The following is a 57,671-nucleotide window of genomic DNA, read 5'->3' as shown; positions in this document are numbered from 1 at the left end:
TTTCTTATTTGTAAATCACGCCATATAGTTGAAAGCGCTAGGCGTTATGTTATAATATAGTGGTTGTATTTATGTATAGCGGTTTAACTGAAATGAGAATTACGGTTGGACAGGCTGCCAGTTCATTACATAATGATTCTGATTCAAAGCGGTTTTTTCTTTGACAAAGCCGCGGATTGCTTTAGAATGGAAGACCGACACAACCTGAATAGATTTTTGGAGGGAAACACATGTCTGTAAAATGGGAAAAACAAGAAGGCAACGAAGGCGTATTAACGGTTGAAGTTGATGCGGAAACGTTTAAAACAGCTCTTGATGATGCATTTAAAAAAGTAGTAAAACAGGTTTCTATTCCTGGATTCCGCAAAGGGAAAGTTCCCCGCGGTTTATTCGAACAGCGTTTCGGCGTTGAAGCTCTTTACCAGGATGCTTTAGATATTTTACTTCCTGTAGAATACCCTAAAGCGGTTGAAGAAGCCGGCATTGAGCCTGTAGACCGCCCTGAAATCGATGTTGAAAAAATCGAAAAAGGCGAAAGCTTAATTTTCACTGCAAAAGTGACTGTAAAACCGGAAGTGAAACTCGGTGACTACAAAGGCTTAGGTATCGAAAAAGATGACGTGTCCGTTACTGACGAAGACGTACAAAACGAACTTAAAGCGCTTCAGGAGCGTCAGGCTGAGCTTGTCGTGAAAGAAGAAGGCGCTGTTGAAAACGGCGATACAGTCGTTCTTGACTTCGAAGGTTTCGTTGACGGAGAAGCATTTGAAGGCGGAAAAGCTGAGAACTACTCACTTGAAGTAGGATCAGGTTCATTCATCCCGGGCTTCGAAGAGCAGTTAACAGGTCTTGAAGCAGGCGCTGAAAAGGATGTTGAAGTAACATTCCCTGAAGAGTACCATGCTGAAGAGCTTGCCGGAAAACCAGCTGTTTTCAAAGTGAAAATTCATGAAATCAAAGCGAAAGAGCTTCCGGAGCTTAACGACGAATTCGCAAAAGACATTGACGAAGAAGTTGAAACGCTTGCTGAATTAACTGAGAAAACAAAAAAACGCCTTGAAGAAGCAAAAGAAAACGAAGCTGACGCTAAATTGCGTGAAGAGCTTGTTCTGAAAGCATCTGAAAACGCTGAAGCTGATGTTCCTCAAGCGATGATCGACACTGAGCTTGACCGCATGCTGAAAGAATTCGAACAGCGTCTGCAAATGCAAGGCATGAACCTTGAGCTTTACACTCAATTCTCAGGTCAAGATGAAAACGCGTTAAAAGAGCAAATGACAGAAGATGCTGCAAAACGCGTAAAATCAAACCTGACGCTTGAAGCGATCGCTCAAGCTGAAAATCTTGAAGTGACTGACGAAGAAGTTGAAGCTGAGCTGACTAAAATGGCTGAAGCTTACAACATGCCGGTTGAAAACATCAAGCAGGCAATCGGTTCAACTGACGCGATGAAAGAAGATTTAAAAGTTCGAAAAGCAATTGATTTTCTTGTAGAAAACCGTTAATATGGTTCATAATAATAGACATAATAAAACAGGGCGCGATTAATTTGTGCCTTGTTTTGTACAATTATGATATAACTCTTTTTCTTGGGGCAAGATAGTCATTGCCGGGCTGTTTTTTGTCATACATATAGAATGTGCAAGCGCGAAACACATTGTTACCGTCTTACTGGAAAGTATGGTAAAATGCAATACATACTCGATCGTAGCAAGAACCGTTTTCTTTTGCCCTTCAGGTAAAAGAAAAAGTGAGACAAGATTAAGGGGTGAAAGAATGTTTAAATTCAACGAGGAAAAAGGACAATTAAAATGCTCGTTCTGCGGAAAAACGCAAGATCAGGTTCGTAAGCTGGTTGCAGGACCGGGTGTATATATATGCGACGAATGCATCGAGCTCTGTACAGAAATCGTAGAAGAAGAGCTGGGCACAGAAGAAGAAGTCGAATTTAAAGACGTTCCGAAGCCGCAGGAAATCCGTGAGATTCTGAATGAATATGTCATCGGACAGGATCAGGCGAAGAAATCACTTGCGGTTGCGGTATACAACCATTACAAACGCATCAACTCCAACAGTAAAGTGGATGATGTCGAGCTTTCTAAAAGTAATATTTCATTAATCGGGCCGACTGGAAGCGGGAAAACACTTCTCGCCCAGACACTTGCGCGTATTCTGAACGTGCCGTTTGCGATCGCGGACGCTACATCTCTGACTGAAGCCGGATATGTCGGTGAGGACGTAGAAAACATTCTCCTCAAACTGATTCAGGCAGCAGACTATGATGTGGAAAAAGCGGAAAAAGGCATTATTTATATCGATGAAATCGATAAAGTAGCGCGTAAATCTGAAAACCCGTCCATCACACGTGACGTATCAGGCGAAGGCGTTCAGCAGGCGCTGCTGAAAATTCTTGAAGGAACGGTTGCAAGCGTGCCGCCTCAAGGAGGGCGCAAACATCCTCATCAGGAATTCATTCAGATCGATACGACGAACATTCTGTTCATTTGCGGGGGTGCATTTGACGGCATCGAACAAATCATTAAACGCCGTCTCGGACAAAAAGTCATCGGCTTCGGCTCTGATAATAAAGTGGCAGACTTGGAAAAAGAAGAACTGCTTTCTAAAGTTCTTCCGGAAGACTTGCTTCGTTTCGGGCTGATTCCTGAATTCATCGGCCGTCTTCCTGTCATTGCAAGCCTTGAGCAGCTTGACGAAACGGCACTGGTTGAAATTCTGACTAAACCTAAAAACGCACTCGTCAAACAATACAAGAAAATGTTAGAACTAGATGATGTCGAGCTTGATTTTGAAGACGAGGCATTATCTGAAATTGCGAAAAAAGCGATCGAGCGAAAAACAGGCGCACGCGGCCTGCGTTCTATCATTGAGGGCATCATGCTTGACGTCATGTTTGATCTGCCGTCCCGCGATGACATTGAAAAATGTGTCATTACCGGAGCGACAGTGGCAGACGGTGAAGCACCGCGTCTTGTATTAAAAGACGGCACTGTTGTTAAAACATCAGCGTAACGTTACAAAACCTCCTGACTCGGATTGATCAGGAGGTTTTTTTCTTGTCCCGACCCTTCTGAAAAATGTTTATTCCGGGCTTTGCTGGGAGATACTAGCGGACAGAGGAATGAATTGGATACATAAATCGTTTTTTCAGGAGGGACCAGCATGAGTTGGACAGGGATCGCATTATTTGTACAGCTGTTTTTCGGGATAGTCATCGGATTATATTTTTGGAATCTGCTCAAAAACCAGCGTACACAAAAAGTGACGATAGATAAAGAATCAAAAAAGGAAATGGAACAGCTTCGCAAAATGCGCGCCATCAGTTTATCAGAACCTTTATCAGAGAAGGTGCGGCCGAAAAGCTTTCAGGATATTGTCGGCCAGGAGGATGGGATTAAAGCATTAAAAGCAGCGCTTTGCGGTCCGAACCCGCAGCATGTCATAATTTACGGGCCTCCGGGAGTCGGTAAAACGGCTGCGGCGCGTCTCGTATTGGAAGAAGCGAAAAAACATAAACAGTCACCATTTCAGAAGCAGGCCGTTTTTGTTGAGCTTGATGCGACGACCGCACGATTTGATGAACGGGGTATTGCCGATCCGCTTATCGGTTCAGTGCATGATCCGATTTATCAGGGAGCGGGGGCAATGGGTCAGGCGGGCATTCCGCAGCCGAAGCAGGGGGCTGTGACCCATGCGCACGGCGGTGTATTGTTTATTGATGAAATCGGCGAGCTTCACCCGATTCAGATGAATAAAATGCTGAAGGTGCTTGAAGATCGGAAAGTATTTTTAGACAGTGCGTATTACAGTGAGGAAAATACGCAGATACCGAATCATATTCATGATATTTTTCAAAACGGGCTTCCCGCGGATTTCCGACTGATCGGAGCGACAACGAGAATGCCGAATGAAATTCCGCCGGCCATCCGGTCCCGCTGTCTTGAAGTGTTTTTCCGCGAGCTGGAAAAGGATGAACTTAAAACCGTTGCGAAAAAAGCGGCCGACAAAATTCAGAAAGAGATTTCTGATGAGGCTCTTGGTGTGCTGACCGCATATACGAGAAACGGACGCGAAGCCGTCAATATGATTCAGATTGCCGCCGGTATGGCGGTGACCGAGGACAGGAAAGAAATTACGACAGAGGATATAGAGTGGGTTGTTCATTCCAGTCAGCTTACGCCGAAAAATGAGCAGAAAATCGCTGATGAACCGCAAGTCGGTATCGTGAACGGGCTTGCCGTTTACGGGCCGAACAGCGGCGCATTGCTGGAAATCGAAGTGAATGTCACGCCTGCGCAGGACAAAGGCAGCCTGAATATTACGGGAATCGCAGAGGAAGAGAGCATTGGCAGCCAATCAAAGTCGATCCGCCGCAAAAGTATGGCGAAGGGGTCAGTGGAGAATGTTCTGACGGTTCTTCGCACAATGGGCATCAAACCTTCAGACTATGACATTCATGTCAATTTTCCGGGCGGAGGTCCGATTGACGGACCTTCTGCGGGTATCGCGATGGCTGCGGGGATTTTTTCCGCGATTCACCGCATCCCTATCGACCATACGGTGGCGATGACGGGAGAGATCAGCCTGACAGGGCTTGTCAAACCCATCGGCGGCGTTATCCCGAAAATCAAAGCCGCAAAGCAGGCCGGAGCAAAAACGGTCATTATCCCTTATGAAAATCAGCAGTCCATTCTGAAACGAATAGATGGAATCACCATTAAAGCGGTAAAAACGTTTCAGGAAGTGCTTGACGTCATATTGGTAGACCCGCCTTCAGAACAGAAACCGTTTGATATCCAAATGAATAAGGAATCCGTATAAACCCCATTTTTATAATGGGGTTTTTTTATGGAGGACATCTTTTCCTTTTTCAGAACAGAAAGAAAGGGTATACTACGAAGAGACTGTTTTATATACAGGGCAGGCGGTAAGCCGATGATTGCCCGATCCCGGAATTGTACAACGATGAAAAAGTTGTATTATAATGGTTCATACTAAAGTCACGGAGGTGTCAGTCACATGGCAGAAGATACAAAACGCAGCATCCCGCTCCTCCCTTTAAGAGGTTTATTGGTATACCCGACGATGGTTTTACATTTAGATGTAGGCCGGGACAAGTCGGTTCAGGCTCTTGAACAGGCAATGATGCATGATCATATGATTTTTTTAGCCACTCAGCAGGATATTTCGATAGACGAACCGGGTGAAGAGGACATTTTCACCGTCGGCACTTATACAAAAATTAAACAGATGCTGAAGCTTCCCAACGGTACGATCAGAGTGCTTGTAGAAGGAATTCAGCGTGCGCAGATCCTTGAATACACCGAGCTCGAAGATTATACTTCGGTCGATATACAGCTGATGCATGAGGACGATTCGAAAGACGTGGAAGATGAAGCGCTTATGCGGACGCTGCTGGACCATTTTGACCAGTACATAAAAATTTCTAAAAAAATCTCCGCAGAAACGTATGCAGCCGTGACTGATATTGAAGAGCCCGGCAGAATGGCGGATATCGTCGCTTCTCATCTCCCGCTGAAATTAAAGGACAAGCAGGATATTTTAGAAACGGCTGATATTAAAGAACGCCTGAATAAGGTCATCCGTTCTATTCATAATGAAAAAGAAGTGCTGGAAATTGAGAAAAAAATCGGACAGCGCGTCAAGCGTTCGATGGAACGCACTCAAAAGGAATACTACTTGCGTGAACAGATGAAAGCCATTCAGAAGGAGCTTGGCGACAAAGAAGGGAAAACCGGTGAAGTTCAGTCGCTCACGGAGAAGATAGAAGAAGCCGGCATGCCTGAGCGTGTCAAAGAAACGGCGCTTAAGGAATTAAGCCGTTACGAAAAAGTGCCGTCAAGCTCAGCGGAAAGCTCTGTTATCCGCAACTATATTGACTGGCTTATCGCTCTGCCGTGGTCGGACGAAACAGAAGATAAACTGGATATTAAAAAAGCCGGGGAAATCTTAGACAAAGAGCATCACGGTTTAGAGAAAGTGAAAGAACGGATTCTGGAGTATTTGGCTGTGAAACAGCTGACGAAAACGCTGAAAGGGCCGATTCTTTGTCTGGCCGGACCTCCGGGAGTCGGAAAAACATCTCTTGCAAAATCAATCAGTACGAGCATGGGGCGCCGTTTTGTGAGAATTTCACTGGGCGGTGTGCGGGATGAATCTGAAATCCGCGGGCATCGGCGTACATACGTCGGAGCGATGCCGGGCCGTATTATACAGGGGATGAAAAAAGCCGGCAAACAAAATCCGGTCTTTCTCCTTGATGAGATTGATAAAATGTCGTCTGATTTCAGAGGCGACCCGTCTTCGGCGATGCTTGAGGTGCTGGATCCGGAACAAAACAGCACATTCAGCGACCATTATATTGAAGAGACGTTCGATTTATCGAAAGTGCTTTTTATCGCGACTGCGAATAACCTTGCTTCAATACCGGGCCCTCTCAGAGACAGAATGGAGATTATCAGCCTGTCAGGCTATACTGAAAACGAAAAGCTGGAGATCGTAAAAGACCACCTGCTTCCGAAACAGATCAAAGAGCACGGGCTCACAAAGAGCAACCTGCAGATTCGGGATCAGGCGATTACCGACATCATCCGCTATTATACAAGGGAAGCCGGTGTGAGAACGCTTGAACGCCAGGTTGCCGCCATTTGCCGAAAAGCTGCAAAAGCCATCGTTTCTGAGGAAAGAAAACGCATTACCGTTACAGAGAAAAATTTGGCAGACTACCTTGGAAAACGGATATTCAGATACGGACAAGCGGAAACCGAAGATCAAATCGGGGTCGTCACGGGGCTTGCGTATACGACAGTCGGCGGAGACACGCTTTCAATCGAGGTGTCATTGTCACCGGGAAAAGGAAAGCTGATTCTGACCGGGAAGCTGGGAGATGTCATGCGGGAATCCGCCCAGGCAGCTTTCAGTTATGTCCGCTCAAAAGCGGAACAGCTCGGAATCGATCCGACATTCCATGAGAACCATGACATTCATATTCATGTCCCTGAAGGAGCGGTGCCGAAAGACGGCCCTTCTGCGGGAATTACGATGGCCACGGCGCTCGTTTCAGCGTTAACGGATCGTCCGGTAAAACGCGAAGTCGGTATGACGGGAGAAATCACGCTGCGGGGCCGCGTGCTTCCGATCGGCGGACTGAAAGAAAAGGCGCTCGGTGCCCACAGAGCGGGCCTGACCACGATTATTGCGCCTAAAGATAACGAAAAAGATATAGAGGATATTCCTGAAAGCGTCAGAGAAGGACTGAAATTTATATTCGTGTCACATCTGGATGACGTTTTGGAACATGCCTTAGTAGGAGAGAAGAAATGAAAGTTACAAAGTCAGAAATCGTGATCAGCGCGGTTAAACCGGAACAGTACCCTGATGGGGGACTTCCGGAAATCGCGCTGGCGGGAAGATCAAATGTAGGAAAGTCATCTTTTATCAATTCATTAATCAATCGGAAAAACCTGGCCAGAACGTCATCAAAACCGGGGAAAACACAGACCTTAAACTTTTACATCATCAATGATGAATTGCATTTTGTCGACGTTCCCGGGTACGGGTTTGCGAAAGTTTCAAAAAGCGAGCGGGAAGCATGGGGGAGAATGATTGAAACCTATATGACGACCCGTGAAGAGCTGAAAGCCTGCGTGCAGATTGTCGACCTCAGACACGCGCCGTCTGCTGATGACGTGAACATGTATGAATTCTTGAAATATTACGGCATTCCCGTTATCGTCATTGCGACAAAAGCGGATAAGATTCCAAAAGGAAAATGGGACAAGCACTTAAAGGTTGTCAAACAGACGCTTGATATGGACCCTGAAGATGAGCTGATTTTATTCTCCTCTGAAACAAAAAAAGGAAAAGATGAAGCATGGGGAGCCATTAAAAAAATGATCAGCAGGTAATGAAAAACCCAAAACGCAGTGCGTTTTGGGTTTTATCGTATAGTTTTGTTCCGCTTGATAAACAATAAGAAAAGGCTGATTCCGACGAAAACATACGGCCAGTATGTTTTGAAATGCTCCGTCGGAATATTCACGGATTCCATCCACGCCGTAATTTGTTTAAAGAAGTATAAAAAGAGGGAAAAACCAATCATGGCAACCGCTTCGTATACATATTCTTTTCTGGCGGCCGCAAATAAGGAGAAACCGAGTACGAAGAGCAGCATTTCGAAATCTCCCGGCCACCAAGAGAGCTCTGGTTTGGCGAAAAAGTGTAAACCTATTCCGAACAGAAGCATACCGATAAGGACGTGAGGCCCAGCCGCTTCCTTTTTGCCCTGATACAAGAACACGGCACCCAAAAGCATAAGGAGCACCGGCCATTCTCCCTGATTCGCAAAGAGGCGGACCTGTCCGCTCTGAAGCCATGCGAATAATGAAGCGGCAAGCAGAAGTCCTGGTAATAAAATTGATGTTTTTTTCATCCTGTCACCTACCCGCAGTAAAGGATTTTTAGTATGATGATTACAGAGGAAACGAAGCTTTTTATACTATAGCATAACATTTTTGAAATCTGTTCACATTTTCACGAAGAAACTATGTTATAATTATTATAAATAATAAATTCTATGTTAGAATGATTATAAATAAATTGCGATGTACGGGGGTGCATGAACGGCTATGCATATTCTTGTAGTGGGAGTAGATTATAAATCCGCCCCCATTGAAATACGTGAAAAAATAAGTTTTCAGCCGGATGAGCTTGCAGAAGCGATGCTCCGTTTAAAAGAAGAAAAAAGTGTTCTTGAAAACATTATCGTGTCAACCTGCAACCGAACTGAAATATATGCGGTGGTCGACCAGCTTCATACCGGCCGTTATTATATAAAGACATTTTTATCCGAATGGTTCTCGCTGCCGAAAGAAGAGCTGTCTCCGTTTCTGAAATTTTATGAGAGCGATGCGGCGATCGAGCATTTATTCCGTGTGGCGTGCGGTTTGGATTCCATGGTCATCGGAGAAACACAAATACTCGGCCAGGTCCGTTCGAGCTTTAAAACGGCGCAGACAGAAAAGACAATCGGCACCATTTTCAATGAGCTCTTTAAACAGGCGGTGACTGTCGGCAAACGCACGCATGCTGAAACCGATATCGGCGCCAATGCCGTTTCCGTCAGTTACGCGGCCGTTGAACTCGCGAAAAAAATCTTCGGCTCTCTGTCAAATAAGCACATTTTGATTCTCGGTGCGGGGAAAATGGGCGAGCTCGCCGCAGAAAACCTGCACGGACAGGGCATCGGCAAAGTAACGGTCATCAACAGAACGTTTTTGAAGGCAAAAGAGCTTGCTGACCGTTTCTCCGGAGAAGCTCGCAGCTTAAACCAGCTTGAACATGCACTTGCTGAAGCTGATATTTTAATCAGCTCGACAGGCGCGAGTGATTTTGTCGTGTCTAAAGATATGATGGAGAGAGCGGGCAGACAGCGGAAGGGCCGCCCGTTATTTATGGTGGACATCGCTGTGCCGAGAGACCTTGATCCTGCGCTGAACGATCTTGAAGGTGTTTTCCTGTACGATATTGATGACCTTGAAGGAATCGTTGAAGCCAACTTAAAAGAACGCCGTGAAACCGCTGAAAAAGTCGAGCTGTTCATTGAAGCGGCAATTGTTGAATTTAAGCAGTGGCTTAATACGCTCGGCGTCGTGCCGGTCATTTCGGCGCTGCGTGAAAAGGCGCTGTCCATCCAGTCCGATACGATGCAGAGCATTGAGCGCAAGCTGCCTAATCTGACGGTAAGAGAGAAAAAACTGCTCAGCAAACATACGAAAAGCATCATTAACCAGATGCTGCGCGACCCGATTCTGAAAGCGAAAGAGCTTGCGGCTGAAGCGGATTCCGAGGAAAAGCTGAAGCTGTTTATGCAGATTTTCGATATTGAGGATGAAGCCGGCCGCCAGCTGGACAAAAGCCTGGATAACCGCCAGACGGTTCATTCGTTTCAAAAGGCAGAAGCAAAAACGGGCTTACGTCCGCTTGTAAGTGAGTGAGCGCTGTATGATTGATACAGCAATGGCAAGACTTAATGAAGCGACAATTGTTATTTATGCAGTAAGCGTCCTTTTTTACTTTATAGATTTTCTTCAACACAACCGGAAGGCTGGGAAAATGGCCTTCTGGTTGCTTTCTATTGTCTGGACTCTGCAAACCGTCTATCTTTCTTATTTTATGTGGCAGACGGGGAGATTTCCGGTCTTAAATATTACAGAGGCCCTTTACTTTTATGCGTGGGTGCTTGTTACGCTCTCACTTGTTGTCACGCAGATTCTGCGGGTTGATTTTATCGTGTTTTTCACGAATGTCATCGGTTTCTCGATGATCGCGATCCACACGTTTTCACCGACTGATCAGCATTCGGCAGCTTTTTCCGGCCAGCTGGTCTCAGAGCTTTTGGTCATTCATATCACAATGGCGATTCTCTCATACGGCGCCTTTTCCCTTTCTTTTGTCTTTTCGCTTCTTTATCAATTTCAATATTCTTTATTAAAGAAGAAAAAATGGGGAAAATGGCTGTTGAGAATTGAAGATTTGTCAAAACTTGATTATATGGCTTACGTTTTGAATGTCATCGGAGTTCCGATGCTGCTGTTAAGTTTGATCTTAGGCGTAATCTGGGCGTATGTGTCTCTGGAAACGCTGTACTGGTTTGATTCAAAAGTGCTCGGCTCGTTTATTGTGCTGCTTTTATACAGCTACTATTTATATATCAGAATGATTAAGGAACTGCAGGGAAAAGTGGCGGCGTTATGGAATTCAGCATGTTTTCTCGTGCTGATGATTAATTACTTCCTGCTCGGAAGCCTATCGCAATTCCATTGGTTCAGTTAACGTCACGCGCCAAACAGATTCGGGAGGAAAGAAAATGAGAACGATTAAGGTAGGTTCCAGACGGAGCAAACTGGCTATGACCCAGACAAAATGGGTGATTAACAAACTAAAGGAATTGAATCCTTCGTATAACTTTGAAATTCAGGAGATTGTCACAAAAGGCGACCGCATCCTTGATGTCACACTGTCAAAAGTGGGCGGCAAAGGTCTGTTTGTCAAAGAGATTGAACAGGCGCTGTTACATCAGGAGATTGATATGGCGGTCCACAGCATGAAAGACATGCCTGCTGTTTTGCCTGAAGGTCTGGTCATCGGCTGCATACCGAAACGTGAGGACCCGCGTGATGCGCTGATTTCCAAGGGGCATCAAAAGCTGGACGACATAAAAGAAGGCGGCATCATCGGCACGAGCAGTTTAAGAAGAAGCGCCCAGATTCTTGCTGAGCGCCCTGATCTTACTATTAAATGGATCAGAGGCAACATAGATACGAGACTTCAAAAGCTTGAGACGGAAGATTATGATGCTATTATTTTAGCTGCTGCGGGTCTTTCAAGAATGGGCTGGAAAGATGATGTCGTATCTGAATTCCTCGAACCGGACCGCTGTCTGCCTGCGGTAGGCCAAGGCGCTCTTGCCATTGAATGCAGAGAGTCGGATGAGGAGCTTTTGAAGCTGTTTGCGCAATTCACCGATGAGTATACGAAACGCACGGTGGCAGCCGAACGGGCTTTCTTGCACGCGATGGAAGGCGGCTGCCAAGTGCCGATTGCCGGGTATGCGTCCGTCAATGACCGGGATGAGGTTGAATTGGTCGGTCTTGTTGCGTCTCCGGACGGTAAGACGATTTATAAAGAAACAGCGGCGGGACATGATCCGGAAGAAATCGGGAAACGCTGTGCGGCGATGATGTCTGAAAAAGGAGCCAAAGCATTAATCGACAGCGTAAAACAGGAGCTCGATCAGGATGGCAAATGACCTTCCTTTACAAGGAAAGACCGTGCTTGTCACCCGGAACAAAAGACAGGCCGCCCCGTTCCGAAAAAAAGTGGAGGCGCTCGGCGGAACGGCTGTTTCCGCTTCGCTGATCGCTTTTCAGGAAGCGCTCCCGGGTGAATGTGCGGACAGTCTCCGGGAAGACCTTTCTGAGCCGGGGTGGCTTGTTTTTACAAGCGTAAACGGTGTCCGGTTCTTTTTTTCCTACCTCGATGAGCACGGCCTTGCGCTTTCGGGACGGAAAAAAATCGCAGCCGTCGGTGAAAAGACTGCGCGCGCCCTTAAAGAGCGGGGAGCCGGGACGGATGCGATGCCTGATGAGTATGTGGCTGAATGTCTGGCTGATACATTAAAGCGGCACGCATCAGCTGCCGAACCCATTTCAGTGATAAAGGGCAATTTATCACGCGATGTCATAAAAGCGGAGCTTGAGCCGCTTGGCTATCAAATAAGGGAATGGGTGCTGTACAATACCATTCAGGATGAAAAAGGAATGGACGAGCTGAGACAGGCTGCATCCCGCTCTCATTTTGATTTTATTACGTTTACCAGTTCTTCGGCGGTGCATACGTTTATGCATGCGGTCGGAGACGAAAAAAAAACTTTGGAAAACAGCGGTGCGAGCTATATCAGCATCGGCCCTTTGACGGAAAAAGCGCTATTGGAATACGGGATCTCATCCCATGTGCCTGACACCTATACGATTGAAGGCATGCTGGACGTCATGTGCAGCATGTCGGGAAAGGATAGATAATGATGAATCAAACATTTAACAGACACCGCCGTTTGCGCGCGAACGCTGCGATGAGAGATTTAGTAAGAGAAACACGCCTTCACCCTTCAGATTTTATTTACCCTTTATTTGTCGTTGAAGGGCTTGAAGGAAAAAAAGAAGTTCCTTCCATGCCGGGGGTTTATCATGTGTCACTCGATTTATTAAAGGATGAAATGGCTGAGCTCATATCACTCGACATTAAGTCGGTCATCGTTTTCGGCGTGCCGGAAGAAAAAGACGACTGCGGAACTCAGGCTTTTCACGATCACGGCATTGTGCAAAAAGGGATTGCTGAAATTAAAAAGCATTATCCTGAAATGATCGTAATCGCTGATACATGCCTCTGTGAATATACGGATCACGGCCATTGCGGCGTTGTGAAAGACGGAGTAATCCTGAATGACGAGTCGCTTGAACTGCTGGCGCAGACAGCCGTCAGCCAGGCTAAAGCCGGCGCTGATATCATCGCTCCTTCAAACATGATGGACGGTTTTGTCACAGTGATCAGAGAAGCGCTTGACAAAGAAGGATTCACAAATATTCCGATCATGTCCTATGCCGTGAAATATTCAAGTGAATTTTACGGTCCGTTCCGCGACGCGGCTGACAGCACACCGCAGTTCGGCGACCGAAAAACATATCAGATGGATCCGGCCAACCGCTTGGAAGCGCTCCGTGAGGCTGAATCAGACGCTGCAGAAGGCGCTGACTTTTTAATCGTCAAACCGTCTATGTCATACTTAGATATTATGCGTGATGTGAAAAACCGCCATCACCTGCCGCTGGTCGCTTATAATGTAAGCGGGGAGTATTCTATGGTGAAAGCTGCAGCCCAAAACGGCTGGATTAAAGAAAAAGAAATGGTGCTTGAAATTTTAACGAGCATGAAACGTGCAGGTGCCGACCTCATTATGACGTATCATGCAAAAGACGCAGCAAAATGGCTTGCTGAATAAGAATTTCATTTGACGGGAGCTGAGGCAGATGAGAAACTATGAAAAATCAAAATCCGCTTTTAAAGAAGCACAGAAACTGATGCCGGGCGGAGTGAACAGCCCGGTGCGCGCATTTAAATCAGTTGATATGGACCCGATTTTTATGCAGCGCGGCAAAGGATCGAAAATTTTTGATATTGACGGCAATGAATATATCGACTATGTGCTGAGCTGGGGTCCGCTCATTTTGGGCCACACCAACGACCGCGTCGTTGAAAGCCTGAAAAAGGTCGCGGAAAACGGAACAAGTTTCGGAGCTTCTACTGAAGTGGAAAACGAACTGGCCAAATTGGTCATTGACCGTGTGCCGTCTGTTGAAATCGTACGGATGGTCAGCTCCGGAACAGAGGCGACAATGAGCGCTCTTCGTCTGGCAAGAGGATATACCGGCCGCAATAAAATTTTGAAATTCGAAGGGTGTTATCACGGCCACGGTGATTCGCTGCTGATCAAAGCGGGATCCGGGGTGGCGACACTCGGCCTTCCTGACAGCCCGGGTGTGCCTGAAGGAATCGCGATGAATACGATTACCGTTCCGTATAACGACTTGGAAAGCGTTGCACTCGCATTCCGTGAGTACGGTGAAGATATCGCCGGGGTCATTGTTGAGCCGGTAGCCGGCAATATGGGCGTTGTTCCGCCGCAGGAAGGCTTTTTGCAAGGGCTTCGTGACATCACGGAACAAAATGGCGCGCTGTTAATTTTTGATGAAGTCATGACCGGTTTTCGCGTGGACTATAACTGTGCGCAAGGATATTTCGGCGTGACGCCTGACTTAACGTGTCTCGGCAAAGTCATCGGCGGCGGTCTTCCTGTCGGTGCGTATGGCGGCAAAGCCGAAATCATGGAACGAATCGCTCCGAGCGGTCCGATCTATCAGGCGGGAACATTGTCGGGAAATCCGCTTGCCATGACAGCGGGACTTGAGACGTTACAGCAGCTCACACCTGAATCTTACCAAGAATTTGTGAAAAAAGGCGATATGCTTGAAGAAGGCATTTCCAAAGCCGCTGAAGCACATGGCATTCCGCACACGTTTAACCGTGCGGGCTCAATGATCGGATTCTTTTTCACAAATGAGCCTGTCATTAACTATGAAACAGCTAAATCATCTGATTTAAAGCTGTTCGCCAAATATTATAAAGGGATGGCTGACGCAGGCGTATTTCTTCCGCCGTCTCAATTTGAAGGATTGTTTCTCTCCACTGCGCATACAATGGAGGATATTGAAAAAACCATTCAAGCCGCTGAGAAAGTGTTCCAGACTATCAGCCGCTGATACCGAAAAGCCGATGCAAGCAAGTCTTGTATCGGCTTTTTTCAATGCCTCCTTTATCATATTTATCCGGATTGCGGCATACACCTTTAGTGACATCTAATTGTATGGATTAGATGAAAGGAGGATATGAACTTGCCGCATAATCACCGGTTGCAATTTTCTGTTGAAGAATCAATCTGTTTCCAAAAAGGACAGGAAGTTTCTGAATTACTTTCGATTTCATTAGACCCTGATATCAGGGTGCAGGAAGTAAATGATTATGTCTCAATTAAAGGATCATTAGAACTTACTGGCGAGTACAACATAGATCACAGCAGTCATTTCGAAGAGCTTGATAGAGAGCTGAGACATGTAGAGGAAGTGAGGGCAAGGGAGGATGGCACTGCAGAGCTCCTTCATTGTTTCCCGGTAGACATCACGATTCCGAAAAATAAAGTGAGCCACCTCAATGATGTTTTCGTTTTTATTGATGCCTTTGATTATCAGTTGACGGATTCAAGAATCTTAACCATTCAGGCTGATTTGGCAATTGAAGGACTGCTTGAGGAAACCGAGCCAAAAGAGCCGGAAATCCCTCTGTATGTGGCGCCTGAATTTTCCAGAGAAGAAATGATCAATCTTGCTGAACATCGTTCCGAGGAAGAAAATGAACCAGAATTAATGATACGTCAGATTCCTGAAGAGCCGCTGAGTGTATCGGAAGAAGAAGCAATACAAGAAACCGTGGAGAATGAGGAAGAGACTCCGCCTATACTCAGGCAGGAAGAGGAAGAAGAAAAAGAGGAGGATGAGGAAACCGCCCCTGTTCTGAGGCTGGAAGAGGTGCCGGAACCTGTTTCAATTACTGAGCCTCCTCCTCCCGCTGCCGTCCAAGACGAAGAAGAGCCGGAAGAAGCTGAGGAGCCTGCAATCATGTCGGCTGAAAGGAATGAGCCTGTATCTGAGGATGATGCAGCGGAAGTGCTGGAAGAGCCAAAGGATGATGTTGAACCGGTTTCCCCTGCTTTTACTCTGACCCCGCATGCAGAAAAAACAGAGGTTGAGGAACAGCCCGCCCTTGAAATAGAAGAGCAGCCAGAGGCCGAACCGCTTCTCCGTCAGAGTGATCAAGAGGAGACAGAAGACGAAGAGGAGCCTGCGGTTTTTGAAGAAGAACAGGAGCCCGCTTATCGCGAGTTCGTTCCGGAACCGCGGGAAGAGGAATTTTACAGCGCTCCTAAGTTTCTTGAGGAAGAAACCCAGGCTGATGAAGGGTTTGAAATTGAGGTAAGGAAGATGGCGCAGCCGGAGGAGGAAACCGGGGAACCTCTTGATTTGTCTTTTCAGTTTTCCAAACTGCCGCCTGAAGAACCGGCGGCATCTGAACGGCCTGAGCCGCTTAAGTCCGAAAGAGAGAATGAAGAACCGGCACCGAAAACGGATCAGAAGGAAAATGACAACTCTCATTATTTGACAAAATTATTTACAAGAGAAGAAGAAAAGTTTTCGAGAATGAAAATTTGCATTGTACAGCAGCAAGATACAATCGATCGGGTGTGCGAACGATATGACATCACATCCCAGCAGCTTATCAGAACGAATTCTTTATCGTTTGATGACGAGCTTGAAGAAGGTCAGCTTCTGTATATACCTGAATATAATAACAGCCATGCGTAAGCACAAAGAGGCCGTAAAAATGTGGTGAATGGAATGGAAGCAGTCCAATCAGTGCTTCAGGAATACGGGCTGGCGGCTGAGTATATTGAGCCTGTCAGCCCGCATGTATGGAAAGTCTACTCAAACCACGGCATTTTTGCTTTGAAACAGCTCAAGCCGGCCCGCAGCAATGATTTTACGGATCATATGATTGAGATTGAGGAGAAAGGCTACCGTTCATTTGTTCCGATCTACCGCACGCATGCAGGCGATTTTTTTGCCGGAAGCCAGACGGAGGATTCTTATTATTTAATGCCTTGGCTTCAGTACGATCAGGAAGAAGAACTGGATCAAAAGCATGTTTACCTTTTTAAAGAGGTTGCGAAGCTCCACTCCGCGACCGTGCGGGACATCCAAATCAGTACTGAAGATATCAGCGGCTTTTATGAAGTAACGAAAAGAGATTGGGAAAATGATAAGCTCGTCTATGAACAATTTGCCGACCGGGCGGAAAAAGAGTGGTACCTTTCTCCTTTTGAACTGCAGGCCGTTACGTATCTTACAGAAACGGTGTCCGCCGTCAATTTTGCTCTGGAGCGTCTGGAGGAGTGGTTCGAAGCGGCAAAGGATCTTGATAAGACGAGAGCGGTGATCAATCACGGCAGCTTATCGAGCCGCCATTTTCTATATAATGACGTGGGAGCGGGCTTTTTCACCAATTTCGAGAAAGCTGCGCTGGGCCCTCCGCAAAATGATCTGCTCGGCTTTTATTCCAGATTGTTCAGAAGCTATCCGAAAGCGTGTCCGGAGTGTCTTGACTGGTTTTATACGTATCATAAATCATTTCCGCTCCGTGAAGCGGAAATCAGCCTGTTTCTCAGCTATATGGCTTATCCGTCCGGCATGTACAAAGTGCTGAAACGGTATCAGACCGCTCAAAGGGGCTCTGAAAAAGAAGAGTGCTCGCAATTATTAAGGGCGTTTTGGCAGATGAAAAATGTTGAACCATTTCTCATGAAGGTGTATCAGATTGAGCAGGAGAAAAAAATAAAGGCGGAAAACGAGTCCTCTTCATAACGGGACTCGTTTTTTTATATCCATTCCAAATGCAGGGCGCACGCTAAAAACAGCAGGATGGCAAGCAGAAGGACATCAAAAGTCGTCGGAAAGAAAATCGTCCTGATTCCCTGAAAGATCGTAATCGGTATAATGACTTGCGCGGATACAAGGCGGACCTGTCTGGCCCACTGGGGGAGCGAATAAGAATTGAATCTTTTTTTCACGGCAATTCCTCCTCACATTCGCCTTTCTTTGTATCGTATGTGCGGAAAAGGGCGGGGTGCATGCCCATTTATGTATGACGGCAGCGGTTTTTGGAAAAGATGATTGACGAATCAAAAACACTTTTACTATAATAAAGAACATAATAAATAAGATCATGAGCTGATAGAATACACCTGCTTTGAACGGGAAGAGTACAAGAAAGACGCATGAAGAGAGAGAAGCTACTGTGCTGAAAGGCTTCTTATGCCGTCTCATTGGAAGGTCGCCCGGGAGCATAATTTCTTGAACATACAGTAGAGAAATTCGGGCCGCACCCGTTATCCGTTTAAGTGCATGAACAGATCTGTTCATGAAAAAAGGTGGTACCGCGAAAGAGCTTTTCGTCCTTTATCAGGATGAAGGCTCTTTTTTAGTTGCTCAGCCATTTCTAAACATGCTGGAGGGTTATTATGGATACAAACGAACAAACAATGCCGACAAAATATGATCCGTCTGCGATAGAAAAAGGCCGCTATGATTTTTGGCTGAAAGGAAAATATTTCGAAGCGGGCGGCGATCAAACGAAACAGCCGTATTCTGTCGTCATTCCGCCGCCGAACGTGACGGGCAGGCTTCACCTCGGTCATGCGTGGGATACGACGCTGCAAGATATCGTTACGCGTATGAAACGCATGCAGGGCTATGACGTGCTCTGGCTTCCGGGGATGGACCATGCCGGCATCGCCACTCAGGCAAAAGTCGAAGCGAAACTCCGCGAACAGGGCACGAGCCGCTATGACCTTGGACGCGAAAAATTTCTTGAAGAAACATGGAAGTGGAAGGAAGAGTATGCTGATTTCATTCGCAGCCAATGGGCCAAAATGGGACTTGGACTCGATTATTCGCGCGAACGTTTCACTCTTGATGAAGGGCTGAACAAAGCCGTGCGTGAAGTATTCGTCAAATTGTACGAAAAAGGCTTGATTTACAGAGGCGAATATATCATCAACTGGGACCCTGCCACAAAAACGGCTTTATCCGATATTGAAGTGATTTACAAAGACGTACAGGGCGCGTTTTATCATTTGCGCTATCCGTTAGCAGACGGTTCAGGCTCAATTGAAATCGCGACCACCCGTCCGGAAACGATGCTTGGCGACACGGCTGTCGCGGTTCATCCTGAAGATGAGCGCTACAAGCACTTGATCGGTAAAACGGTGATTCTGCCGATTACAAACCGCGAAATTCCGATCGTCGGCGATGATTATGTTGATATGGAATTCGGATCTGGAGCCGTTAAAATCACGCCAGCCCATGACCCGAATGATTTTGAACTCGGAAACCGACACAATTTAGAGCGGATTCTTGTCATGAATGAAGACGGAACAATGAATGAAAAAGCGCTCGAATATAACGGCATGGACCGGTTTGAATGCCGCAAAAAACTCGTCAAAGATCTCCAGGAGACAGGCGTTCTCTTTAAAATCGAAGACCATATGCATTCTGTCGGCCACAGTGAGAGAAGCGGCGCCGTTGTTGAGCCGTACCTGTCCACACAATGGTTTGTCAAAATGCAGCCGCTGGCAGATGCGGCGGTTGACCTTCAGTCAAAAGAAGAGAAAGTTCACTTTGTTCCTGACCGTTTCGAGAAAACGTATCTCCACTGGATGGAAAACATCCGTGATTGGTGTATTTCCCGTCAGCTGTGGTGGGGCCACCGCATCCCGGCTTGGTATCATAAAGAAACCAAAGAAGTGTATGTCGGCCTTGAGGCGCCTGAAGACAGCGAAAATTGGGAACAGGATTCAGACGTGCTTGATACATGGTTCAGCTCCGCGCTTTGGCCGTTTTCTACAATGGGCTGGCCTGATGAAAACGCTGAAGACTTTAAGCGGTATTACTCAACCGATGTTCTTGTGACAGGGTATGACATCATCTTCTTCTGGGTATCCCGGATGATTTTCCAAGGTCTTGAGTTTACCGGTGAGCGCCCGTTCAAAGACGTGCTGATTCACGGCTTAATCCGTGACGAGCAGGGCAGAAAAATGAGTAAATCCCTTGGGAACGGTGTTGATCCGATGGATGTCATCGACAAGTACGGAGCGGATTCCCTCCGCTATTTCCTGGCAACCGGAAGTTCACCGGGGCAGGATCTCCGTTTCAGCTATGAAAAAGTGGAATCTACATGGAATTTCGCAAATAAAATTTGGAACGCCTCCCGTTTTGCCTTAATGAACATGGACGGCATGACGTATGACGAGCTTGATCTGTCCGGTGAGAAATCAGTTGCTGATAAGTGGATTCTCACAAGACTGAATGAAACGATTGAAGATGTAACCCAGCTTGCGGACCGTTATGAATTCGGAGAAGTCGGACGCCACCTGTATAACTTTATCTGGGACGATGTGTGCGACTGGTATATTGAAATGGCGAAGCTTCCGCTGTACGGTGAAGATGAAGCGGCGAAGAAAACAACCCGCTCTGTCCTGGCGTACGTGCTTGACCAAACGATGCGCCTTCTTCACCCGTTTATGCCGTTCTTAACGGAGGAAATTTGGCAGCACCTTCCTCATGAAGGCGAGTCAATCACGATCAGCTCTTGGCCGGTTCCGGTGCCGGAACATACGGATCAAGAGGCGGCTGCTGATATGAAACTGCTTGTTGAATTAATCCGTTCTGTCCGCAATATCCGGAGCGAAGTCAACACCCCGATGAGCAAGCAGGTTGAGCTTTACATTAAAACATCTACGGAAGACATTGCCGGCCGCCTTGAGAAGAACCGTTCTTACGTTGAGCGTTTCACGAATCCGAGCACGCTGAAAATCGGGACGGATATCACTGCGGCAGACAAAGCGATGACAGCAGTCGTTACCGGAGCGGAAGTCATTCTGCCGCTTGAAGGGCTGATTAACATTGATGAGGAAATCGCCCGTCTGCAAAAAGAATTCGACAAGCTGACAAAAGAAGTCGAACGCGTTCAGAAAAAACTCGGCAACGAAGGATTCATTAAAAAAGCTCCTGAGCATGTCATTGAAGAAGAACGCGCAAAAGAGAAAGACTACACGGCGAAACGCGAAGCTGTCCGGCAGCGGATTGCAGAGCTGAAAGGCTGATAAACCAGCGGGGCGGTTTCCTAAGAAACCGCCTTGTCGTATAAAAGAGGGGATTTCATTGTTTAAGACGTACAAAGAAGCGATCAGCTGGATTCACGGCAGACTCAAGTTCGGCGTTAAGCCGGGCCTTCTCCGTATGGAAAGGCTGATGGAAAAATTGGAACACCCGGAAAAGAACATCCGCGCCATTCATGTGGCGGGCACAAACGGTAAAGGATCAACCGTCTCTTTTATCCGATCCGTGCTTCAGGAAGCCGGTTATACGGTCGGCACATTCACATCTCCTTACATCATTACGTTCAATGAGCGTATCAGCGTTAACGGCACGCCGATTTCTGATGAGGAATGGAGAGCGCTCGTTAATGAAATAAAACCGATAGTCGATGAGCTCGATAAGACCGATGCCGGAACGGTGACAGAATTTGAAATCATTACAGCGTGTGCATTTTTATATTTTGCGAAGCGGGATGATATCGATTTTGTCATTTTTGAAGCGGGGCTGGGCGGCACATTTGATTCAACCAATATAGTGAAACCGCTCTTGTCGGTCATTACAAGTATCGGGCATGATCATATGGCGATTTTAGGCAATACCATCGAGGAGATCGCCGGGCAGAAAGCCGGTATTATCAAAAAAGCCATTCCTGTCATAACGGGCGTCAATCAGCCGGAAGCACTCGGCGTTATTGAAGCGGAAGCCGAAAAGAAGCAGGCTCCGTGCCAGCCGCTATATAAAACGTGCAGACTTTTTAATGAAGCGGCGCTTCCGTACGGTGAAAGCTTTTCGCTGGAAACGGAAACGAACTGCTATGATAACATTCAAACGTCGCTGATCGGCATTCATCAGAGGCAGAATGCGGCATTGGCGATATTGGCCGCTGAATGGCTGAATCGCCTGACAGTCGCCGCCATTTCTGAAGAAGCATTGCGAAACGGTCTGAAAAAGGCTTCGTGGCCGGGCCGATTTGAACGGCTTCAAAGCCGCCCTTTAGTATTTGCAGACGGTGCGCATAACGAAGAGGGCGTTGAAACGCTGACAGAAACGATCAGGCAGCGCTTTGCTGATAAAAACATCCATGTCGTATTCAGCGCATTAAAAGACAAACCGTATCAGGAAATGATTAAAAAGCTTGAAACCGAAGCAGACTCCATTCATTTTGTATCATTTGATTTTCCGCGTGCTTCAAGCGCAAAAGACCTTTACAATGCAAGCAGTCTTGCGAACAAAAGCTTCGATGAAAACCCGGACAGTGTGACAGAATGGATTAAGCAAAAAGACGGAACGGATGATGTCATCATCATTACCGGATCCTTATATTTTATTTCAGAAATGAGAAAGCGGCTTATCTGACAGCTCTTCGGATACCCGGCAAACCATTTTACGGTTTTGCCGGGTGTTTTTATGAGGAAAATATAGTTTCAGCCATTTCAGGCATGATGTTTTTCTATGCTACAATCTGAGCCAGATTGATAGAAAAGGTGTGGTCTGAGTGCTTTTGATTCTGTTTTTGCTCGGTTTGATTTTCGGTTCTTTTTTTTATACAGCAGCGTGCCGTATCCCGCTTCGGATCTCGGTTATTTCGCCGCGCTCATCCTGTTCCTTTTGCGGCCTGCCGCTCTCCTGGGGTGAGCTGGTGCCCGTCGTTTCTTATGTCCTGCAAAAAGGGAGATGCAGAAACTGCCGTGGGAAGCTGTCGATTATGTATCCGGCGGCGGAATGCTGGACGGCATGTTTATTTACGGCTGCCGGTATTCATTTCGGTTTCTCAAGAGAACTGTTAGTCGCGCTGTTATTTCTGTCTCTATTAATGATTGTTACCGTGACAGATCTGCAATATATGCTGATTCCTGACAAGGTTCTGCTGTTTTTTCTGCCGCTTCTCATCGTCGGCCGTATTTTTTCTCCGCTGGATTCATGGTATGCGGGGTTTGCCGGAGCCGTTTGCGGATTTTTTCTGCTTATTTTTATTATGTTTGTCAGTAAAGGAGGCATCGGTGCAGGTGATGTGAAACTGTTTGGGGTCATCGGCCTTGCGCTCGGCGTGAAGCTCGTACTCATTGCATTCTTTCTTTCCGTTATAATCGGAGCCGTATACGGGATGTGCGCCGCAGCGGGCGGCAGGCTTGGTAAAAAGCAGCCTTTCCCGTTTGCGCCCGCCATCGCGGCCGGGAGCGCTGTGAGTTATTTATACGGTGAAGAACTGTTTTCGTTTTACATCAAACTCGCTTCCGGAGGAGCTTGAAAAATTTGGCGAACTTTTTTTGGACAAGACGACAAAAGTCTTGTTCTTTTTTTTTTCGCCTATGCTAAAGTGTGAACCATGATCAGTTCAAGGTACGGCCAAGACGAATGCAAGGGGGAAGAGACGTTGAAAAAAAGGAAGAGCAAAAAGAACAGCAAAGCCAAAAACAATGCCCTTAAAGTAACGATTAACGGAAAAGAAGAAACGATGTATGGACAAGAAGATGTGAATGAAGGCGGGGAGAAAACCGTCACATTTTCAAATTGGGAAGAAACAAAGAAGGCGGAGCAGGAGATCGCAGCTTCCCATGAAGATCCGAAGGAAGAAGATTTCAATTGGGATGATGAGAAGAATCAGGAGGTATTTGAAGATGACCCGAAAGTCGTCCCGCCATATCAAAAGAAAAACACAGGCCCTCATTTTCCGAAAAAGAAGCAGCCGTCTTCTCCCGTAAAAAAAGCGGTCACGACAATTGCCGTTGCGGCTGTTTTAGGCACCGGGCTCGGCCTCGTCGCCTTAAATATGTCGGGAAGTAAAGAAGCCGCTGCTCCAGCTTCCGCCGACAAAGGTTCACAAGGGCAGACGGTGAAAGCGGGAGATGTATCAAAAGACAAGCAAGAAACAAGCGCCACAGGAAATGCGGAAGAGTCAGAGGGAAACTATAAAACATATGCGGTGCAGGCCGGTAAATTTTCATCAGAAAAAGGAGCGCAAACGCTCGTTGACCAGCTGACTGAAAAAGGTTACTCGGCCGTCTCTCTGGCAAAAGAAGACGGATACACATACGTGATCGCCGGTCTTGCAGCGGAAAAAAGCTTATCACAGCAATTGGGTCAGGCGCTGATAGACCATGATTTTGAGGCATGGGGCGGAAAAGAGCTCAGCTTTGCGGTCGATTCAGGCTTGGAAGACTCTTTTAAACTAGCATCTGAGCTCTCGGCCAAAGCAATTACCGGCAAAGATATTTCAAAATCAGATGTGGCTGAAGCAGCCAAAGCGGCAGACGGCGCAGCCGCCGCTGACAAAAAGCAGAAAGAGGCCGTCCTTCAAGCGCTGAAAGAACTGGAAACGTCCGGTTCCGAATCCGGCTGGAAAGCCCAGAAAGAGCTTTTAAGCATTGTAAAATAATATTTCTTTCTCCCGTCATGCGGCGGGATTTTTTATTTTGTCATCAAAAAGTTATTTTTCTGAAATTGTGGTTGTCCGCTTGATTTGGTAGGATAGACGAGTATCTTTTTTTCTTAAGCAAACCCTGAAAGGATGACAATCATGACAAAACGCTTAATACTCGCATCACAATCTCCGCGAAGAAAAGAACTCCTTAATCTTCTTCAGATTCCTTACAGCATTATTGCGAGCCGCACAGATGAAAAATTAAATCGAAACCTTTCGCCGGAAGAAAACGTCCAATGTTTGGCCGAGCAAAAAGCCGGTGCTGTATTGGCCGAAAATCCCGATGCAGTCGTTATCGGGGCTGACACGATGGTGTGCATAGACGGTGAATGCCTCGGCAAACCGCGTGACAGAGAAGAAGCGGCACACATGCTGCGGAGGCTTTCCGGCCGAAGCCATCAAGTCATTACGGCGGTCAGCATTCAGACGCATGACCGGAAAGAAACGTTCTGTGACAAGACGGAAGTGACATTTTGGCCGCTCAGTGAAGACGAAATACAGCTCTACATTGAAACAAAAGAACCGATGGATAAAGCAGGTGCATACGGCATCCAAGGAAAAGGCGCGCTTTTAGTGAAAAAAATAGACGGTGATTTCTATTCTGTCGTCGGGCTGCCTGTCGCTAAAACAATGAGAGCCCTGAAAGAATTTAATATAAAAGCTTGATGTTCAAACCGGGAAGGGGAACAAGGAGGGGTTGATCATCCGTGATCTGCCGTTAAAATTAAGAGATTTCCCCGAAAAAGAAAAACCGAGAGAGCGGCTTCTGCATTGCGGGGCCGAACATCTTTCTAACAATGAATTGCTCGCCATTCTGCTGAGGACGGGAACGAAACATGAGTCCGTCATGAATCTCTCTCACCGGCTGCTGCGGACGTTTGACGGGCTGCGCCTGTTAAAAGGCGCTTCTGCCCAGGAGCTTTCCAGCATCCCCGGAATCGGCACGGTGAAAGCCGTTCAGATCCTTGCTGCAATTGAGCTGGGGAGCCGTATTCATAAGACATCCGCCGGAGAGCATTGCGTCATCCGTTCTCCCGAAGACGGGGCGAAGTATGTGATGGAGGATATGCGCTTTTTATCCCAAGAGCATTTTGTCTGTTTATATTTAAATACCAAAAATCAAGTCATTCATAAACGCACCATTTTTATCGGAAGTCTGAATTCATCTATTGTCCACCCGCGGGAGGTGTTTAAAGAAGCTTTCAAACGATCCGCCGCGTCCTTCATTTGCGTTCACAATCATCCTTCAGGAGATCCCACACCGAGCAGGGAAGATATAGAAGTAACTAGACGGCTTTTTGAGTGCGGAAATTTAATCGGCATCGAGTTGCTGGATCATTTGGTCATTGGTGACAAAAAATTTGTGAGTTTAAAGGAAAAAGGATATTTGTAACACTTTTTTTTTCGTTGATTTAAGATATAATAGATTTTATGAGTTTTTCCCTTTAGGGTATTTTTGCTTTAAGAAAGGAAGATACATACATATGTTCGGAATTGGTACAAGAGACCTTGGTATAGATTTGGGAACTGCGAATACGCTTGTGTTTGTTAAAGGTAAAGGAATCGTAGTGAGAGAGCCGTCAGTGGTTGCTCTGCAAACGGATACGAAATCAATCGTTGCGGTCGGTAACGATGCTAAAAACATGATCGGAAGAACTCCGGGCAACGTGGTTGCGCTCCGTCCGATGAAAGACGGCGTTATCGCTGATTATGAAACAACTGCGACAATGATGAAATACTACATTAATCAGGCTGTGAAAAATAAAGGATTGTTTGCGAGAAAGCCGTACGTTATGGTGTGTGTGCCGTCAGGTATTACTGCCGTTGAAGAACGGGCGGTTATCGACGCGACAAGACAAGCTGGCGCACGTGACGCTTATCCGATTGAAGAACCGTTTGCGGCAGCAATCGGCGCGAATCTTCCGGTATGGGAGCCGACGGGCAGCATGGTCGTTGATATCGGCGGCGGAACAACTGAAGTGGCGATCATTTCTTTAGGAGGCATTGTCACGTCTCAGTCAATCCGCGTAGCCGGTGACGAAATGGACGACTCAATCATCAGCTATATCAGAAAAACATATAATCTGATGATCGGTGACCGTACTGCGGAAGCCATTAAAATGGAAATCGGCTCAGCGGAAACCGGTGAAGAAAATACGTCAATGGAAATCCGCGGCCGCGATCTCCTGACAGGTCTGCCGAAAACGATCGAAATTACGGCAACTGAAATTGCAAATGCGCTACGTGATACAGTTCTCTCAATTGTTGACGCGGTGAAGAGCACGCTTGAAAAAACACCGCCTGAGCTGGCCGCTGACATTATGGACAGAGGTATTGTGTTAACAGGGGGAGGCGCCCTGCTCCGCAATCTCGACAAGGTCATCAGCGACGAAACGAAAATGCCTGTTCTTATCGCTGAAGATCCGCTGGATTGTGTTGCGATCGGCACGGGAAAAGCACTGGAGCACATCCATCTTTTCAAAGGAAAAACAAGATAATCAGGAGTTAAATAGAAGAGGTGTATCACGATGCCGAATAAACGGTTAATGCTATTACTTCTGTGTATTATCATATTGGTGGCTATGATTGGATTCTCGCTGAAGAACGGCCGTAATACCACCTGGCCTGAAAAGCTGATCGGTGATACGACGGGAGTATTTCAAAATATTTTTCACACGCCTGCCGAATATTTTGCAGGGTTCTTCGGGGACATAAAAGACCTGAAAAACACGTACAAAGAAAACGAACGCTTAAGACAAAAGCTGGACGGACAGACGCAATATGAAGCGAAGCTCCAAGAACTCAAAGATGAAAACAAGAAGCTGCGTGATGAACTCGGGCATGTCAAGTCGATTTCCGACTATGAACCGATTTTAGCGACCGTTATCGCCAGAAATCCTGATCAATGGTACAAGCAGATCATGATCAATAAGGGAACGAAGCAGAAAGTGGCCAAGGACATGGCTGTCACAAACGAAAAGGGTGCGCTTGTCGGGAAGATCAAAAGCAGCGGACTCAACAGTTTCACATCCGCCGTTCAGCTGCTGAGCGATGTTGACCGCAATAACAGAGTGGCCACCAAAATCTCCGGCAAAAAGGGAAGCAAAGGCTACGGTTTAATTGAGGGGTATGACAAAAAGAAGCAGACTCTCAAAATGACCATCCTTGAACCGGATGACAAACGTGAAGTGAAAAAAGGCGACCTTGTGGAAACCTCCGGAACGGGCGGCGTATTTCCTCAAGGGCTGACGGTCGGTGAAGTAACAGATGTAGAATCGGATGCGTACGGCCTGACGAAAATCGCTTACGTTAAACCGGCTGCGGATCTGTATGATCTCGACCATGTCATCGTCGTGAACCGAAGCGTAGCAACAGGGGAGGAAGGATCGTGAAACGTTTCCTTCTCCCTTTGATTATGATTGTGGTCTTTTGTGCGGAAAGCATCTATACAGATCTGGTGCATTTTCCGTTCGTTTCCGACGAGCAGCAGGTCGTTCCGCACTTTCTTTTGCTCGCGCTGATTTTTATGTCCGCTTATATCAACCAAAAGCATGCGGTGATCTACGGTTTCATTTTCGGACTCCTTTATGACATCAATTATACGGGTGTTTTAGGCGTTTATATGTTTGGTTTTGCCGGTTTATGCTACCTGGCGGCCAAAGCGTTTAAGGTGTTGCAGACAAACGCCCTGATGGTCATTCTGGTCGCTGTGCTGAGCGTATGTGTGCTTGAATTTTACGTCTACGGCATTCAGACGTTAATCCGCAGCGGTACAATGACGTTTAACGATTTTGTCATTCAGCGGTTTTTGCCGACTGCTGTGCTGAATATTGCGGGAGCCATTATATTAGTCCTGCCCTTTAGGCTGTTTTATATAAGTCTGAAGAAAGAATTAAGAGATGAGTAAAAAGGATTTTATCTTTTTTTGACGAAAAGAGTATGTTGTTGAGGTGAACATTGATGAAGACCAAAAAGCAGCAATATGTAACAATAAAAGGAACAAAAAACGGCTTAACATTACATCTTGATGATGCGTGTTCTTTTGATGAGCTACTTGATGGTCTTCAAAATATGCTGTCAATTGAACAATATACTGATGGCAAAGGCCAAAAAATCAGTGTTCATATTAAACTCGGGCATCGGTATCTGTATCAGGAACAGGCAGAGCAGCTTACTGAACTGATCGCGTCAAAGAAAGATTTAGTCGTGCATTCAATTGACAGTGAAGTCATCGCCAAAGAAGAAGCGAAGCGGATGAAAGAGGAGCAGGAAATTGTTTCTGTTTCTAAAATTGTCCGTTCAGGTCAGGTGCTTCATGTCACGGGAGATTTGCTTTTAATCGGAGATGTGAATCCCGGCGGTACGATCAGAGCCGGAGGAAATATATTTGTTCTCGGTTCATTAAAAGGGATTGCCCATGCGGGTTATAACGGAAATAACCGGGCTGTGATCGCCGCATCCGAAATGATGCCGACACAATTGAGGATCAATCACGTGTTAAATCGCTCCCCAGACCACATTCAAAAAGGGAACGACATGGAATGTGCTTATTTAGATACTGACGGAAATATGGTCATTGAACGCCTTCAGCAATTGGCTCATTTAAGACCTGATCTAACAAGGCTTGAGGGAGGAATGTGAAATTGGGTGAGGCTATCGTAATAACTTCGGGAAAAGGCGGAGTAGGTAAAACAACAACATCTGCAAACCTCGGTACCGCCTTAGCCATTTTAGGGAAGCGCGTCTGTTTGGTAGACACAGATATCGGACTGCGCAACCTTGATGTCGTAATGGGTCTTGAAAACAGAATTATTTACGACTTAGTAGATGTAATTGAAGGCAGATGCAAGACGCATCAGGCGCTTGTCAAAGACAAACGTTTTGATGATCTGCTTCATTTAATGCCGGCTGCCCAGACAAGCGACAAAACGGCTGTTGTCCCTGAGCAGATCAAATCGCTTGTGCAGGAGCTTAAGCAGGAATTTGATTACGTCATTATTGATTGTCCGGCCGGAATTGAACAAGGCTATAAAAATGCCGTTTCCGGAGCTGATAAGGCGATTGTGGTGACGACGCCGGAAATATCAGCAGTGCGGGACGCTGACCGCATTATCGGACTTTTGGAGCAGGAAGATATCGAACCGCCGCGCCTCATCGTCAACCGCATCAGAAATCACCTGGTGAAAAACGGTGATACGATGGATGTGGATGAGGTTGTTCATCATCTGTCTATTGATCTCCTCGGGATCGTTGCTGACGATGATGAAGTGATCAGAGCTTCAAATATCGGCGAACCGATTGCCATGAATTCCAAAAACCGCGCCAGCATTGCTTACCGCAATATCGCCCGGCGCATTTTAGGAGAATCCGTTCCTTTGCAGGTGCTTGAAGAGCAGCAAAAAGGGATGATGGCGAAAATTAAGTCATTTTTCGGCGTGCGATCATAAATATACTAGAATACAAAGATCTGATGAAGCCCAGCTTATCAGGTCTTTTTTGTTTTTCAACAGGGCGCATATTTGCAATGGACAAGGCATAGGATGTACAAACCCAACGATTGCAAAGGATGATAGCGATGAGTCACAGAGCTGATGAAATTAGAAAAAGACTGGCCAAAAGGAGAAAACCGCGCCCAGAATCAAAACGGACTTTCGTGCATAACGCCCAGACGCAGAAGCCTCCCGCATGGCAGACGTCCAAGGAGCAGGAAAAGCACGGGCTTCTTCCGAACTATGAATATCAAACGGAACATCCGCCCGAATTCAACGGACGGCATCCATTGATCAGCGCTAATTCTATTATTTTAAAATGCCTGCTGGCCGCCTGTCTCGTGCTGGTTTCCGCTATCGCCTATAAAACTGACAAACAGCCGCTGAGTCAGATCAAACCGGCGATCGCACAGACTTTTCAAAAAGAATTTCAGTTTGCTGCCGTAAACAATTGGTTTGTATCCTCCTTCGGAAACCCGCTCGCATTTCTCACTCCGGGAACAAAAAAGAAAGACGGTCAGGTGGCGGTCAGCCAGGAGATGGCCGTTCCTGCCGCGGGGAAAATCCAGCAGAACTTTCAAAATAACGGAGAAGGCGTCGTTGTCGAAACGGCCAGTGAAGCCATTGACAGCGTAAAAGAAGGGTACATTATGGAAGTGAGCAAAGATAAAAAAACAGGGCTGACGGTTAAGGTGCAGCATGCCGACAATACCAGCAGCATTTACGGCCGGCTCAAAGATGTTAACGTATCATTGTATGACTTTATCGATAAAGGGAAAAAGATCGGTTCGATCAAGCTCAGCGATAAAGGTAAAGGCCAGTACTATTTCGCGATTCAGGATGGCGATAAATTCATAGATCCGATCCAGGTGATCACATTTGATGAATAAATGGCTCAGCCTTCTTTTCAAAATTCATGTCCATCCTTTTCTTTGGATTATCATGGGGCTTGGTTTTCTGACGGGGCACATCAAAGCGCTCTTGTGTCTTTTGCTGGTCGTATCCGTTCATGAGCTGGGGCATGCTGCTCTGGCTGTGTTTTTTTCGTGGCGCATTAAACGCGTCTTTTTGCTCCCTTTCGGCGGGACGGTTGAGGTGGAAGAGCACGGAAACCGGCCGCTGAAAGAAGAATTTGCTGTCATTCTGGCGGGCCCGCTTCAGCACGTGTGGCTTCAGGCGGCAGCCTGGCTCCTTTTCATCTCCGGCTTTGCAAGTCAGCAGACATTTGAGATGTTTACCTTTTATAATCTCTCCATTCTTTTGATCAATCTGTTGCCGATCTGGCCGCTTGACGGCGGAAAGTTCGTGTTCTTATACTTTTCTAAACAAATGGCTTTTCAAAAAGCGCATCTCCTCAGCCTGCAGACTTCGGCCGTTTCCGCGCTTTTGCTCTGCGGCTGGATTGTACTGGCCGTCCCCCTGCAGGTCAGTGCATGGGTGCTGTTCGTCTTTCTCGCGGCTTCCTTATGGGATGAATACCGAAAGCGGCATTATATTCAGCTGAGGTTTCTTTTAGAGAGATATTACGGCAAAAACCGCGATGTCGCCATGCTGCATCCTTTGACGGTCGCGGCCGATGCCAAAGTAAAGCATGTCATGGCTGAATTCAAACGGGGCTGCAAACATCCCATTATCATTGAAAAAGCCGGCGAGAAGCTCAGCCAGCTTGATGAAAATGAAGTGCTTCATGCATATTTTGCCGATAAACGGACAGATTCCTCCATGGAAGACCTGCTGCTGCCTTACTAGAAATAGATTGACATATCCTTTTGGTTCTGATATATTTTTTAATGTTATGGATGTAGCACCAATGCTACAACCGCTCGGGACAGGTGATAAGAGCTTTAAAGCCCCCTGTTGCTGGCGAGTCTTAGTCTAATAGGAGGTGCAGAGAATGTACGCAATCATTAAAACAGGCGGAAAACAAATCAAAGTTGAAGAAGGTCAAACTGTTTACATCGAAAAACTTGCTGCTGAAGCAGGTGAAACAGTGACGTTTGAAGACGTATTGTTTGTTGGCGGAGACAGCGTGAAAGTCGGCAACCCAACAGTTGCAGGCGCGACAGTTACAGCTAAAGTTGAAAAACAAGGCCGTGCGAAAAAAATCACCGTTTTCCGTTACAAGCCAAAGAAAAATGTTCATAAAAAACAAGGTCATCGTCAGCCTTATACTAAATTGACAATCGAAAAAATCAACGCGTAAGCATGATTGAGGCAACAATTCGAAGATCCCGGAATGACGGGGGCATTTTGTCCTTTGAAATGACGGGACATGCCGATTTTGCTGAACATGGACGAGATCTCGTATGCGCCGGGGTCACGGCTGTCGTTTTCGGAGCGGTCAATGCGGTTATCGCGCTGGCTCCTCTCGAACCGATTCTTGATATAGGCGAGGACGGGGGTTATTTCTACTTTGAATTCCCTGAATCCGCTGATCAGGAAGCTTTGCAAAAAGCGCAGCTGCTGATTGAAGGCATGATTGTTTCTCTTGAAACGATCGAACGGGATTACAGTGAACACTTACGGTTGACTGCAAACCAAATATAGGAGGTGAGTTACATGCTTAGATTAGATCTTCAGTTTTTCGCTTCTAAAAAAGGTGTAGGTTCTACAAAGAACGGACGTGACTCTGAATCTAAACGTTTAGGCGCTAAACGTGCAGACGGTCAATTCGTAACAGGCGGATCTATCCTTTACCGTCAACGCGGAACGAAAATCTACCCAGGTGAAAACGTGGGCCGCGGAGGAGATGACACTCTTTTTGCTAAAATCGACGGAACTGTTAAATTCGAACGTTTCGGACGTGACCGCAAAAAAGTGAGCGTATATCCTGTAGCTCAATAATGACACAAAAAACTCCGGTCGTTGACTGGAGTTTTTTTTGCAGTAAGCGGAGTAACATCAAGAATGAAAAGCAGAGGACGCGTGAGTGAACCCCGCCTTGAATGAGGACATCAGCTTCTCATACCCACTGGATATGTTCCCCAAGCAGTGATACCAAAAATGTTTCTGCCTGGCATCCGCATGCATGCGATCCGAAAAAGGAACATGATGAACCAGGAAAAACAAGTGTTTTTCTAACAAAGCCTTCTCTGTTATAATTCATAGTACACACTTATCAAGACTCCTAAAAAGAAATTAAACGATTGGGAGTGCGAAAATGAAGGATGTATCGAAGAAACAAGAAGAACCTGTAAGCGAGGCGGCTCTGATCAATGAGCTGATCCAATTAATGGGTCATTTCCGTCATGATTGGATGAATAAGCTGCAGCTGATAAAAGGAAACTTAAGTTTGCAGAAGTATGACAGGGTCGTTGAAATAATTGACGAAATGGTCATAGATGCAAAACACGAATCAAAGCTCTCAAACCTGAAAACCCCGCACTTGGCGTTTGACTTTTTGACATTTAATTGGAAGTCCCGTTATATGAGGCTCGAATACGAAGTGCTCGGAGAAATAAAAGATTTATCGGCATATGATCAAAAGCTGTCGAACCTGATGAGAAAACTGTTTCATCTGTTCGGGCTGGCGGTAAGCAATGAAAGTGAAAATCATCTGACCGTATCGCTGCAGACGGATCACCCTGACAGACAGCTTATTGTATATCTCGATTTTCATGGAACGATTGCTAATGCAGATGTGTTTGATGAATTTCGCAAATCGCGGTATGAGGACTTTGATGTCATGCAATTTGAGCTGACCGGCCATGAATGTGTGGCCGAAATTGGAATGAACTAGCGGTTTTTTACGGTTTAGAACGGAGGATATTATGTTTGTAGATCAGGTGAAAGTATATGTAAAAGGCGGCGACGGCGGTAACGGAATGGTTGCGTTCCGCCGTGAAAAATACGTGCCGAAAGGCGGTCCTGCCGGCGGTGACGGAGGCAATGGAGGCGACGTCATTTTTGAGGTGGACGAAGGACTGCGCACGCTTATGGACTTCCGGTATCAGCGGCATTTCAAAGCGATACGCGGCGAGCACGGCATGTCTAAAAATCAGCACGGCAGAAACGCGGAAGATATGGTTGTTAAAGTTCCGCCCGGTACAGTCGTGACAGATGACGACACAAAACAGGTCATTGCCGATCTGACTGAACACGGACAGCGCGCCGTCATCGCAAAAGGCGGACGCGGCGGACGCGGGAATACCCGCTTTGCGACACCGGCCAACCCGGCACCGCAGCTGTCAGAGCACGGAGAGCCCGGAAAAGAGCGCTATATCGTGCTTGAACTGAAGGTGCTTGCAGACGTAGGTCTCGTCGGCTTCCCGAGCGTCGGAAAATCTACGCTTCTGTCTGTCGTTTCATCAGCAAAGCCGAAAATCGCCGATTATCATTTTACAACGCTTGTTCCGAATCTGGGCATGGTGGAAACAGATGACGGAAGAAGCTTCGTCATGGCGGATCTGCCCGGCCTGATTGAAGGGGCGCACGAAGGGGTCGGCTTAGGCCACCAATTTCTCCGTCATATCGAACGGACGCGTGTCATCGTTCACGTCATTGACATGTCAGCGATGGAAGGCCGTGATCCGTATGAGGATTATGTGACCATTAATCAGGAGCTCAGTGAATATAACCTGCGGCTGACGGAGCGTCCGCAAATTATCGTTGCGAATAAAATGGACATGCCTGAGGCGACTGAAAATCTTAAAGCGTTTAAAGAAAAGCTTCAGGATGACCACCCAGTCTTCCCGATCAGCGCGGTGACAAGAGAAGGGCTTCGCGATCTTCTGTTTGAAGTCGCCAACCAGCTGGAAACAACGCCTGAATTCCCGCTCTATGATGAAGAAGAGCTGGCGGAAAACCGCGTGATGTACACGATGGAAGACGAAGAAATTCCATTTAACATTACCCGTGATCCGGACGGTGCATTTGTGCTTTCAGGTGACAGCCTGGAACGCCTCTTTAAAATGACTGACTTCTCCCGTGACGAATCCGTCAAGCGTTTTGCAAGACAGATGCGCGGAATGGGCGTTGATGAAGCGCTCAGAGAACGCGGTGCTAAAGATGGCGATATCATCCGGCTTCTTGAATTTGAATTTGAATTTATTGATTAAAAAGACGGAGAGCTTGCGATGCAGGCTCTCTGATGTAAGAGGGAGGGGTGCAGGTGAAAGAAGAGACATTTTATTTAGTGCGTGAAGACGTTCTGCCTGATGCGATGCGGAAAACCCTTGAAGTCAAAAAGCTGCTGGACAGAAAAAAGGCTGAATCAGTTGCAGATGCCGTGCAGAAAGTCGATTTAAGCAGAAGCGCTTTTTACAAATACCGAGATGCGGTTTTCCCTTTTTACACCATGGTTAAAGAACAAATAATCACACTTTTCTTTCATTTGGAGGATCGGTCAGGCGCATTATCACAGCTTTTGCAGGCGGTAGCTGACTCAGGAAGCAACGTGCTTTCCATTCACCAGACGATTCCGCTTCAGGGCAGGGCAAATGTCACGCTCTCAATCAGCACGTCCGCAATGGAAGAAAACATTCATACGTTAATGAATAAACTGAGAAAATTTGATTTTATAGAAAAAGTTGAGATCTTAGGGTCAGGCGCGTAAGGAGAGAAGAGAAACATGAAAGTCGGTTATTTAGGGCCAGAAGCCACATTTACACATCTAGCAGTCAGTTCCTGCTTTCAAAACAGCGTGACACAAGCACCTTATCATACAATACCGGCATGCATGGATGCGGCGGTCGCGGGAGAAGTTGATCTTGCGTTTGTTCCCTTGGAAAACGCGCTGGAGGGCTCTGTTAACTTAACGATTGACTACTTAATTCATGAGCAGCCCCTTGCGATCGTGGGGGAAATGACGCTGCCGATCCACCAGCACCTGCTCGTTCACCCTTCGAAAGAAAATGAGTGGAAACAGCTTGAGAAAATTTATTCTCATTCACATGCGATTGCGCAATGCCACAAATTTCTTCACCGGCATTTTTCGGCCGTTCCTTATGAGTATGCGAAGTCAACCGGTGCGGCTGCTAAGTATGTGAGTGAGCACCCGGAACTTCCGATCGGCGTGATTGCAAATGAAATGGCGGCCGCTACATACGGATTGAGCATCGTGAGGCGGGACATTCAGGATTATCAGGATAACCACACGAGATTTGTCATTCTTTCACCTGAAAAAGACGTATCATTTGAAGTGAGTGCGAAACTGTCTTCACGGCCGAAAACGACGATGATGGTGACGCTTCCCCAAGATGACCAATCAGGCGCGCTGCACAGGGTGCTGTCCGCTTTTTCATGGAGAAACCTTAATTTATCAAAGATCGAATCGCGCCCGACAAAAACGGGTCTCGGCAACTATTTCTTTATTATTGATATTGAACAGGCGATGGATCAGGTGCTGATTCCCGGTGCCGTTCAAGAGATGGAAGCCCTCGGCTGCCGGGTCAAGCTTCTGGGAACATATCAATCCTATTCCATATAAAAAAAGCCCTTTCAGAGGGCTTTTTTTTAATCTTTTATTAATATCCCTGCCTCATCCAGCGCTTGGCATGCTTGGTCAATCCGCTCTTTTGTCGGTGCGCTTAACGTATGGAGATGCACGCCTTCGGTCAGTTGTGAAAGGTACGCGGCATTTGTCGAGTTAATGTGGTTCATGAATTGTTTGACTTCTTTCCGTGTGCTCACTCTTATGGCGGCGGTTAAATCGCCGTATACGGGGTGTTCAATGATGACGTCCTTTATGGTGACACCTTCATCGACAATGAGTTCAAGCTCTTCTTCCGTTCGCTCCGGGCCATGCAGACAGGCAACAATCCGTTCAACATGATTTTCGCTGCCGGCGTTCATGCTGATGTATAAATAGCCTTGGCTTGTTGCGATAATCGGCTCGTTTTTTGCTTTCAAGAGTGATATGTCCTGCACGATCACCTGTCTTGAGACATTTGCTTTTTTGGCCAATTCGCCCCCTGTTAATGGTGAGCCGGCTTCTTTCAGCCAAAGAAGCAGCATGTCGCGTCTTTTCGCCCCCGTGAGCTTCGTTCCTTCTGTCAAATTGCTGATTCTCCTTTCTTTTGCTCCCATAGCGCCGTTAATGTATGTATCAGCATATCAAGCTGTTCACATGTTGTTTCATTTCCGAATGAGATCCGGAAAAACTGCCGCGCTTCCCGTTCGGTTTTCCTCAGCGCCTTCATAGCTGAAGAAGGGCCTTGACTGCCTGCGGAACATGCGCTCCCGGTTGAGATGCAAATATCGTTACGATTACATTCTAACATAACATATTGTCCTTCAAAGGAGTGAAAAAAACACCCGATGATGTGGGGCAGGCATTCACCGCCGGTTTCTTCCTCCGAAAATGAAATGGGAAGGCCCTGCAGCCGAATTTGTTCATAAAAATAATTCCTCAGCCTGTCAGCGTGCTCACGGTGTTTCTCCATGTGTTTCACCGTATACTCCGCAGCCGCGGTAAAAGCGCCGATAGCCGGCACATTCACCGTACCGGGCCTGAACCCGTTTTCATGCACGGTATGCGGATAAACCGGCTTCCAGCTGATGCCGGGCCGAATGTAAACAGCCCCGGTGCCTTTCGGGCCGTATACTTTATGGCCGGAGACGGAAAGGGCGTCGATTCCCGCCTGATCCGCATCAATCGGCAGTTTGCCGAAACTTTGAACACAATCGCAATGAAGAAAAATGTTTCTCTGATGGAGAAAAGCGGCCAGACGTTCCACAGGCTGGATGAGGCCGGTTTCTGAATTGGCGTGCTGTATGGAAACGAGCCCCGTGTCAGGACGCACATGAGCCGCAAGAATGTCCTCGGTTATAAGGCCGTTTTTGTCGGGATAAATGACAGTGACGTCAATGCCCTGATCAGCTAAAAACGCCGCGGCATTATGGATCGAATGGTGCTCCATTGCGGTCGTAATAAAATGTTTTTTGCCTGCGGGGAGACCATGCAGCAATGATTGGACGGCCAGAATGTTCGCTTCCGTACCGCCGCTTGTAAAATAAATGCCGTCTGCCGCACCGCCGATCAATCTTCCTGCAGACTGTCTGCAATATTCCAGCACATCCGCCGCTCTTCCCCCGGCGTCATGAAGGCTGCTTGCATTTCCGTATACCTCTGTACTGAGCTGCTGAAAGACTTCAGCGGCTTCTTTGCTTAATGGCGTTCCCGCCGCGTAATCAAGATAAATCATACAGGCCGTCTCCTATCCGTTTCTGTTAAAAAAAGCTTGAGTTTATTTTATCGTTGTGTAAATATAGGTGTCAAGACAGGTGTAAATAAAACAGGAGGGTGATGTATGTCTGAAAAAACAATTATCATCATTGGTTCGGGGACGGCGGCCCTCGCCTGTGCTTCTTCATTTCCTCCGTCATACCAAGTGACCGTCATTACGAAAAGAAACGTAACGAACAGCAATTCGCATTATGCTCAAGGCGGGATTGCCGTTTCATACGCAACAGATGACTCCATTGAATCCCATGTAAACGATACACTGTATGCGGGATGCGGGCACAATGACGTGACAGCCGTGCGGCATTTGCTGCAAAGCGGACAAAGTATGATAAACAGGCTGATAGAAGATCAATTTCCATTTGATATGAAATCAGACGGAACGTTTTGTCTCGGCAGGGAAGGCGCTCATTCCAAAAGAAGGATTCTTCACGCCGGGGGAGACGCAACCGGGCGGATTTTGGTCGGGTTTCTGCTTCAGCAGCTGAGGGACGGAATCCGGATCATTGAACACGAAACGGCGGTTGATCTTTTGATTGAACACGGACGGTGCGCAGGCGTTGCCGTAAAGGATGCTTCAGGTTCAGTTTCTTACAGAAGAGCAGATTGTGTAGTGCTGGCATCAGGCGGCTGCGGCAGTCTGTATCAGTATCACACAAATGATTCCTCCATAACGGGCGACGGCATCACTCTTGCCTTTCGTGCGGGAGCCGAGATCACAGATATGGAGTTCACCCAATTTCACCCGACCCTCCTTGTGAAAAGCGGGACTGCGTACGGGCTGATTTCTGAAGCAGTGAGGGGAGAAGGCGGATATTTAACGGATCGCTCCGGCCGCAGGATCATGGCGGGCAGACACGCACTTGAAGATTTGGCGCCGCGGGATGTCGTGTCACGGGCGATTTTTGAAGAAATAATGAAAGAAAACCCCGTTTTTATGAATTGCAGCCGCATATCTGACTTTAACAAACGCTTTCCGACCATATCAGGCATTTGTAAATCAGCGGGTGTTGATTTTGAAAGCGGGATTCCCGTAGCTCCGGGAATGCATTTTTTAATGGGCGGAGTAAGAGCCGATACATGGGGAAAAACGTCTGTGCCTGATCTTTATGCCATTGGCGAGACCGCCTGTACAGGCTTGCACGGGGCAAACCGCCTGGCGAGCAACTCACTTCTGGAAGCGCTGGCAAGCGGACAAAGATGTGCTGAACATATCACGAAAACGCCATTAAATGGCCGATATCAAAAAGCTTCGAAGAAATCTGACGTCATCTTACAAGTGCCGGATACGACGCTTCACATGCTCCAAGCCAAAATGACAAACGGAGCCGGCATCATCAGGGAGAAAGAAAACATGCAGGCGCTGGCATCCTGGCTGAACAAAGTATCTGTGCATCATATAAATGTGAAGGATATCACAATAGAACAAGCCGAGCTATCCTGCTTATGCCAGACTGCACAACTCGTCGTGTCCTCTGCTCTTATCCGGGAAGAAAGCAGAGGCGCTCATTATCGCGCTGATTTTCCCTGGGCAGAGAAAAAGTGGCACGGAAAACAAATCATTCATTCAACATCAGGAACAGTTATCAGAAAAAACGAAGGGATTGGGGAAATATGGACATTCTGCAGCTGAAACAAATGCTGACACGTTTTTTTCAGGAAGATATCGGAACGGGTGATGTGACGTCACAAGCGATTTTTTCTGATGAGCATTGTAAGGCGAAGATCATCGCAAAAACGGACGGCGTGTTTGCCGGGGAAACCGTTATCCGTGAAGGATTTGGGCTTTTACACAATGACATCCGCATCCGTTCCCTGAAAAAAGACGGAGAGCGGATGAAAAAAGAAGACGTGCTCGCTGAAATGGAAGGCCCGGCGGCAGCTCTTCTAACGGGAGAACGGGTCATTCTGAATCTTATCCAAAGAATGTCAGGCATTGCGACAATGACGGATGAGGCCAAAAGGCGTCTTGATGATCCGTCCATTAAGCTTTGCGATACGAGAAAAACGACACCCGGACTCAGAATGCTGGAAAAATACGCGGTCCGAATCGGAGGCGGCTGTAATCATCGCTTCGGCTTATATGACGGCATCATGATTAAAGATAATCATATTGCCGCTTGCGGATCGATAAAAGCGGCGATGGAGCGGGCGCGAAAAGCGGCGGGGCAGATGCTTGCGGCAGAAGTCGAAATCGAAACCGAACAACAGCTGCTGGAGGCAATAGATGCAGGCGCAGACATTATTATGTTTGACAACTGCCCGCCAGAGACCGTCCGGCGTTTTGCAGGCATGACACCGGGCCATATCAAAACGGAAGCATCCGGCGGCATAACGCTGGACACATTGCCTGGTTATAGAGGAACAGGCGTACACTATATTTCACTGGGATTTCTGACTCATTCAGTAAAAAGCGCCGATATCAGCATGGATGTCGCGACAGAACAGGGGGATTTTTCATAATGTCTATTTTTGACGTGTTAACTGCATCAGATGAAATGATGCCGAGCCATTATAAAAACATGAGTATCCGTGAAATGGAGAAGCGGGTCGCCGAAATTAAACGGTCTTTCGGAAAGCGCCTGTTCATTCCGGGACATCACTATCAAAAAGATGAAGTCATACAATTCGCCGATACGGCTGGTGACTCCCTGCAGCTTGCCCAAGTGGCCGAAAAAAATAAAGATGCGGAATACATTGTGTTTTGCGGCGTGCATTTTATGGCGGAAACGGCTGATATGCTGACCGATGATAACCAAACCGTGATTTTGCCCGACATGCGCGCCGGATGCTCGATGGCTGATATGGCAGATATACAGCAGACGGACAAAGCATGGCAAGAGCTTCAAGAGCTGTACGGTAACACCATCATTCCGTTAACATATGTTAACTCGACGGCGGAAATTAAAGCGTTCGTCGGACGGCACGGCGGGGCGACCGTCACCTCTTCGAATGCCCGGAGCGTGCTGAAATGGGCTTTTAAACAAAAAGAAAGAATTTTATTTTTGCCGGATCAGCATTTAGGCAGAAATACAGCTTATGACCTCGGCATTCTGCTGACAGAAATGGCTGTATGGGACCCGGCGCAAAACCGATTGCTTACTGATCACCCGGAAAGCATTAAGGTCATCCTTTGGAAAGGACATTGCTCCGTACATGAAAAGTTTACAGCGGAAAATATCTCTCAGCTGCGGCAGCGGGATTCTGACATCCGCATTATCGTTCATCCGGAATGTTCGCGGGAAGTGGTCTCGCTCAGTGACGACAGCGGATCTACCAAATACATTATTGATACGATTGAACAGGCTAAACCGGGAAGCAAGTGGGCAATCGGCACGGAAATGAATCTTGTTCAGCGCCTCATTCACTCGCATCCGGATAAACAGATTGAATCACTGAATCCGGATATGTGTCCGTGTCTGACAATGAACAGAATCGACCTTCCGCATTTATTGTGGTCGCTTGAGCAGCTTGAAAAAGGCGAGCCGAAAGGTGTCATTAAGGTGCCAAAAGCGGTTCGGACAGAAGCGCTTCGTGCTTTGAACAGAATGCTGAGCCATACGTAAAAATAAAAAACTCCCCTCCTTTCCAAATTTTTTATCATCATGCCCAGCTCGCCTGCATATAGTGTGAAGAAACGTATTGTAATGACAAATGTACCGTTCACGTTTTGTGCATAGGAGGGGAAAACGTTGAAAATTCATATCGTTCAAAAAGGCGATTCGCTCTGGAAAATAGCTGAAAAATACGGAGTTGATTTTGAAGAATTAAAAAAATTGAATAATCAGCTTAGCAATCCAGACTTAATTATGCCTGGAATGAAGATAAAGGTGCCTTCAGAAGCCGTTCCGGTCAGAAAAGAGCCAAAGGCAAACTTCGGAACGTCTGCGCATAAGCATGAGCATCCATATGCTAAAGAAAAACCGAAATCAGTTGTGGACATCGAAGACACCATAGCGGAAGAACCAAAGCCGTCAATTCCGTATGTGCCGCCGATCCCTGAAAAACATGAAAATGTGCTGCCGGAAGCTGATATGAATCAACATTATCCGTCCAATCAGCTGTTTCAGCCGTGGTCGCCTCCTAAGCCGGAGGAACCGGTGACACATTTTGTCGAGCCGAAAGAGAAGGAGTATGACAATAACATTCCACAACAGGAGGCAATGATCAACATGGAAAACGCGAATTACCCGAATATGCCAAAGGCGCCTGAAGTCGGAAAGATGGAAGAAGAAAACGCCGCTTATCATCTGCCGAATATGCCAAACATTCCGAATGTCCCGTTTCCGAATATGCCGGCCGTTGAACCGTTTATGCATTACCCGATGCCGTGCATGCCTTGTCCTTGTCCGGTTCCGGTGACGCCGATGCTGCCGGGTTCGGGATTATGCCACCCGTTCTTCCCGGTAGGCGGAGGTTTCGGCGGTTTTGGAGGCTTTCCGGTAATGCCGATGCCATATTCGTACGGATTCCACCCGGGATTTGGCGGTTATGGTGAATTTGAAAACCAGGCTCATGAAAACGCAGAGCATTATGGCGGTTTCGGAGGTGCTTCGTACGCTTACATGCCGTATTACGGCGGATATCCGTCACATCACGCAAACGCGCCTCATCACGATGGAAAATATAAGGATGATGATTGCGGCTGTCATGATAATTCACATCATCACCATCATCACCACGGGTCTCATCATCATTATGCAAATATGCCTGTGCAGCCATATCCGAATGTGGGGGCAAATGCCGGATATTTTATGCCTTACGGCGGAGCAAATCCCAATGTCTCGCCTAATCAGCCGAGTCCAAATCAAGTATTCGGACGGCCGGAGGAAGAAGAAGATTGATGTTTCGGAACGATGTATGTCGTTCCCTTTTTTATGTCCAAATGTGGAATGGTCATAACTGACAAGCTTAAACCCGCCGTCGGCCGCACATCCTAAACATGAGCGAAAAAACGCTCACACAGCGATGAATCCACGGGGGGTTTTTCCATTGGGCAAAAAATTGATGACGATCGCAGGCGTTTTAGCCGTGACGGCAAGCTTAACGGCATGCGGAGCAAATAATGCCATGAATGACGGACGCTACAATCAGACAACACGTCCGGTCGGGTATTATTCAAATGATAATGATAACGGCAGACGCCAGTACGGCATGGACCATCAAGGACCTGTTTCTGAAATGATGGAAAACCGAAACGGCCGCCGAAATACGACAAACGTGTCTTACCAAAATACGCCGAATAACGGGGTTCCGTTAACAACGGACGGCACATACAACGGCCGCAACGTCAATACGCCGCCGGCCGCGATGTCTTATAATGGGTATGACAATGCCGAAAACATCAGAATGGCGGCAAAAATTGCAAACCGCGTGAAGAAAGTAAAAGGCGTACAGGACAGTCAGGTCATCGTGACTGACACGAGAGTCGTCATTGCTGTCAGAACAAATCATCCATTTACAAAAAATGATGATAAACATGTCAAGCATGCAGCCAAAAAATTCGCGGACGGCCGCACAATTCAAGTGTTTACCGATAACGCGACTTTTACAAAGCTTCAAGACATGAACAAAAACAGCCGTTAGACTTAGACTGCCCGGATGATTCCATCCGGCAGTATTTTTTCATCATTTCTTTACATATTTTTAAAACGCTCTTTATATTGCGCTGTTATCATAAAAGCAATATAAAACGTAACGGAGGGGCCGGGATGAAAAAAACAGAGCATGACAATAGCAGCGGGACAAAAACTGTGTATCTGACTGTAAGAGGATACCGCCTCAAACTGACGCCCGGACAAATGAAACTGATTTCAGCCAGCCGGGCTTAATCATCGGGGCAGCCTTCCGTTTGGAGGGCTGTTTTTTTCGGCTGAAACGGACAATAGAAAGAAAACGATTAAGCACCGGCATCTTTGGTCAAACTAGCATCAAGAGTTTGATTGAATAAAGAGGTGTTATTGGTGAAACGAATTTGCGGTGTGCGTCTTTTGTTTATGCTTATCTTATCAGCAGCAGTCCTGATTTGCGGAGGAAACGCCGCATACGGGGCAGAGGTTGAGCATTACGGGCCGCTTCGGGTGCATGTCCAGCTGGAGAAGGTCTATCTGGATGGTGATGTCGGCATTGAGCATACGGATGAAACCGTTTTGGCGATGGAGGACTTTTGGGCCGCATATGCCGGCTGGACGCTCGTTGAGCAAAAAAAAGGCTTCGTCCTTTTCCGTAAGCATGTTGATGATATTTCTCCGCTCAGTAAAGTAAACGGTTATATCGGTGTCACAGACGGGGGCGTCATTTCCACTTTTCACGGCCGTCCCGGATCGCTGGCGGAACCGATCCAGTCTTTCTTTCAGATTGATTTAGAGCGGCTGGAAAGCCGATTGCAAAAGCACTTGGAACACGGTATACCGTACAGGACAAAAGCGGAGTTTGAGAGCGTGATCGATCATATTAAGACTTACAGCGGCTGACTTTGACGCAAGACATGTTACACATGTCTTTTTTTTCTGAATGAAAAGTGTCAAAGCGAACATACGTTAACTTTTCTATAAGACTTTGGCTGTTTTTGTGTTACAATGATAAGCAGTCAAAGAGGTGAATAGGTGTGATTGAATTCGTGAAGGGGACGATTGATTACGTATCGCCCCAATACATCGTGATTGAAAACGGCGGGATCGGCTATCAGGTCTTCACTCCGAATCCGTTTATTTATAAGGTAAGCAATCAAGAGACCATTTTTACGTATCATCATATAAAAGAAGACGCCTTTTCTTTGTATGGCTTTTCAACCCGGGAAGAAAAAGCGCTTTTCACAAAGCTGCTGAATGTCACCGGCATCGGTCCGAAAGGGGCGCTCGCCATTCTCGGTTCCGGTGATCCGGGAGCCGTCATCGAAGCGATCGAACAGGAAGATGAAGCCTTTTTGGTGAAATTTCCTGGTGTGGGCAAAAAAACGGCACGGCAGATTATTCTTGATTTGAAAGGCAAACTGGCCGATGTCGTGCCTGAAATGATTGACAACCTGTTCAATCATGAAGCGCGCATTGAAAAACAAGAGGCTGAAACGGCGCTTGATGAGGCGCTTGAAGCGCTCAGGGTACTCGGCTACGCCGAAAAAGAAATTAAAAAAGTGCTTCCTCACTTAAAAGAGGAAACGGCGCTTTCAACAGACCAATATGTGAAAAAAGCATTGCAAAAATTATTAAAGTAAGGTGATGTTCATGGATGAACGGCTCGTTTCAAGTGAAGCAGACAGCCATGAATCAATAATCGAGCAAAGCCTCAGGCCGCAGAACCTCGCCCAGTACATCGGGCAGCAGAAGGTAAAAGAAAATCTGCGCGTGTTTATCGATGCGGCGAAAATGAGGCAGGAAACGCTTGACCACGTTCTTTTATACGGGCCTCCGGGTCTCGGAAAAACAACGCTCGCGTCTATCGTGGCCAATGAGATGGGTGTGGAGATGCGGACGACGTCAGGCCCCGCTATCGAAAGACCGGGAGACTTGGCAGCCATTCTGACGGCGCTCGAACCCGGGGATGTGCTGTTTATAGACGAAATTCACAGACTGAACCGGTCAATCGAAGAAGTGCTGTACCCGGCGATGGAGGACTTCTGCCTTGATATCGTTATTGGAAAAGGCCCGTCCGCCCGCTCCGTCCGCCTTGACCTTCCGCCTTTTACGCTGGTAGGAGCGACGACCAGGGTCGGCTTATTGACCGCGCCGCTCAGAGACCGGTTCGGGGTGCTGTCCCGCCTTGAATACTATACGCAGGAAGAACTGACAGATATCGTGTCAAGAACGGCTGAAGTATTCGAAGTTGAAATCGAAGAAGCCCCGGCTTTGGAAATCGCCAGACGGTCAAGGGGAACGCCGCGGGTTGCAAACCGGCTTCTCAGAAGGGTGAGAGATTTTGCCCAAGTGCTAGGTGACAGCCGCATCACGGAAGAAATCGCTCACGACGCGCTCGAACGTCTTCAAGTCGACGCACTCGGCCTTGACCATATTGACCATAAGCTGCTGATGGGCATGATTGAAAAATTCAGCGGCGGTCCCGTCGGCCTTGATACGATTTCCGCGACAATCGGTGAAGAACCGCATACAATAGAGGATGTGTACGAACCGTATCTGCTTCAGATCGGATTTCTCCAAAGGACGCCGAGAGGACGGGTCGTGACCCCGGCTGTGTATGAGCATTTTCGATTGGAGGCACCCGCCTGTGACTGAATTTCCGAAGATTCTCATGGTTCTCGGTGCTGTTTTGCTTATTGTCGGCGCAGTCTGGCACTTTGTCGGAAGGCTGCCCGGAGATATTTTCGTTAAGAAGGGAAATGTCACATTTTTCTTTCCCGTTGTCACTTGTATTGTGATCAGTGTGATACTATCCATTCTGCTCAATTTTTTCGGCAGAATGAAATAACAATAGACAGAATAAAGGTGAAATGATGAAAGTCGATTTATTTGATTTTGAACTGCCTGAACGCCTCATTGCCCAAGTGCCGCTGAAAGAGCGTGACGCATCGCGGCTGATGGTGCTTGACAAACAGACGGGCGGACTGACGGACAGTTCATTTAAAGAGATTGTCAGCTTTTTTAAAGAAGGGGATTGTCTCGTTTTGAACAATACCCGTGTGCTGCCCGCCAGATTATTCGGCACAAAAGAAGATACGGGAGCGAAAGTGGAGCTCCTTTTATTAAAACAGGAAGAAAACGATACATGGGAAACGCTCGTAAAGCCGGCGAAACGCGTAAGAAAAGGTACGATTCTGACATTTGGCGACGGCCGGCTGACAGCGGTCTGTACGGAGGAGCTTGATCATGGCGGCCGAAAAATAAAATTCCGGTACGACGGGATTTTTTATGAAGTGCTTGAATCTCTCGGTGAAATGCCGCTGCCTCCTTATATTAAAGAGCAGCTTGATGATAAAGAGCGGTATCAGACCGTCTTTTCAAAAGAAATCGGTTCTGCCGCCGCCCCGACGGCCGGACTTCATTTTACGGAAGAGATCCTGGACGAGCTGAAGCAAAAGGGCGTGCGGATTGAATTTATCACCCTTCACGTGGGGCTCGGCACTTTCCGCCCAGTCAGTGCGGATGATGTGGAAGAGCATAACATGCATGCGGAATTTTATGAAATGACGGAAGAAACCGCCGCCTCTTTAAATGAGGTCAGAAAGGCGGGCGGACGCATCGTGTCGGTCGGAACGACATCAACGCGCACCCTTGAAACCATTGCCGGCGAGCATGACGGCGTATTCACCGCTTCAAGCGGCTGGACGTCCATCTTCATTTATCCGGGATATGAATTTAAAGCGATTGACGGCATGATCACTAATTTTCATCTGCCGAAATCCTCGCTTATCATGCTTGTTTCTGCGCTTGCCGGCAGAGAGCATGTGCTTTCCGCCTACCGTCATGCGGTAGAAGAGGAATATCGTTTCTTCAGCTTTGGCGACGCCATGCTGATTATCTAATTTGAATGACAGGAGGCCTCATACAAAATGGCTGAACAACCGATACGTTATGAATTTATAAAGGAATGCAAACAAACGGGAGCGCGTCTGGGCAGAGTTCATACGCCCCACGGCTCCTTTGAGACGCCTGTATTTATGCCGGTCGGCACGCTTGCTACGGTGAAGACGATGTCTCCGGACGAGCTGAAATCTATGGATGCGGGTATTATTTTAAGCAATACGTACCATTTATGGCTCCGCCCGGGACATGACATCGTAAAAGAAGCAGGCGGGCTTCATCAGTTTATGAACTGGGACCGCGCGATTTTAACGGATTCCGGCGGTTTTCAGGTCTTTTCATTAAGTAAGTTTTGTAATATAGAAGAAGAAGGCGTTCATTTCCGCAATCACTTAAACGGAGACAAGCTGTTTTTATCTCCGGAAAAAGCGATGGAAATTCAAAACGCCCTCGGTTCCGATATCATGATGGCGTTTGATGAATGCCCTCCGTACCCGGCAGAGTATGATTACATGAAGCGCTCTGTGGAACGGACCAGCCGCTGGGCCGAACGCTGCCTGAAGGCGCACGGACGCTCTGATGAGCAGGGGCTGTTCGGAATCGTACAGGGCGGAGAGTACGAAGACTTGCGGACACAAAGTGCCAAAGACTTGGTTTCGCTTGATTTTCCGGGCTATGCCATAGGCGGATTATCTGTCGGCGAGCCGAAGCACGTCATGAACAGAGTGCTTGAGTTTACAACTCCGCTTTTACCGAAGGACAAGCCGAGATATTTAATGGGTGTGGGTTCACCGGATGCCTTAATTGACGGCGCCATCCGCGGCGTTGATATGTTTGACTGCGTGCTGCCGACCCGGATTGCCCGAAACGGCACGGTGTTCACGAGTGAAGGGCGCCTGAATATGAAAAATGCCAAATATGAGCGCGATTTCCGTCCGATTGACGAAGAGTGCAGCTGCCATACATGCAAAAATTACTCCCGCGCTTACATCAGACATTTGATCCGCTGTAATGAAACGTTTGGAATTCGATTAACAACTTACCATAACCTTCATTTTCTGTTACACTTAATGGAGCAGGTCAGACAAGCTATCCGGGAGGATCGTCTTGGTGATTTCCGAGAAGAGTTCTTTGAGCGTTACGGCTATAATAAGCCAAATGCGAAAAGCTTCTAAATAAAAACCATTTTTGAAAGGAGGGAAACAGATGGGTACTTTAGGTACAATCGTTCCTATTATTTTAATGTTTGCAGTGCTTTATTTCCTGCTCATCCGTCCGCAACAAAAGCAGCAGAAGGCTGTACGCCAGATGCAGGAAGAGCTGAAAAAAGGAGATTCAGTGGTGACAATCGGAGGATTGCACGGCACTGTTGATTCAATTGATGAGAGCAAGGTCGTCATTAAAACAGGTGATAACACCCGTTTAACTTTTGACCGCCGCGCAATCAGAGAAGCTTCCGCTGAGTAACAGCGAAGCTCATACATACTAAAAAAGAGCGGAGAATCCGCTCTTTTTTTTATTACGCTGATCTGCTTCCTTTCAAATTCACTCCGAAAATCCCGCCCAGCATACTGACTCCCAAAAAGCCGAGGTGAAACAAAAGCTGCCCGGATGTAAACGTTTTTCCGAACCCTAAATATTGAAACAGCAAGATGATTAACGAGAAACAAACGGCGGTTAACGCTCCGATCATCCAGCCTTTTTCTTTCGCTTTGCCGCCGGAAATAAAACCGCCCGCAAATAAAGATAGAAAAGAAAGCGCGGTGATCAGCCAGCTGAAAGATGACTCTTCCATTGAGGTGACCGTCAGTAACAGTGAAATCGCCAAACTCGTCAGCAGCATCACTGCAAAGATAGCTACTAAGCCGTACAAGACGCCTTTTCCCACTTGTTTTGTTTCTTCCATTTTTATCTCCTCCCCGCCCTGCGGCCTGACATATGACAAGCCGGAGCCTGTCTTTTTCTAAATGTATTCTCTGAATGTTCGGATTAGACGTAAAAGCATCATGTTCAGCTCATTTCTTACATAAAACAGAGCGGATGGCAAATGCTATGACCGTTGGAGGTGCGATATGGGAGATATTTTCATTATTACGTTTCGTACAATAGTGCTTTACATCATCATTCTTGTGATTTTCAGGCTGATGGGAAAGCGGGAAATCGGAGAGCTGAGCATTTTGGATTTTGTCGTTTCCATTATGATTGCTGAAATAGCGGTTTTGGCAATTGAAAATGTAGAGGATCAGCTTTTGCATACCATTGTGCCGATTGTCATTTTAATGATTATTCAGGTAAGCCTTGCTTTTGTCTCGCTCAAAAGCCAAAAAATACGGCAGCTGCTTGACGGCAAGCCAACCACTATCATTAAACAGGGAAAAATCGACGAACGGGCGATGAGATCACAGCGCTACAATTTTGACGACCTTCTGATGCAGCTGAGGGAAAATAACATCGAAAGAATTTCTGACGTGTCATACGCCGTTTTAGAGTCATCAGGAAAACTGTCAATCGTCAAAAAGAAAAACAATAAGGATAAGCAGCTGGAAACCCCGCTCATTGTCGATGGAGTCGTTCAAAACGAGCATTTAGACAGAATCGGGAAAGACAAACACTGGCTCGAAAAAAATTTAGCAAAAAGAGGATATCGCGATCTTTCGGAAATATCATTCTGCACGTTTACAGACGGGGCTTTTTTTATTGATATCAAAAATGAAAAAGGGGAGCCTTAAACCGGACTCACCGCATCACAAACCGGCCGATGACCGGAATCCGGATCAGCTCCTCCCTTTTAATCAGCCTGAATATCAGCAGAAGCACAATGTACAGTATCACGGTCATTGCAATCCATCCTGTGAGATTAACAGCCTCTGACCCTGAAAAATGAACGGCGTGCTTTATAATGCGGCTCACATAGCCGCAAATGAATATGACGGCAAAGCAGAGCGCGTATTCTTTTATTTTAATGCTGATCGGGAGCACTTTGCTTACAGTGGCCGCATGCAGCAGGGTGACGAGGACCATTCCCGTCACAATCGCCAATGCCGCGCCCATAATGCCGAGCGAAGGCCTGGTCGCCAGCACAAAAATAAGGCCTGTTTTAACAGCGGCGCCGATAAAACTGTTCATCATGGCGGCCCCGGCTAAATTAAGCGCCTGCAGCACCGCTTGAAGGGGCCCCTGAAAATAATAAAGCAGAAAAAACGGCGCCATCACTTTAATAAATACCGCTGCATTCGTTGATCCGTACATGACGGACATCAGCTCATCAGCGAAAGAGAATAAAATAACCACTGAAATGCCCCCGCTTAAAAGACACAGCCTCATCGCCTGTTCCAGACGGTATTCGACAACTTGCAGCTTTTTTTGCTCCATTCCTTCACTGATCGCAGGAACAAGCGCTGTTGACAGAGAATAGGTTATAAAGCTGGGCAGCGTCAAAACCGTCATGGCAAAACCGGTCAGCTCCCCGTACTGGCTGGTGGCAGCAGCGGTGGCCACTCCTGCAATCGCAAGGCTCTGCGCGACGACAATAGGTTCAAAAAACCAAGACAAGTTTCCGATGAAGCGGCTTCCGGTTGTCGGAAGCGACACGCTCATCAGCTGGCGGAAGGTTTCTTTTCCATTTGCAATCGACTTGAAAAATTGTTTTCTGATTCTGATTGTTTTTTTGGCCTTGAAACAAATGAATAAATAAATAAGAGAGGCGAGCTCCCCGATGACAGACGAAATCATGGCTCCGGCCGCGGCATATTCAATTCCGTACGGCAGAAACACCGTCGTGCAGACCGCGACAAGTGAAATCCGCACAATTTGTTCAAGCACTTGGGAAAACGCCAGCGGGTTCATATTCTGCCTGCCTTGAAAATAACCGCGCAGCACGCTGGAGATTGCGATAATCGGCACGACGGGCGTAATCGCCAAAAGCGGGTAAACCGTGCGTTGATCAGTCAGCATCGTTTCGGCCATAATCGGCGCAAAGCATAAAAACAGCGGCGTAAAGATGAGACTTAATATCCCGGTGATGGTAAGCGACATCACTAAAATATGTTTCATTTTTTCCCGGTCCCCCCGGGCGCTTGCTTCAGCGACAAGCTTGCTGATGGCAACAGGGAGGCCGAATTGGGTCAAAGTGGTGGCCAAGAAAAATGTCGGGGCAGCCATCATGTACAATCCGACCCCTTCTTCACCGATAAACCGGGCGATGACCACCCGGTTGACAAAGCCGAGCATTCTTGTAATCATCCCGGCTGTGATGAGAATAAGAGTGCCCCTTAAAAAAGTCTGTTTTGCCATTTTACAACCCCTGCCTTCTCAAACTACCTGGAATCATATACAATAAGGATATGCGCCGATGTCGTCCGAGCATGACAAGTCTTCGAGAAAAAGGGAAAAAGGAGCGAGCGCCCAGTGGAGAAACATCCCGCCGAAATGTATAAAGATCATTTGCGGCCTTTTTTGTACAGTAAACTTGAAGAGTTCAAAATCCTCGGATACGATGATGTTGAACATGAGAGTTTATGGTCATACCTCATACATAAAAAGTGGAAACAGAAAACGGAACTGCCGCTGTATAAATTGGCCGGCGATATTTTATCAGTTAAAATTGGCGATTTTATGAACTATGCAACCGTCGAAGCTTTTAAGTCGTCTAATTGGCTGGAAAGCGATGAAGGTCAGGAAGCTTTGGATGAACTGCTGAGATAATGATTTGACGGCATAGGTTTAAGGAGGAAATACATAATGAAAAAAGGACGCTTGATTGCGTTTTTCCTGATCGTATTATTGATCGGCACAGGGCTGGGGTATTTTACAAAGCCGGCTGCCAAAAATATTACGTTAGGATTGGATTTACGCGGCGGGTTTGAAGTTCTGTACGATGTGCAGCCCGTCAAAAAAGGCGATAAAATCACAAAAGACGTGCTTGTCAGCACGGTGCAGGCGCTGAACCGCCGGGCTAACGTTCTCGGCGTAAGCGAGCCGAACATTCAGATTGAAGGGAACAACCGCATCCGCGTACAGCTGGCGGGCGTCACGAATCAGAACAGGGCGCGCGAAATTCTGTCAACGGAAGCGCAGCTCTCGTTCAGGGACACGAATGATAAAGAGCTCTTAAACGGCTCTGATCTCGTTGAAAACGGCGCGAAGCAAACTTTCGATCCGACGACGAACGAACCGATTGTCAGCGTGAAGCTGAAGGATGCGGACAAGTTCGGAGAAGTGACGAAAAAAGTCAAGAAAAAGGCGCCTAATAATCAGCTCGTCATCTGGCTTGATTATCAAAAAGGCGATTCATTTAAAAAAGAAGTCGGCAAAAAACATCCGAAATATGTATCCGCTCCGAATGTGAGCCAGGAATTAAATACGAAGGATGTCACAATTGAAGGCCAGTTCACCGTTCAAAAAGCAAAGGACTTGGCCAATATTTTAAACGCGGGCGCGCTGCCTGTGAAACTGACCGAAAAATACTCTACTTCAGTAGGGGCGCAATTCGGACAGCAGGCTTTACATGATACGGTAGAGGCCGGCATCATCGGGATTGCACTTGTTTTCTTATTTATGCTGCTTTATTACAGACTGCCGGGTCTCATTGCGGTTATCACGCTTTCTGTATATGTGTATATTACGCTTCAAGTGTTTGACTGGATGCAGGCGGTGCTGACACTTCCGGGTATCGCGGCCCTCATTTTGGGTGTAGGGATGGCGGTTGACGCCAATATCATCACCTATGAACGGATAAAAGAAGAGCTGAAACTCGGAAAATCCGTCCGCTCGGCTTTCCGTTCAGGGAACAGACGGTCATTTGCGACGATTTTCGATGCGAATATCACAACGATCATCGCAGCGGTCGTGCTCTTTATTTTCGGGACAAGCTCTGTAAAAGGGTTTGCGACGATGCTGATTTTGTCAATTCTGACAAGCTTTATTACAGCTGTCTTCCTTTCAAGATTCCTGCTCTCCCTTCTTGTGGAAAGCAGATGGCTTGACCGGAAAAAAGGCTGGTTCGGCGTCAAGAAAAAACATATTATGGACATCCAGAAAACAGATGAAAATACTGAACCGCATACGGCGTTCCAAAAATGGGATTTCACGAGCAAACGAAAATACTTCTTTATTTTCTCAAGTGCTGTGACTATTGCGGGAATTATCATCTTACTGATCTTTAAACTCAACCTGGGAATCGATTTTGCAAGCGGCGCGCGGATTGACGTGCAGAGCAATCATGCCTTGACGGCGCAGCAGGTTGAAAAAGACTTTGACTCTCTCGGCATGGACCCGGAAAACGTAGTGCTCTCAGGTAAAGAGAACCATGTCGCCGCGGCCCGGTTTGTCGGAGAGCCATCTAAAGAAAAGATCGCTGAAATCAAAACGTACTTTAAGGACAAATACGGAGCTGAACCGAATGTCAGCACGGTATCGCCGACAGTCGGAAAAGAGCTGGCCCGTAATGCCTTATATGCCGTGGCAATTGCATCAATCGGCATCATTATTTACGTGTCAATACGTTTTGAGTACAGAATGGCTGTCGCCGCAATTGTATCCCTGCTGTATGACGCTTTCTTTATCGTCGCGTTTTTCAGCATTACAAGGCTGGAGGTCGACGTCACCTTTATCGCCGCTGTGCTCACCATTATCGGTTACTCGATAAATGATACGATCGTTACATTTGACCGGATACGCGAGCAGATGAAAAAGCGCAAGCCGAAGTCATTTGCCGATCTGGAACACATCGTGAATCTGAGCTTGCAGCAAACCTTTACACGCTCGATTAATACGGTCTTAACCGTAGTGATTGTTGTCGTCGTGCTGCTCATTTTAGGGTCATCGTCAATTACAAACTTCTCCGTCGCCTTATTGATAGGTTTATTGACGGGTGTTTATTCTTCTCTTTACATCGCCGCACAGATGTGGCTTGTATGGAAAGGAAAAGAATTTAAATCGAAAAAATCAATCGAAGAGTAATGGGAAACAGGCTGTCTTGCAGAAGACAGCCTGTTTTTTCAAGCTGCATTGAACTTAAAACCTGCATTTGCTATAATGACATACGCTTACATAATCAATCATCACTGTAAAAACATGTAGGAGGGTTCTTATGAACGTTCGTGAGTCGGAGCTTCCGGGCATCGGCCAGAAAGTCGAAGTCATTACGAAAAATCGCGATAAAATCAGTATTATTCTTCATGATGACGGCAGAAGAGAGCTCTATTACTTCGATGAGGATGATCATGACGAGTGCTTGGCATCCGTTGAATTTAACGATGAAGAGGCGAGGCAGATCTCCGCTATTTTAGGGGGGATGACGTATAAACCGAAAGCGCTGGAATCTGTGGAAGTTGCGCTTGACGACCTCGTCATTGAGTGGTTTAAAGCCGAATCTCATGCGCCGGCTGTCAGCCGCACAATCGGAGATTTGGATATCAAGGAACAATACGGCGTTCAGGTAATTGCGATCGTGAAGAAAAACCGGCAAAAACAGCTGACTCCCGCCTTTGATACCGTGATTGAAGAAGGGGACACCCTCGTCTTATCTGGGGAAAGAAGCGGATTGAAAAAGCTGGTTCGTGAGCAGTTAACGGCCCGGATGTCCTGAGCCCGGGGTTTACCCGCAGGAAAATGAGGGAAAAGATAAGAATTAATAATTGGGGGCTGACGCATGAATAAACAATGGACTATTATATTCGCTTTATTATTTACTCTGATTGTCGCCATTTTTGCTGTCATTAACGTGCGGGCGGTTGAGGTTGATTATCTGTTCGGAACCGCTGAATGGCCGCTGATTTTAGTCATTTTAGGCTCTGTGTTAATGGGGGCGCTGATCGTGTTTTCAGCCGGTATATTTCAAGTGATGAAGCTGAAGCGTGAAATTAAAATGCTGCGGAAAGAAAACAGATCCGCTGCTGAATTGCCGGCTGATCCGGACGTCAGAAAACCAGCCGCTCCGCCGGAAGAAATGCTGGAAGAGAAAAAAGGATCAGAATAACATTTGAAACCCCTCAGTCCGCTCTAGTATAATAGGGTGGTTGAGGGGTGAATTTATGTTAGCGTCAAAAATGCGCTGGGAAATCCAGCAGCCGGATAAGGAAAAGGTCAAATCACTCACAGAACAATTGGACATAACACCTCTTGTGGCATCGCTGCTTGTAAAAAGAGGTTTTGATACTGCCGAAAGTGCAAGGCTGTTTTTACATACAAAGGATGCAGACTTTTATGACCCGTATGAATTAAAGGGAATGCGGGAAGCAGTTGATCGGATAAAGCTGGCGGTTTCCCGCGGGGAACCGATTATGATTTACGGAGATTACGATGCAGACGGCGTTACAAGCACGTCAGTGATGCTGACGGCGCTCAGACAGCTGTCAGCGAACGTTGACTTTTATATTCCCGACCGTTTCACAGAAGGCTACGGCCCGAATGAACAAGCTTTCCGCTCCATAAAAGAGCGGGGATTTTCGCTCATCATTACAGTGGATACGGGTATCGCCGCCGTTCATGAAGCCGAAGTCGCAAAAGAGCTCGGTTTAGACGTCATTATTACCGACCACCATGAGCCGGGACCCGAGCTTCCTGACGTATTTGCGATTATCCACCCGAAGCAGCCGGGCTGCAGCTATCCGTTTAAAGAATTGGCCGGCGTCGGTGTGGCGTTTAAGCTTGCCCACGCGCTTACGGGTTCTTTGCCGGAAGCTATGCTGGACTTGGCGGCGATCGGTACGGTTGCTGATCTGGTGCCGCTGCATGATGAAAACAGATTAATAGCGTCGCTTGGAATCGAAAGGCTTCGGACGACAAATCGGCCGGGTCTCAAAGCTCTGATTAAGCTTTCCGGCGGAGATATCGGACAAGCCGATGAGGAAACGATCGGGTTTCAGGTCGCACCGAGGCTGAATGCCGTCGGAAGAATAGAACAGGCTGATCCCGCGGTGCACCTGTTGATGACCGATGACCAGTTTGAAGCGGAGGAGCTGGCTTCGGATATTGACCGGCTGAATAAAGAGCGGCAGAAAATGGTGAAAACCATGACCGAAGAGGCTGTTGAAATGGTTCAGCAGCAAGGCGGAAACCCTTCTGCCATTGTCGTGGCAAAAGCCGGCTGGAATCCGGGAGTTGTCGGTATTGTCGCATCGAAGCTGGCTGAACGCTTTTACCGGCCCGCTGTTGTGCTGGGGATGGATGAGGAGCAGGGAATCGCCAAAGGGTCGGCGCGAAGCATCAGAGGCTTTAACCTTTTTACGAGCCTGTCACAGTGCAGAGACATTCTTCCTCATTTCGGCGGACATCCGATGGCCGCAGGAATGACTTTGAAGGCTGAAGATGTGGCGGATTTAAGGGATCGGCTGAATCAAATGGCTGAAGAAACCCTTACCGAAGAGGATTTTATCCCCGTTCAGGAGGTTGATCTTGTCTGCGGCGTCGAAGACATCACCGTTGAAAGCATTACAGAATTGAATATGCTGTCGCCGTTCGGCATGCTAAACCCTAAACCTCATGTGATGGTGGAAAACGCCGTGCTTGATGAGGTGCGCCTGATCGGAGCAAATAAAAATCACGTGAAAATGACGGTGAAAAATGATTCCGCCGCTCTCGACTGCGTCGGCTTTAACAAAGGAGAGCTTGAAGCCGGGATTGTTCCCGGATCAACGATTTCCATTGTCGGCGAGATGTCTATTAATGAATGGAACAACAGAAAGAAACCCCAGCTGATGATTAAAGATGCTGCGGTGCCGGAATGGCAGCTTTTTGATATCAGGGGCAAGCGGATGTGGGAAGATACGGTCACTGCGCTGCCTAAGGAAAAACGGGTGCTCATCAGCTTTAACGAAAAAACCGCCCGAAAGCTCCGTGCCGAGCTTTCGGGTGAGCTGGCTGAGATCACGTCGGAATCCGAAGCAGAAGCTCTTCCGCTTGACGGAAAGTATGCCGTTTTTCTGGATGTGCCGCCATCAGCGGACCGCCTCCAGCGTTTGCTTGACGGGAAGAAGCCGGAACGGATTTATTTTGTTTTTATTAATCATGAAGAACATTTCCTGTCCTCATTTCCATCGCGGAATGACTTCAAGTGGTTTTACGCATTTCTCTTGAAAAGGGGCACTTTTAACTTAGGCAAGCATGGTTCAGAGCTTGCGAGACACAGAGGATGGTCAATTGACACAATCAATTTCATGACAAAGGTGTTTTTTGATCTCGGTT

General features: G+C 47.1%; 59 protein-coding genes and 2 other annotated features (2 of these 61 cut by a window edge). Of the genes, 53 read left to right on the top strand and 6 right to left on the bottom strand.

The genetic code is table 11. From position 1 onward, the window contains the following. The 6 genes from ddcA to yihA all read left to right on the top strand — a co-directional run. On the top strand, window positions 1-14 hold the final stretch of the coding sequence (gene ddcA / locus ACW5MY_RS12890; protein WP_013353083.1) for a DNA damage checkpoint antagonist DdcA. The gene continues 991 nt to the left of window position 1, outside the view; the window shows 14 of its 1,005 coding nt (coding positions 992-1,005); its start codon lies beyond the left edge, outside the window; its stop codon occupies window positions 12-14. 216 nt (window positions 15-230) lie between these two features. Beyond that, window positions 231-1,505 (top strand): trigger factor, encoded by a 1,275-nt coding sequence (gene tig, locus ACW5MY_RS12885; protein WP_014470785.1) that lies wholly within the window; start codon window positions 231-233, stop codon window positions 1,503-1,505. Window positions 1,506-1,776: 271 nt separating this feature from the next. After that, complete coding sequence (gene clpX, locus ACW5MY_RS12880) at window positions 1,777-3,030, top strand: ATP-dependent protease ATP-binding subunit ClpX (RefSeq protein WP_013353081.1); 1,254 nt, start codon at window positions 1,777-1,779, stop codon at window positions 3,028-3,030. A 150-nt stretch (window positions 3,031-3,180) separates the two neighbouring features. Further along, window positions 3,181-4,839: an ATP-dependent protease LonB gene (gene lonB / locus ACW5MY_RS12875; RefSeq protein WP_013353080.1), complete on the top strand. Its 1,659-nt coding sequence runs from the start codon at window positions 3,181-3,183 to the stop codon at window positions 4,837-4,839. 198 nt (window positions 4,840-5,037) lie between these two features. Beyond that, on the top strand, window positions 5,038-7,362 hold the full coding sequence (gene lon / locus ACW5MY_RS12870; protein WP_013353079.1) for an endopeptidase La: 2,325 nt from the start codon (window positions 5,038-5,040) through the stop codon (window positions 7,360-7,362). Continuing rightward, the gene (gene yihA / locus ACW5MY_RS12865; protein ID WP_013353078.1) at window positions 7,359-7,946 is read left to right on the top strand and encodes a ribosome biogenesis GTP-binding protein YihA/YsxC; all 588 of its coding nucleotides are present in this window, start codon (window positions 7,359-7,361) and stop codon (window positions 7,944-7,946) included. Before lon ends, yihA begins: the two co-directional genes overlap by 4 nt. A gap of 32 nt (window positions 7,947-7,978) precedes the next feature. On the opposite strand, the gene ACW5MY_RS12860 is transcribed toward yihA, so the two are convergent. Beyond that, window positions 7,979-8,470, bottom strand: coding sequence for a hypothetical protein (locus tag ACW5MY_RS12860; protein WP_013353077.1), 492 nt, complete (start codon window positions 8,468-8,470; stop codon window positions 7,979-7,981). A gap of 196 nt (window positions 8,471-8,666) precedes the next feature. Here ACW5MY_RS12860 and hemA point away from each other — a divergent pair, with 196 nt between their 5' ends. The 8 genes from hemA (at window position 8,667) to ysxE (ending at window position 17,627) form a co-directional block, all read left to right on the top strand. After that, entirely contained in the window at window positions 8,667-10,034 is a 1,368-nt protein-coding gene (gene hemA, locus ACW5MY_RS12855) for a glutamyl-tRNA reductase (RefSeq protein WP_013353076.1), read from the top strand. Window positions 10,035-10,041: 7 nt separating this feature from the next. Continuing rightward, window positions 10,042-10,872 (top strand): cytochrome c biogenesis protein, encoded by an 831-nt coding sequence (locus tag ACW5MY_RS12850; protein WP_007408154.1) that lies wholly within the window; start codon window positions 10,042-10,044, stop codon window positions 10,870-10,872. Window positions 10,873-10,906: 34 nt separating this feature from the next. Beyond that, window positions 10,907-11,848 (top strand): hydroxymethylbilane synthase, encoded by a 942-nt coding sequence (gene hemC, locus ACW5MY_RS12845; RefSeq protein ID WP_013353075.1) that lies wholly within the window; start codon window positions 10,907-10,909, stop codon window positions 11,846-11,848. Continuing rightward, the gene (locus ACW5MY_RS12840; protein ID WP_013353074.1) at window positions 11,838-12,620 is read left to right on the top strand and encodes a uroporphyrinogen-III synthase; all 783 of its coding nucleotides are present in this window, start codon (window positions 11,838-11,840) and stop codon (window positions 12,618-12,620) included. Before hemC ends, ACW5MY_RS12840 begins: the two co-directional genes overlap by 11 nt. A gap of 2 nt (window positions 12,621-12,622) precedes the next feature. Beyond that, window positions 12,623-13,597 (top strand): porphobilinogen synthase, encoded by a 975-nt coding sequence (gene hemB, locus ACW5MY_RS12835; protein WP_088030568.1) that lies wholly within the window; start codon window positions 12,623-12,625, stop codon window positions 13,595-13,597. Window positions 13,598-13,625: 28 nt separating this feature from the next. After that, window positions 13,626-14,915 (top strand): glutamate-1-semialdehyde 2,1-aminomutase, encoded by a 1,290-nt coding sequence (gene hemL / locus ACW5MY_RS12830; RefSeq protein ID WP_013353072.1) that lies wholly within the window; start codon window positions 13,626-13,628, stop codon window positions 14,913-14,915. Window positions 14,916-15,047: 132 nt separating this feature from the next. Beyond that, window positions 15,048-16,571 (top strand): LysM peptidoglycan-binding domain-containing protein, encoded by a 1,524-nt coding sequence (locus ACW5MY_RS12825; protein WP_013353071.1) that lies wholly within the window; start codon window positions 15,048-15,050, stop codon window positions 16,569-16,571. A 33-nt stretch (window positions 16,572-16,604) separates the two neighbouring features. Next, window positions 16,605-17,627: a spore coat protein YsxE gene (gene ysxE / locus ACW5MY_RS12820; RefSeq protein WP_013353070.1), complete on the top strand. Its 1,023-nt coding sequence runs from the start codon at window positions 16,605-16,607 to the stop codon at window positions 17,625-17,627. Between the two features lie 14 nt (window positions 17,628-17,641). Here ysxE and ACW5MY_RS12815 read toward each other — a convergent pair whose 3' ends face one another. Beyond that, on the bottom strand, window positions 17,642-17,833 hold the full coding sequence (locus tag ACW5MY_RS12815) for a hypothetical protein (RefSeq protein ID WP_013353069.1): 192 nt from the start codon (window positions 17,831-17,833) through the stop codon (window positions 17,642-17,644). A 170-nt stretch (window positions 17,834-18,003) separates the two neighbouring features. Continuing rightward, window positions 18,004-18,225: a binding site (T-box leader), on the top strand. Between the two features lie 58 nt (window positions 18,226-18,283). Here ACW5MY_RS12815 and ACW5MY_RS12810 point away from each other — a divergent pair. The 20 genes from ACW5MY_RS12810 to pheA all read left to right on the top strand — a co-directional run bounded on the left by ACW5MY_RS12810 (window position 18,284) and on the right by pheA (window position 36,258). Beyond that, complete coding sequence (locus ACW5MY_RS12810; protein ID WP_013353068.1) at window positions 18,284-20,926, top strand: valine--tRNA ligase; 2,643 nt, start codon at window positions 18,284-18,286, stop codon at window positions 20,924-20,926. Window positions 20,927-20,984: 58 nt separating this feature from the next. Continuing rightward, on the top strand, window positions 20,985-22,277 hold the full coding sequence (locus ACW5MY_RS12805; RefSeq protein ID WP_013353067.1) for a bifunctional folylpolyglutamate synthase/dihydrofolate synthase: 1,293 nt from the start codon (window positions 20,985-20,987) through the stop codon (window positions 22,275-22,277). A gap of 139 nt (window positions 22,278-22,416) precedes the next feature. Continuing rightward, on the top strand, window positions 22,417-23,169 hold the full coding sequence (locus ACW5MY_RS12800) for a prepilin peptidase (protein WP_013353066.1): 753 nt from the start codon (window positions 22,417-22,419) through the stop codon (window positions 23,167-23,169). A gap of 126 nt (window positions 23,170-23,295) precedes the next feature. Further along, complete coding sequence (locus tag ACW5MY_RS12795; protein WP_013353065.1) at window positions 23,296-24,297, top strand: SPOR domain-containing protein; 1,002 nt, start codon at window positions 23,296-23,298, stop codon at window positions 24,295-24,297. Window positions 24,298-24,438: 141 nt separating this feature from the next. Continuing rightward, window positions 24,439-25,008 (top strand): Maf family protein, encoded by a 570-nt coding sequence (locus tag ACW5MY_RS12790; protein WP_013353064.1) that lies wholly within the window; start codon window positions 24,439-24,441, stop codon window positions 25,006-25,008. A 31-nt stretch (window positions 25,009-25,039) separates the two neighbouring features. After that, a complete protein-coding gene (gene radC / locus ACW5MY_RS12785; protein ID WP_013353063.1) occupies window positions 25,040-25,735 on the top strand; it encodes a RadC family protein in 696 nt (231 codons plus the stop codon). Window positions 25,736-25,826: 91 nt separating this feature from the next. Further along, window positions 25,827-26,840, top strand: a complete 1,014-nt coding sequence (gene mreB / locus ACW5MY_RS12780) for a cell shape-determining protein MreB (RefSeq protein ID WP_013353062.1) — start codon at window positions 25,827-25,829, stop codon at window positions 26,838-26,840. Between the two features lie 30 nt (window positions 26,841-26,870). Then, a complete protein-coding gene (gene mreC, locus ACW5MY_RS12775; RefSeq protein WP_013353061.1) occupies window positions 26,871-27,734 on the top strand; it encodes a rod shape-determining protein MreC in 864 nt (287 codons plus the stop codon). After that, window positions 27,731-28,249: a rod shape-determining protein MreD gene (gene mreD, locus ACW5MY_RS12770; RefSeq protein ID WP_014470782.1), complete on the top strand. Its 519-nt coding sequence runs from the start codon at window positions 27,731-27,733 to the stop codon at window positions 28,247-28,249. The genes mreC and mreD overlap by 4 nt, the downstream gene beginning before the upstream one ends. Before the next feature lie 53 nt (window positions 28,250-28,302). Further along, complete coding sequence (minC, locus tag ACW5MY_RS12765; protein ID WP_013353059.1) at window positions 28,303-28,983, top strand: septum site-determining protein MinC; 681 nt, start codon at window positions 28,303-28,305, stop codon at window positions 28,981-28,983. Between the two features lie 2 nt (window positions 28,984-28,985). Beyond that, the gene (gene minD / locus ACW5MY_RS12760) at window positions 28,986-29,789 is read left to right on the top strand and encodes a septum site-determining protein MinD (protein WP_003152655.1); all 804 of its coding nucleotides are present in this window, start codon (window positions 28,986-28,988) and stop codon (window positions 29,787-29,789) included. Between the two features lie 128 nt (window positions 29,790-29,917). Next, the gene (locus ACW5MY_RS12755; protein WP_013353058.1) at window positions 29,918-30,721 is read left to right on the top strand and encodes a M23 family metallopeptidase; all 804 of its coding nucleotides are present in this window, start codon (window positions 29,918-29,920) and stop codon (window positions 30,719-30,721) included. Beyond that, window positions 30,714-31,580, top strand: coding sequence for a site-2 protease family protein (locus ACW5MY_RS12750; protein ID WP_013353057.1), 867 nt, complete (start codon window positions 30,714-30,716; stop codon window positions 31,578-31,580). Before ACW5MY_RS12755 ends, ACW5MY_RS12750 begins: the two co-directional genes overlap by 8 nt. A gap of 58 nt (window positions 31,581-31,638) precedes the next feature. Continuing rightward, window positions 31,639-31,712: a sequence feature (ribosomal protein L21 leader region), on the top strand. A gap of 13 nt (window positions 31,713-31,725) precedes the next feature. Beyond that, window positions 31,726-32,034: a 50S ribosomal protein L21 gene (gene rplU / locus ACW5MY_RS12745; RefSeq protein ID WP_003152660.1), complete on the top strand. Its 309-nt coding sequence runs from the start codon at window positions 31,726-31,728 to the stop codon at window positions 32,032-32,034. Between the two features lie 2 nt (window positions 32,035-32,036). Next, the gene (locus ACW5MY_RS12740; RefSeq protein ID WP_038462961.1) at window positions 32,037-32,378 is read left to right on the top strand and encodes a ribosomal-processing cysteine protease Prp; all 342 of its coding nucleotides are present in this window, start codon (window positions 32,037-32,039) and stop codon (window positions 32,376-32,378) included. Window positions 32,379-32,390: 12 nt separating this feature from the next. Next, window positions 32,391-32,675: a 50S ribosomal protein L27 gene (gene rpmA, locus ACW5MY_RS12735; RefSeq protein WP_003152662.1), complete on the top strand. Its 285-nt coding sequence runs from the start codon at window positions 32,391-32,393 to the stop codon at window positions 32,673-32,675. Between the two features lie 316 nt (window positions 32,676-32,991). Continuing rightward, complete coding sequence (locus tag ACW5MY_RS12730; RefSeq protein WP_013353055.1) at window positions 32,992-33,570, top strand: sporulation initiation phosphotransferase B; 579 nt, start codon at window positions 32,992-32,994, stop codon at window positions 33,568-33,570. A gap of 31 nt (window positions 33,571-33,601) precedes the next feature. Continuing rightward, entirely contained in the window at window positions 33,602-34,888 is a 1,287-nt protein-coding gene (obgE, locus tag ACW5MY_RS12725; protein ID WP_013353054.1) for a GTPase ObgE, read from the top strand. A 53-nt stretch (window positions 34,889-34,941) separates the two neighbouring features. Continuing rightward, window positions 34,942-35,385 carry a transcriptional regulator ThrR gene (thrR, locus tag ACW5MY_RS12720; protein WP_007408173.1) on the top strand — a complete coding sequence of 148 codons (444 nt, stop codon included), beginning with the start codon at window positions 34,942-34,944 and terminating at the stop codon, window positions 35,383-35,385. 15 nt (window positions 35,386-35,400) lie between these two features. Next, window positions 35,401-36,258, top strand: coding sequence for a prephenate dehydratase (gene pheA / locus ACW5MY_RS12715; protein ID WP_013353053.1), 858 nt, complete (start codon window positions 35,401-35,403; stop codon window positions 36,256-36,258). A gap of 26 nt (window positions 36,259-36,284) precedes the next feature. Here pheA and ACW5MY_RS12710 read toward each other — a convergent pair whose 3' ends face one another. Both ACW5MY_RS12710 and ACW5MY_RS12705 read right to left on the bottom strand, forming a co-directional pair. After that, the gene (locus tag ACW5MY_RS12710; protein WP_013353052.1) at window positions 36,285-36,827 is read right to left on the bottom strand and encodes a transcription repressor NadR; all 543 of its coding nucleotides are present in this window, start codon (window positions 36,825-36,827) and stop codon (window positions 36,285-36,287) included. Then, window positions 36,824-37,975: an IscS subfamily cysteine desulfurase gene (locus ACW5MY_RS12705; RefSeq protein WP_289393778.1), complete on the bottom strand. Its 1,152-nt coding sequence runs from the start codon at window positions 37,973-37,975 to the stop codon at window positions 36,824-36,826. Before ACW5MY_RS12705 ends, ACW5MY_RS12710 begins: the two co-directional genes overlap by 4 nt. A 105-nt stretch (window positions 37,976-38,080) precedes the next feature. Between ACW5MY_RS12705 and nadB the strand changes: the two genes are divergently transcribed. From nadB to yajC, 13 genes are all read left to right on the top strand, one after another. Then, the gene (gene nadB / locus ACW5MY_RS12700; RefSeq protein WP_013353050.1) at window positions 38,081-39,646 is read left to right on the top strand and encodes an L-aspartate oxidase; all 1,566 of its coding nucleotides are present in this window, start codon (window positions 38,081-38,083) and stop codon (window positions 39,644-39,646) included. Next, window positions 39,628-40,476, top strand: coding sequence for a carboxylating nicotinate-nucleotide diphosphorylase (nadC, locus tag ACW5MY_RS12695; RefSeq protein ID WP_013353049.1), 849 nt, complete (start codon window positions 39,628-39,630; stop codon window positions 40,474-40,476). The genes nadB and nadC overlap by 19 nt, the downstream gene beginning before the upstream one ends. Beyond that, entirely contained in the window at window positions 40,476-41,579 is a 1,104-nt protein-coding gene (gene nadA, locus ACW5MY_RS12690) for a quinolinate synthase NadA (RefSeq protein ID WP_013353048.1), read from the top strand. The genes nadC and nadA overlap by 1 nt, the downstream gene beginning before the upstream one ends. 126 nt (window positions 41,580-41,705) lie before the next feature. Then, window positions 41,706-42,857 carry a spore coat assembly protein SafA gene (gene safA / locus ACW5MY_RS12685; protein ID WP_289393777.1) on the top strand — a complete coding sequence of 384 codons (1,152 nt, stop codon included), beginning with the start codon at window positions 41,706-41,708 and terminating at the stop codon, window positions 42,855-42,857. Between the two features lie 148 nt (window positions 42,858-43,005). Then, a complete protein-coding gene (locus tag ACW5MY_RS12680) occupies window positions 43,006-43,599 on the top strand; it encodes a YhcN/YlaJ family sporulation lipoprotein (RefSeq protein WP_014470776.1) in 594 nt (197 codons plus the stop codon). A 125-nt stretch (window positions 43,600-43,724) separates the two neighbouring features. Beyond that, window positions 43,725-43,844, top strand: a complete 120-nt coding sequence (locus ACW5MY_RS12675) for a hypothetical protein (protein WP_014470775.1) — start codon at window positions 43,725-43,727, stop codon at window positions 43,842-43,844. A 165-nt stretch (window positions 43,845-44,009) separates the two neighbouring features. Further along, window positions 44,010-44,486: an intercompartmental signaling factor BofC gene (locus ACW5MY_RS12670; protein WP_038463270.1), complete on the top strand. Its 477-nt coding sequence runs from the start codon at window positions 44,010-44,012 to the stop codon at window positions 44,484-44,486. Between the two features lie 134 nt (window positions 44,487-44,620). Beyond that, window positions 44,621-45,226, top strand: a complete 606-nt coding sequence (ruvA, locus tag ACW5MY_RS12665) for a Holliday junction branch migration protein RuvA (RefSeq protein WP_003152683.1) — start codon at window positions 44,621-44,623, stop codon at window positions 45,224-45,226. Between the two features lie 10 nt (window positions 45,227-45,236). After that, window positions 45,237-46,241 carry a Holliday junction branch migration DNA helicase RuvB gene (gene ruvB, locus ACW5MY_RS12660; RefSeq protein ID WP_013353043.1) on the top strand — a complete coding sequence of 335 codons (1,005 nt, stop codon included), beginning with the start codon at window positions 45,237-45,239 and terminating at the stop codon, window positions 46,239-46,241. Beyond that, on the top strand, window positions 46,234-46,434 hold the full coding sequence (locus ACW5MY_RS12655) for a DUF2905 domain-containing protein (RefSeq protein WP_013353042.1): 201 nt from the start codon (window positions 46,234-46,236) through the stop codon (window positions 46,432-46,434). Before ruvB ends, ACW5MY_RS12655 begins: the two co-directional genes overlap by 8 nt. Window positions 46,435-46,459: 25 nt before the next feature. After that, entirely contained in the window at window positions 46,460-47,488 is a 1,029-nt protein-coding gene (gene queA / locus ACW5MY_RS12650) for a tRNA preQ1(34) S-adenosylmethionine ribosyltransferase-isomerase QueA (RefSeq protein ID WP_013353041.1), read from the top strand. A gap of 27 nt (window positions 47,489-47,515) precedes the next feature. Beyond that, window positions 47,516-48,661, top strand: a complete 1,146-nt coding sequence (gene tgt / locus ACW5MY_RS12645; protein ID WP_013353040.1) for a tRNA guanosine(34) transglycosylase Tgt — start codon at window positions 47,516-47,518, stop codon at window positions 48,659-48,661. A 31-nt stretch (window positions 48,662-48,692) separates the two neighbouring features. Beyond that, window positions 48,693-48,953: a preprotein translocase subunit YajC gene (gene yajC, locus ACW5MY_RS12640; RefSeq protein ID WP_003152695.1), complete on the top strand. Its 261-nt coding sequence runs from the start codon at window positions 48,693-48,695 to the stop codon at window positions 48,951-48,953. A 52-nt stretch (window positions 48,954-49,005) separates the two neighbouring features. Here yajC and ACW5MY_RS12635 read toward each other — a convergent pair whose 3' ends face one another. Next, the gene (locus ACW5MY_RS12635; protein ID WP_013353039.1) at window positions 49,006-49,392 is read right to left on the bottom strand and encodes a TIGR04086 family membrane protein; all 387 of its coding nucleotides are present in this window, start codon (window positions 49,390-49,392) and stop codon (window positions 49,006-49,008) included. A gap of 166 nt (window positions 49,393-49,558) precedes the next feature. Here ACW5MY_RS12635 and ACW5MY_RS12630 point away from each other — a divergent pair, with 166 nt between their 5' ends. Next, window positions 49,559-50,215, top strand: a complete 657-nt coding sequence (locus ACW5MY_RS12630) for a DUF421 domain-containing protein (protein WP_013353038.1) — start codon at window positions 49,559-49,561, stop codon at window positions 50,213-50,215. Window positions 50,216-50,222: 7 nt separating this feature from the next. On the opposite strand, the gene spoVB is transcribed toward ACW5MY_RS12630, so the two are convergent. After that, window positions 50,223-51,779, bottom strand: a complete 1,557-nt coding sequence (spoVB, locus tag ACW5MY_RS12625; RefSeq protein ID WP_013353037.1) for a stage V sporulation protein B — start codon at window positions 51,777-51,779, stop codon at window positions 50,223-50,225. Between the two features lie 114 nt (window positions 51,780-51,893). On the opposite strand from spoVB, the gene ACW5MY_RS12620 reads away from it, so the two are divergent. The 5 genes from ACW5MY_RS12620 to recJ form a co-directional block, all read left to right on the top strand. Beyond that, a complete protein-coding gene (locus tag ACW5MY_RS12620; RefSeq protein ID WP_013353036.1) occupies window positions 51,894-52,190 on the top strand; it encodes a post-transcriptional regulator in 297 nt (98 codons plus the stop codon). Window positions 52,191-52,226: 36 nt separating this feature from the next. Next, window positions 52,227-54,446 carry a protein translocase subunit SecDF gene (gene secDF / locus ACW5MY_RS12615; RefSeq protein ID WP_289393776.1) on the top strand — a complete coding sequence of 740 codons (2,220 nt, stop codon included), beginning with the start codon at window positions 52,227-52,229 and terminating at the stop codon, window positions 54,444-54,446. Window positions 54,447-54,576: 130 nt separating this feature from the next. Further along, entirely contained in the window at window positions 54,577-55,074 is a 498-nt protein-coding gene (locus tag ACW5MY_RS12610; protein ID WP_013353034.1) for a cation:proton antiporter regulatory subunit, read from the top strand. Between the two features lie 63 nt (window positions 55,075-55,137). Then, on the top strand, window positions 55,138-55,464 hold the full coding sequence (locus tag ACW5MY_RS12605) for a LapA family protein (RefSeq protein WP_013353033.1): 327 nt from the start codon (window positions 55,138-55,140) through the stop codon (window positions 55,462-55,464). 55 nt (window positions 55,465-55,519) lie between these two features. Then, window positions 55,520-57,671, top strand: the 5' portion of a protein-coding gene (gene recJ / locus ACW5MY_RS12600) for a single-stranded-DNA-specific exonuclease RecJ (protein WP_013353032.1). 206 nt of this gene lie beyond the right edge of the window; 2,152 of the gene's 2,358 nt are visible here — the first part of the coding sequence; it begins with the start codon at window positions 55,520-55,522; the stop codon falls past the right edge of the window.

The sequence above is a fragment of the Bacillus sp. Bwzl_19 genome (genome assembly GCF_054900515.1).
The sequence above is the reverse complement of the archived record's forward strand: the minus strand, read 5'-3'. Positions and strand labels throughout refer to the sequence as shown.

Bases quoted from the DNA above. Each gene is read 5' to 3' on its own strand.
- ACW5MY_RS12635 (WP_013353039.1), bottom strand. From the start codon at position 49,392: ATGGAAGAAACAAAACAAGTGGGAAAAGGCGTCTTGTACGGCTTAGTA.
- ruvB (WP_013353043.1), top strand. From the start codon at position 45,237: ATGGATGAACGGCTCGTTTCAAGTGAAGCAGACAGCCATGAATCAATA.
- ACW5MY_RS12605 (WP_013353033.1), top strand. From the start codon at position 55,138: ATGAATAAACAATGGACTATTATATTCGCTTTATTATTTACTCTGATT.
- spoVB (WP_013353037.1), bottom strand. From the start codon at position 51,779: ATGGCAAAACAGACTTTTTTAAGGGGCACTCTTATTCTCATCACAGCC.
- obgE (WP_013353054.1), top strand. From the start codon at position 33,602: ATGTTTGTAGATCAGGTGAAAGTATATGTAAAAGGCGGCGACGGCGGT.
- ACW5MY_RS12755 (WP_013353058.1), top strand. From the start codon at position 29,918: ATGAGTCACAGAGCTGATGAAATTAGAAAAAGACTGGCCAAAAGGAGA.
- ACW5MY_RS12790 (WP_013353064.1), top strand. From the start codon at position 24,439: ATGACAAAACGCTTAATACTCGCATCACAATCTCCGCGAAGAAAAGAA.
- minC (WP_013353059.1), top strand. From the start codon at position 28,303: ATGAAGACCAAAAAGCAGCAATATGTAACAATAAAAGGAACAAAAAAC.
- ACW5MY_RS12840 (WP_013353074.1), top strand. From the start codon at position 11,838: ATGGCAAATGACCTTCCTTTACAAGGAAAGACCGTGCTTGTCACCCGG.
- nadA (WP_013353048.1), top strand. From the start codon at position 40,476: ATGTCTATTTTTGACGTGTTAACTGCATCAGATGAAATGATGCCGAGC.
- nadB (WP_013353050.1), top strand. From the start codon at position 38,081: ATGTCTGAAAAAACAATTATCATCATTGGTTCGGGGACGGCGGCCCTC.
- tig (WP_014470785.1), top strand. From the start codon at position 231: ATGTCTGTAAAATGGGAAAAACAAGAAGGCAACGAAGGCGTATTAACG.
- ACW5MY_RS12705 (WP_289393778.1), bottom strand. From the start codon at position 37,975: ATGATTTATCTTGATTACGCGGCGGGAACGCCATTAAGCAAAGAAGCC.
- ACW5MY_RS12850 (WP_007408154.1), top strand. From the start codon at position 10,042: ATGATTGATACAGCAATGGCAAGACTTAATGAAGCGACAATTGTTATT.
- ACW5MY_RS12810 (WP_013353068.1), top strand. From the start codon at position 18,284: ATGGATACAAACGAACAAACAATGCCGACAAAATATGATCCGTCTGCG.
- ACW5MY_RS12740 (WP_038462961.1), top strand. From the start codon at position 32,037: ATGATTGAGGCAACAATTCGAAGATCCCGGAATGACGGGGGCATTTTG.
- rplU (WP_003152660.1), top strand. From the start codon at position 31,726: ATGTACGCAATCATTAAAACAGGCGGAAAACAAATCAAAGTTGAAGAA.
- yihA (WP_013353078.1), top strand. From the start codon at position 7,359: ATGAAAGTTACAAAGTCAGAAATCGTGATCAGCGCGGTTAAACCGGAA.
- rpmA (WP_003152662.1), top strand. From the start codon at position 32,391: ATGCTTAGATTAGATCTTCAGTTTTTCGCTTCTAAAAAAGGTGTAGGT.
- ACW5MY_RS12730 (WP_013353055.1), top strand. From the start codon at position 32,992: ATGAAGGATGTATCGAAGAAACAAGAAGAACCTGTAAGCGAGGCGGCT.
- secDF (WP_289393776.1), top strand. From the start codon at position 52,227: ATGAAAAAAGGACGCTTGATTGCGTTTTTCCTGATCGTATTATTGATC.
- hemA (WP_013353076.1), top strand. From the start codon at position 8,667: ATGCATATTCTTGTAGTGGGAGTAGATTATAAATCCGCCCCCATTGAA.
- ACW5MY_RS12670 (WP_038463270.1), top strand. From the start codon at position 44,010: ATGCTTATCTTATCAGCAGCAGTCCTGATTTGCGGAGGAAACGCCGCA.
- mreC (WP_013353061.1), top strand. From the start codon at position 26,871: ATGCCGAATAAACGGTTAATGCTATTACTTCTGTGTATTATCATATTG.
- lonB (WP_013353080.1), top strand. From the start codon at position 3,181: ATGAGTTGGACAGGGATCGCATTATTTGTACAGCTGTTTTTCGGGATA.
- ACW5MY_RS12630 (WP_013353038.1), top strand. From the start codon at position 49,559: ATGGGAGATATTTTCATTATTACGTTTCGTACAATAGTGCTTTACATC.
- lon (WP_013353079.1), top strand. From the start codon at position 5,038: ATGGCAGAAGATACAAAACGCAGCATCCCGCTCCTCCCTTTAAGAGGT.
- ACW5MY_RS12860 (WP_013353077.1), bottom strand. From the start codon at position 8,470: ATGAAAAAAACATCAATTTTATTACCAGGACTTCTGCTTGCCGCTTCA.
- clpX (WP_013353081.1), top strand. From the start codon at position 1,777: ATGTTTAAATTCAACGAGGAAAAAGGACAATTAAAATGCTCGTTCTGC.
- ACW5MY_RS12750 (WP_013353057.1), top strand. From the start codon at position 30,714: ATGAATAAATGGCTCAGCCTTCTTTTCAAAATTCATGTCCATCCTTTT.
- ysxE (WP_013353070.1), top strand. From the start codon at position 16,605: ATGGAAGCAGTCCAATCAGTGCTTCAGGAATACGGGCTGGCGGCTGAG.
- hemB (WP_088030568.1), top strand. From the start codon at position 12,623: ATGAATCAAACATTTAACAGACACCGCCGTTTGCGCGCGAACGCTGCG.
- yajC (WP_003152695.1), top strand. From the start codon at position 48,693: ATGGGTACTTTAGGTACAATCGTTCCTATTATTTTAATGTTTGCAGTG.
- hemC (WP_013353075.1), top strand. From the start codon at position 10,907: ATGAGAACGATTAAGGTAGGTTCCAGACGGAGCAAACTGGCTATGACC.
- queA (WP_013353041.1), top strand. From the start codon at position 46,460: ATGAAAGTCGATTTATTTGATTTTGAACTGCCTGAACGCCTCATTGCC.
- mreB (WP_013353062.1), top strand. From the start codon at position 25,827: ATGTTCGGAATTGGTACAAGAGACCTTGGTATAGATTTGGGAACTGCG.
- ACW5MY_RS12675 (WP_014470775.1), top strand. From the start codon at position 43,725: ATGAAAAAAACAGAGCATGACAATAGCAGCGGGACAAAAACTGTGTAT.
- tgt (WP_013353040.1), top strand. From the start codon at position 47,516: ATGGCTGAACAACCGATACGTTATGAATTTATAAAGGAATGCAAACAA.
- pheA (WP_013353053.1), top strand. From the start codon at position 35,401: ATGAAAGTCGGTTATTTAGGGCCAGAAGCCACATTTACACATCTAGCA.
- ACW5MY_RS12610 (WP_013353034.1), top strand. From the start codon at position 54,577: ATGAACGTTCGTGAGTCGGAGCTTCCGGGCATCGGCCAGAAAGTCGAA.
- nadC (WP_013353049.1), top strand. From the start codon at position 39,628: ATGGACATTCTGCAGCTGAAACAAATGCTGACACGTTTTTTTCAGGAA.
- hemL (WP_013353072.1), top strand. From the start codon at position 13,626: ATGAGAAACTATGAAAAATCAAAATCCGCTTTTAAAGAAGCACAGAAA.